The 54,620-nt window shown below is 40.0% G+C and carries 60 protein-coding genes; 18 read left to right on the top strand and 42 right to left on the bottom strand.

Annotated elements, in window-relative coordinates; all coding sequences use genetic code 11:
* Window positions 1–971 precede the first annotated feature (971 nt).
* The 18 genes from rplQ to GQR54_RS15825 form a co-directional block, all read right to left on the bottom strand.
* On the bottom strand, window positions 972–1,373 hold the full coding sequence (gene rplQ, locus GQR54_RS15910; protein ID WP_002959450.1) for a 50S ribosomal protein L17: 402 nt from the start codon (window positions 1,371–1,373) through the stop codon (window positions 972–974).
* A gap of 39 nt (window positions 1,374–1,412) precedes the next feature.
* Window positions 1,413–2,399 (bottom strand): DNA-directed RNA polymerase subunit alpha, encoded by a 987-nt coding sequence (rpoA, locus tag GQR54_RS15905; RefSeq protein WP_002959452.1) that lies wholly within the window; start codon window positions 2,397–2,399, stop codon window positions 1,413–1,415.
* A 24-nt stretch (window positions 2,400–2,423) separates the two neighbouring features.
* Window positions 2,424–3,044: a 30S ribosomal protein S4 gene (gene rpsD, locus GQR54_RS15900; protein WP_002959461.1), complete on the bottom strand. Its 621-nt coding sequence runs from the start codon at window positions 3,042–3,044 to the stop codon at window positions 2,424–2,426.
* Window positions 3,045–3,065: 21 nt separating this feature from the next.
* Window positions 3,066–3,452 (bottom strand): 30S ribosomal protein S11, encoded by a 387-nt coding sequence (gene rpsK / locus GQR54_RS15895; protein ID WP_002959471.1) that lies wholly within the window; start codon window positions 3,450–3,452, stop codon window positions 3,066–3,068.
* A 12-nt stretch (window positions 3,453–3,464) separates the two neighbouring features.
* On the bottom strand, window positions 3,465–3,821 hold the full coding sequence (gene rpsM, locus GQR54_RS15890; RefSeq protein WP_007584664.1) for a 30S ribosomal protein S13: 357 nt from the start codon (window positions 3,819–3,821) through the stop codon (window positions 3,465–3,467).
* Window positions 3,822–3,945: 124 nt separating this feature from the next.
* A complete protein-coding gene (gene rpmJ, locus GQR54_RS15885) occupies window positions 3,946–4,059 on the bottom strand; it encodes a 50S ribosomal protein L36 (protein ID WP_002959476.1) in 114 nt (37 codons plus the stop codon).
* A 22-nt stretch (window positions 4,060–4,081) separates the two neighbouring features.
* Window positions 4,082–5,410 carry a preprotein translocase subunit SecY gene (gene secY / locus GQR54_RS15880; RefSeq protein ID WP_007584663.1) on the bottom strand — a complete coding sequence of 443 codons (1,329 nt, stop codon included), beginning with the start codon at window positions 5,408–5,410 and terminating at the stop codon, window positions 4,082–4,084.
* 10 nt (window positions 5,411–5,420) lie between these two features.
* Window positions 5,421–5,855 (bottom strand): 50S ribosomal protein L15, encoded by a 435-nt coding sequence (gene rplO / locus GQR54_RS15875; protein WP_002959480.1) that lies wholly within the window; start codon window positions 5,853–5,855, stop codon window positions 5,421–5,423.
* 4 nt (window positions 5,856–5,859) lie between these two features.
* Window positions 5,860–6,042, bottom strand: a complete 183-nt coding sequence (rpmD, locus tag GQR54_RS15870; RefSeq protein ID WP_002959482.1) for a 50S ribosomal protein L30 — start codon at window positions 6,040–6,042, stop codon at window positions 5,860–5,862.
* Between the two features lie 2 nt (window positions 6,043–6,044).
* Entirely contained in the window at window positions 6,045–6,551 is a 507-nt protein-coding gene (gene rpsE / locus GQR54_RS15865) for a 30S ribosomal protein S5 (RefSeq protein ID WP_002959485.1), read from the bottom strand.
* Window positions 6,552–6,560: 9 nt separating this feature from the next.
* Window positions 6,561–6,911 (bottom strand): 50S ribosomal protein L18, encoded by a 351-nt coding sequence (rplR, locus tag GQR54_RS15860; RefSeq protein ID WP_002959486.1) that lies wholly within the window; start codon window positions 6,909–6,911, stop codon window positions 6,561–6,563.
* A gap of 9 nt (window positions 6,912–6,920) precedes the next feature.
* Complete coding sequence (gene rplF / locus GQR54_RS15855; RefSeq protein WP_002959488.1) at window positions 6,921–7,454, bottom strand: 50S ribosomal protein L6; 534 nt, start codon at window positions 7,452–7,454, stop codon at window positions 6,921–6,923.
* A 13-nt stretch (window positions 7,455–7,467) separates the two neighbouring features.
* On the bottom strand, window positions 7,468–7,860 hold the full coding sequence (gene rpsH, locus GQR54_RS15850) for a 30S ribosomal protein S8 (protein ID WP_007584660.1): 393 nt from the start codon (window positions 7,858–7,860) through the stop codon (window positions 7,468–7,470).
* 21 nt (window positions 7,861–7,881) lie between these two features.
* Window positions 7,882–8,187, bottom strand: a complete 306-nt coding sequence (rpsN, locus tag GQR54_RS15845; protein ID WP_010554914.1) for a 30S ribosomal protein S14 — start codon at window positions 8,185–8,187, stop codon at window positions 7,882–7,884.
* A 10-nt stretch (window positions 8,188–8,197) separates the two neighbouring features.
* The gene (rplE, locus tag GQR54_RS15840; protein ID WP_010554915.1) at window positions 8,198–8,737 is read right to left on the bottom strand and encodes a 50S ribosomal protein L5; all 540 of its coding nucleotides are present in this window, start codon (window positions 8,735–8,737) and stop codon (window positions 8,198–8,200) included.
* Between the two features lie 16 nt (window positions 8,738–8,753).
* Window positions 8,754–9,068 (bottom strand): 50S ribosomal protein L24, encoded by a 315-nt coding sequence (gene rplX / locus GQR54_RS15835; protein ID WP_002959496.1) that lies wholly within the window; start codon window positions 9,066–9,068, stop codon window positions 8,754–8,756.
* Window positions 9,069–9,078: 10 nt separating this feature from the next.
* Window positions 9,079–9,447: a 50S ribosomal protein L14 gene (rplN, locus tag GQR54_RS15830; RefSeq protein ID WP_002959498.1), complete on the bottom strand. Its 369-nt coding sequence runs from the start codon at window positions 9,445–9,447 to the stop codon at window positions 9,079–9,081.
* Window positions 9,448–9,720: 273 nt separating this feature from the next.
* Window positions 9,721–11,691: an AsmA family protein gene (locus GQR54_RS15825; RefSeq protein ID WP_024608096.1), complete on the bottom strand. Its 1,971-nt coding sequence runs from the start codon at window positions 11,689–11,691 to the stop codon at window positions 9,721–9,723.
* A 213-nt stretch (window positions 11,692–11,904) separates the two neighbouring features.
* On the opposite strand from GQR54_RS15825, the gene GQR54_RS15820 reads away from it, so the two are divergent.
* From GQR54_RS15820 to GQR54_RS15805, 4 genes are all read left to right on the top strand, one after another.
* Entirely contained in the window at window positions 11,905–12,324 is a 420-nt protein-coding gene (locus tag GQR54_RS15820) for a hypothetical protein (RefSeq protein ID WP_166378892.1), read from the top strand.
* Between the two features lie 8 nt (window positions 12,325–12,332).
* A complete protein-coding gene (locus GQR54_RS15815; protein WP_002959505.1) occupies window positions 12,333–12,533 on the top strand; it encodes a helix-turn-helix transcriptional regulator in 201 nt (66 codons plus the stop codon).
* A gap of 155 nt (window positions 12,534–12,688) precedes the next feature.
* Window positions 12,689–13,852 carry a hypothetical protein gene (locus tag GQR54_RS15810; RefSeq protein ID WP_024591362.1) on the top strand — a complete coding sequence of 388 codons (1,164 nt, stop codon included), beginning with the start codon at window positions 12,689–12,691 and terminating at the stop codon, window positions 13,850–13,852.
* A gap of 277 nt (window positions 13,853–14,129) precedes the next feature.
* Entirely contained in the window at window positions 14,130–14,816 is a 687-nt protein-coding gene (locus tag GQR54_RS15805) for a TorF family putative porin (RefSeq protein WP_166378890.1), read from the top strand.
* 54 nt (window positions 14,817–14,870) lie between these two features.
* Here GQR54_RS15805 and GQR54_RS15800 read toward each other — a convergent pair whose 3' ends face one another.
* The 4 genes from GQR54_RS15800 to GQR54_RS15785 all read right to left on the bottom strand — a co-directional run bounded on the left by GQR54_RS15800 (window position 14,871) and on the right by GQR54_RS15785 (window position 20,186).
* Window positions 14,871–15,173, bottom strand: coding sequence for a hypothetical protein (locus tag GQR54_RS15800; protein ID WP_166378894.1), 303 nt, complete (start codon window positions 15,171–15,173; stop codon window positions 14,871–14,873).
* Window positions 15,174–15,201: 28 nt separating this feature from the next.
* A complete protein-coding gene (locus tag GQR54_RS15795) occupies window positions 15,202–15,513 on the bottom strand; it encodes a Bor family protein (RefSeq protein ID WP_166378888.1) in 312 nt (103 codons plus the stop codon).
* Between the two features lie 203 nt (window positions 15,514–15,716).
* A complete protein-coding gene (locus GQR54_RS15790) occupies window positions 15,717–19,295 on the bottom strand; it encodes a M1 family aminopeptidase (protein ID WP_166378886.1) in 3,579 nt (1,192 codons plus the stop codon).
* A gap of 9 nt (window positions 19,296–19,304) precedes the next feature.
* Window positions 19,305–20,186: an ABC transporter ATP-binding protein gene (locus GQR54_RS15785; RefSeq protein WP_166378884.1), complete on the bottom strand. Its 882-nt coding sequence runs from the start codon at window positions 20,184–20,186 to the stop codon at window positions 19,305–19,307.
* Window positions 20,187–20,373: 187 nt separating this feature from the next.
* On the opposite strand from GQR54_RS15785, the gene GQR54_RS15780 reads away from it, so the two are divergent.
* On the top strand, window positions 20,374–21,051 hold the full coding sequence (locus GQR54_RS15780) for a nitroreductase family protein (RefSeq protein WP_166378882.1): 678 nt from the start codon (window positions 20,374–20,376) through the stop codon (window positions 21,049–21,051).
* Here GQR54_RS15780 and GQR54_RS15775 read toward each other — a convergent pair.
* A complete protein-coding gene (locus GQR54_RS15775) occupies window positions 21,044–21,352 on the bottom strand; it encodes a metalloregulator ArsR/SmtB family transcription factor (protein WP_002959523.1) in 309 nt (102 codons plus the stop codon). The genes GQR54_RS15780 and GQR54_RS15775 overlap by 8 nt on opposite strands.
* A gap of 285 nt (window positions 21,353–21,637) precedes the next feature.
* Between GQR54_RS15775 and GQR54_RS15770 the strand changes: the two genes are divergently transcribed.
* Window positions 21,638–21,982, top strand: a complete 345-nt coding sequence (locus GQR54_RS15770; RefSeq protein WP_166378880.1) for a rhodanese-like domain-containing protein — start codon at window positions 21,638–21,640, stop codon at window positions 21,980–21,982.
* A 21-nt stretch (window positions 21,983–22,003) separates the two neighbouring features.
* On the opposite strand, the gene GQR54_RS15765 is transcribed toward GQR54_RS15770, so the two are convergent.
* The 4 genes from GQR54_RS15765 to GQR54_RS15750 all read right to left on the bottom strand — a co-directional run bounded on the left by GQR54_RS15765 (window position 22,004) and on the right by GQR54_RS15750 (window position 24,273).
* On the bottom strand, window positions 22,004–22,399 hold the full coding sequence (locus GQR54_RS15765) for a DUF1801 domain-containing protein (protein WP_165736156.1): 396 nt from the start codon (window positions 22,397–22,399) through the stop codon (window positions 22,004–22,006).
* A 37-nt stretch (window positions 22,400–22,436) separates the two neighbouring features.
* Window positions 22,437–22,982 carry a PH domain-containing protein gene (locus tag GQR54_RS15760; protein WP_007584611.1) on the bottom strand — a complete coding sequence of 182 codons (546 nt, stop codon included), beginning with the start codon at window positions 22,980–22,982 and terminating at the stop codon, window positions 22,437–22,439.
* A 66-nt stretch (window positions 22,983–23,048) separates the two neighbouring features.
* On the bottom strand, window positions 23,049–23,666 hold the full coding sequence (locus GQR54_RS15755) for a LysE family translocator (protein WP_166378878.1): 618 nt from the start codon (window positions 23,664–23,666) through the stop codon (window positions 23,049–23,051).
* Window positions 23,667–23,874: 208 nt separating this feature from the next.
* Window positions 23,875–24,273: a DUF3224 domain-containing protein gene (locus tag GQR54_RS15750; protein ID WP_165722784.1), complete on the bottom strand. Its 399-nt coding sequence runs from the start codon at window positions 24,271–24,273 to the stop codon at window positions 23,875–23,877.
* Between the two features lie 88 nt (window positions 24,274–24,361).
* On the opposite strand from GQR54_RS15750, the gene GQR54_RS15745 reads away from it, so the two are divergent.
* Complete coding sequence (locus tag GQR54_RS15745) at window positions 24,362–26,140, top strand: ABC transporter transmembrane domain-containing protein (protein WP_166378876.1); 1,779 nt, start codon at window positions 24,362–24,364, stop codon at window positions 26,138–26,140.
* Here the strand turns inward: GQR54_RS15745 and GQR54_RS15740 are convergent.
* On the bottom strand, window positions 26,137–26,769 hold the full coding sequence (locus GQR54_RS15740) for an OmpA family protein (protein WP_007584604.1): 633 nt from the start codon (window positions 26,767–26,769) through the stop codon (window positions 26,137–26,139). The two genes, GQR54_RS15745 and GQR54_RS15740, sit on opposite strands and share 4 nt — an antisense overlap.
* Window positions 26,770–26,959: 190 nt before the next feature.
* On the opposite strand from GQR54_RS15740, the gene chrA reads away from it, so the two are divergent.
* Window positions 26,960–28,114, top strand: coding sequence for a chromate efflux transporter (chrA, locus tag GQR54_RS15735; RefSeq protein ID WP_010554934.1), 1,155 nt, complete (start codon window positions 26,960–26,962; stop codon window positions 28,112–28,114).
* Here chrA and GQR54_RS15730 read toward each other — a convergent pair.
* Genes GQR54_RS15730 through speA form a run of 4 tightly spaced genes read right to left on the bottom strand, consistent with a single transcriptional unit; the run spans window position 28,071 to window position 33,092 of the window.
* Window positions 28,071–29,330 carry a mechanosensitive ion channel domain-containing protein gene (locus GQR54_RS15730; RefSeq protein WP_101163384.1) on the bottom strand — a complete coding sequence of 420 codons (1,260 nt, stop codon included), beginning with the start codon at window positions 29,328–29,330 and terminating at the stop codon, window positions 28,071–28,073. The two genes, chrA and GQR54_RS15730, sit on opposite strands and share 44 nt — an antisense overlap.
* Window positions 29,327–30,247: an acetyltransferase gene (locus tag GQR54_RS15725; protein WP_166378874.1), complete on the bottom strand. Its 921-nt coding sequence runs from the start codon at window positions 30,245–30,247 to the stop codon at window positions 29,327–29,329. The genes GQR54_RS15730 and GQR54_RS15725 overlap by 4 nt, the downstream gene beginning before the upstream one ends.
* 25 nt (window positions 30,248–30,272) lie before the next feature.
* A complete protein-coding gene (locus GQR54_RS15720; RefSeq protein ID WP_101163383.1) occupies window positions 30,273–31,151 on the bottom strand; it encodes an acyltransferase in 879 nt (292 codons plus the stop codon).
* A gap of 60 nt (window positions 31,152–31,211) precedes the next feature.
* Window positions 31,212–33,092 (bottom strand): biosynthetic arginine decarboxylase, encoded by a 1,881-nt coding sequence (speA, locus tag GQR54_RS15715; protein WP_007584591.1) that lies wholly within the window; start codon window positions 33,090–33,092, stop codon window positions 31,212–31,214.
* A gap of 198 nt (window positions 33,093–33,290) precedes the next feature.
* On the opposite strand from speA, the gene speE reads away from it, so the two are divergent.
* Window positions 33,291–34,154 (top strand): polyamine aminopropyltransferase, encoded by an 864-nt coding sequence (gene speE, locus GQR54_RS15710; protein ID WP_166378872.1) that lies wholly within the window; start codon window positions 33,291–33,293, stop codon window positions 34,152–34,154.
* A gap of 221 nt (window positions 34,155–34,375) precedes the next feature.
* Here the strand turns inward: speE and GQR54_RS15705 are convergent, their stop codons facing one another.
* Together GQR54_RS15705 and GQR54_RS15700 are read right to left on the bottom strand one after the other, a co-directional pair.
* Window positions 34,376–35,608, bottom strand: a complete 1,233-nt coding sequence (locus GQR54_RS15705) for a hypothetical protein (RefSeq protein WP_166378870.1) — start codon at window positions 35,606–35,608, stop codon at window positions 34,376–34,378.
* Complete coding sequence (locus tag GQR54_RS15700) at window positions 35,598–36,221, bottom strand: hypothetical protein (RefSeq protein ID WP_007584982.1); 624 nt, start codon at window positions 36,219–36,221, stop codon at window positions 35,598–35,600. Before GQR54_RS15700 ends, GQR54_RS15705 begins: the two co-directional genes overlap by 11 nt.
* Window positions 36,222–36,379: 158 nt before the next feature.
* Between GQR54_RS15700 and GQR54_RS15695 the strand changes: the two genes are divergently transcribed.
* Window positions 36,380–38,422, top strand: a complete 2,043-nt coding sequence (locus GQR54_RS15695; RefSeq protein WP_166378868.1) for a glycoside hydrolase family 97 protein — start codon at window positions 36,380–36,382, stop codon at window positions 38,420–38,422.
* A 42-nt stretch (window positions 38,423–38,464) separates the two neighbouring features.
* Here the strand turns inward: GQR54_RS15695 and GQR54_RS15690 are convergent, their stop codons facing one another.
* From GQR54_RS15690 to ompR, 3 genes are read right to left on the bottom strand one after another with little or no spacing between them, the layout of a single operon-like run.
* Window positions 38,465–39,178, bottom strand: coding sequence for an ion transporter (locus GQR54_RS15690; protein ID WP_024594282.1), 714 nt, complete (start codon window positions 39,176–39,178; stop codon window positions 38,465–38,467).
* A gap of 58 nt (window positions 39,179–39,236) precedes the next feature.
* Window positions 39,237–40,544: a two-component system sensor histidine kinase EnvZ gene (envZ, locus tag GQR54_RS15685; RefSeq protein WP_024594283.1), complete on the bottom strand. Its 1,308-nt coding sequence runs from the start codon at window positions 40,542–40,544 to the stop codon at window positions 39,237–39,239.
* Window positions 40,545–40,549: 5 nt separating this feature from the next.
* Window positions 40,550–41,269, bottom strand: a complete 720-nt coding sequence (ompR, locus tag GQR54_RS15680; protein ID WP_002959552.1) for a two-component system response regulator OmpR — start codon at window positions 41,267–41,269, stop codon at window positions 40,550–40,552.
* Between the two features lie 195 nt (window positions 41,270–41,464).
* Between ompR and greB the strand changes: the two genes are divergently transcribed.
* The 4 genes from greB to GQR54_RS15660 all read left to right on the top strand — a co-directional run bounded on the left by greB (window position 41,465) and on the right by GQR54_RS15660 (window position 45,500).
* Complete coding sequence (greB, locus tag GQR54_RS15675; protein ID WP_166378866.1) at window positions 41,465–41,944, top strand: transcription elongation factor GreB; 480 nt, start codon at window positions 41,465–41,467, stop codon at window positions 41,942–41,944.
* 116 nt (window positions 41,945–42,060) lie between these two features.
* The gene (locus GQR54_RS15670; protein ID WP_007584977.1) at window positions 42,061–42,372 is read left to right on the top strand and encodes a hypothetical protein; all 312 of its coding nucleotides are present in this window, start codon (window positions 42,061–42,063) and stop codon (window positions 42,370–42,372) included.
* Window positions 42,373–42,422: 50 nt separating this feature from the next.
* Window positions 42,423–43,004 (top strand): CBS domain-containing protein, encoded by a 582-nt coding sequence (locus GQR54_RS15665; RefSeq protein ID WP_010554942.1) that lies wholly within the window; start codon window positions 42,423–42,425, stop codon window positions 43,002–43,004.
* 168 nt (window positions 43,005–43,172) lie between these two features.
* Window positions 43,173–45,500, top strand: a complete 2,328-nt coding sequence (locus GQR54_RS15660; RefSeq protein ID WP_121955225.1) for a Tex family protein — start codon at window positions 43,173–43,175, stop codon at window positions 45,498–45,500.
* A gap of 72 nt (window positions 45,501–45,572) precedes the next feature.
* Here the strand turns inward: GQR54_RS15660 and GQR54_RS15655 are convergent, their stop codons facing one another.
* The 3 genes from GQR54_RS15655 to bioH all read right to left on the bottom strand — a co-directional run bounded on the left by GQR54_RS15655 (window position 45,573) and on the right by bioH (window position 47,568).
* Window positions 45,573–46,427, bottom strand: a complete 855-nt coding sequence (locus tag GQR54_RS15655) for a putative metalloprotease CJM1_0395 family protein (protein ID WP_166378864.1) — start codon at window positions 46,425–46,427, stop codon at window positions 45,573–45,575.
* 4 nt (window positions 46,428–46,431) lie between these two features.
* A complete protein-coding gene (locus tag GQR54_RS15650) occupies window positions 46,432–46,740 on the bottom strand; it encodes a hypothetical protein (RefSeq protein WP_007584971.1) in 309 nt (102 codons plus the stop codon).
* Window positions 46,741–46,830: 90 nt separating this feature from the next.
* Window positions 46,831–47,568 carry a pimeloyl-ACP methyl ester esterase BioH gene (bioH, locus tag GQR54_RS15645; protein WP_010554945.1) on the bottom strand — a complete coding sequence of 246 codons (738 nt, stop codon included), beginning with the start codon at window positions 47,566–47,568 and terminating at the stop codon, window positions 46,831–46,833.
* 74 nt (window positions 47,569–47,642) lie between these two features.
* On the opposite strand from bioH, the gene GQR54_RS15640 reads away from it, so the two are divergent.
* Window positions 47,643–48,320, top strand: a complete 678-nt coding sequence (locus GQR54_RS15640) for a ComF family protein (protein WP_166378862.1) — start codon at window positions 47,643–47,645, stop codon at window positions 48,318–48,320.
* Window positions 48,321–48,544: 224 nt separating this feature from the next.
* On the opposite strand, the gene GQR54_RS15635 is transcribed toward GQR54_RS15640, so the two are convergent.
* Window positions 48,545–51,094: a M14 family zinc carboxypeptidase gene (locus GQR54_RS15635; protein WP_166378860.1), complete on the bottom strand. Its 2,550-nt coding sequence runs from the start codon at window positions 51,092–51,094 to the stop codon at window positions 48,545–48,547.
* A gap of 146 nt (window positions 51,095–51,240) precedes the next feature.
* Here GQR54_RS15635 and nfuA point away from each other — a divergent pair, with 146 nt between their 5' ends.
* Complete coding sequence (gene nfuA / locus GQR54_RS15630) at window positions 51,241–51,816, top strand: Fe-S biogenesis protein NfuA (RefSeq protein ID WP_007584966.1); 576 nt, start codon at window positions 51,241–51,243, stop codon at window positions 51,814–51,816.
* A 9-nt stretch (window positions 51,817–51,825) separates the two neighbouring features.
* Window positions 51,826–52,095, top strand: coding sequence for a hypothetical protein (locus tag GQR54_RS15625; protein WP_165726594.1), 270 nt, complete (start codon window positions 51,826–51,828; stop codon window positions 52,093–52,095).
* Between the two features lie 14 nt (window positions 52,096–52,109).
* Here GQR54_RS15625 and GQR54_RS15620 read toward each other — a convergent pair whose 3' ends face one another.
* A complete protein-coding gene (locus GQR54_RS15620; protein ID WP_166378858.1) occupies window positions 52,110–53,381 on the bottom strand; it encodes an MATE family efflux transporter in 1,272 nt (423 codons plus the stop codon).
* A gap of 42 nt (window positions 53,382–53,423) precedes the next feature.
* On the opposite strand from GQR54_RS15620, the gene GQR54_RS15615 reads away from it, so the two are divergent.
* Complete coding sequence (locus tag GQR54_RS15615) at window positions 53,424–54,461, top strand: polysaccharide deacetylase family protein (RefSeq protein ID WP_010554949.1); 1,038 nt, start codon at window positions 53,424–53,426, stop codon at window positions 54,459–54,461.
* The last annotated feature ends 159 nt before the right edge of the window (window positions 54,462–54,620 follow it).

The following is a 54,620-nucleotide window of genomic DNA, read 5'->3' as shown; positions in this document are numbered from 1 at the left end:
TTGCCTCGCTACCTAAGTAGGTTGGCTGTTAGAACTCAATCTGTACGAGTGCCCACACAGATGATTGCTTTATATTGTTAAAGAACGTTGCGATTATAAGGCTAAACTTTATCTCGCTAGGGCTGCGCATGTTACGCTTTCCTATTTTTTTGTCAACACTTAAATTTAAACTTTCTAAAAAGATTCAATCTAAGTTTTACTTAACACCCTGAGTTGTTCGTGCCTCGCTATGCGTTGGCGTTTCCCGTCTCAGTGGGGTCGCATTATAGGGGGATCCGAAAACAGATCAACCCTTTTTTGAAGAAAACTTGAAATAATGTGCTGTTCGCTGAGTATTTGAGCTAAACGCTCAAAAACACAACTAAACTACCATTATTAATAGGTTCATAGAGCTATTTGAAATGAAAGTTGTGGCAACTTCTAACGGATAGAGACATATTTCGATCATCGATGCGGAAGAAATAACCAATAGAGCAAGAGTCGTATTGCTATAAATCATTTAAATTAATCAAAAGTTGAGAATTAAATTGATCAGCCTATGTTTAATAATAGTTTTACATATTTTAGGAGGAAGTTTACTTAGGCCGTAATGGTTAACTTTACTCTGAGGTTCTTAGTGCCGTTATATTGATAAGAATGCGCACGTTATATCTTTTAATCAGCTCTATAAGTAGAAACTTCGTTAGGGATTGCTCTAATTGTAGCTCAATTCGCGGCGGTATTATTAATAGCTGTAAATCACAATATATAGTGGAAATGATCTTTAACTAGAATCTGATAGGCTATTTTGAATGAATGGTAAATAAAGAGTAATTAGGTAGAGCTATTAAAGTAGCTGTCAAAAGAACTTATCAATTCAGAATCTATGAGTCATTGCCCATAATAGAAGGTAATTACTGGTTCATATAGTTTGACAAATTTTAGGCAAGAAAAAGCCGAGCATAGGCTCGGCTTTTAGGTTTCTTTAAGACTTACTCTGCAGACTGTGCGTCTTCTTGAACTGCTTCGCTAGTCGCTGGGCGACCAACTAGTTCAATATAAGCCATTGGTGCATTATCACCAGTACGGAAGCCACACTTAAGAATACGAGTGTAACCACCTGGACGATCCGCGTTACGTGGACCGATTTCACTGAATAATTTACCAACAACTTCATTATCACGCGTGCGAGCAAACGCTAAACGGCGATTTGCTACACTGTCAGTCTTAGCCAGTGTGATTAAAGGTTCAATTACACGACGTAACTCTTTCGCTTTAGGCAAAGTAGTTTTGATGATTTCATGTTTCACCAAAGAACCTGCCATATTGCTAAACATCGCTTTACGATGGCTACTGTTACGGTTTAATTGACGACCACTCTTACGATGGCGCATGACCCTATCCTTCTAACTAAACTAATATAGTGATTTAGATTATTCAGCTAAACTTGCAGGTGGCCAATTTTCTAGGCGCATGCCCAGAGAAAGTCCACGTGAAGCTAGCACGTCTTTAATTTCAGTTAGAGACTTCTTACCTAAATTAGGTGTTTTAAGAAGCTCAACTTCAGTGCGCTGAACTAAATCACCGATATATTGAATTTGCTCGGCTTTCAAACAATTTGCTGAGCGTACTGTTAATTCAAGGTCATCAACTGGACGAAGTAGAATAGGATCGAATTCTGGCTTCTCTTCTTTCTCTTCTGGCTCAGTTACATCACGTAAATCTACGAATGCATCTAATTGCTCAGCTAAGATAGTAGACGCACGGCGGATCGCTTCTTCTGGATCTAAAGTGCCGTTTGTTTCCATATCAATGATTAACTTGTCTAAATCTGTACGTTGCTCAACTCGAGCTGATTCAACCGAGTACGCAATACGTTCAACTGGGCTAAATGATGCATCAAGCAACAATCTACCAATTGGACGCTCATCGTCATCAGAGGATAAACGACTAGATGCCGGCACATAACCACGACCACGTTCAACACGAATACGCATGCTGATCTCGCTGTTATTTGTAGTTAAATTACAAATAACGTGATCTGGATTAGCAATTGTTACATCGCCATCGTGCTGAATATCAGCCGCAGTAACAGGGCCTACACCAGATTTAGTCAGGGTCAGAAAAACTTCATCTTTGCCTTCTAACGTTACTGCTAAACCTTTAAGGTTTAATAGTATTTCAATGATGTCTTCTTGAACGCCTTCTTTCGCGCTGTACTCATGTAAAACACCGTCGATTTCAACTTCAGTTACTGCACATCCAGGCATAGATGAAAGTAATATACGGCGTAAAGCATTACCCAGAGTATGGCCAAAGCCACGCTCTAATGGTTCTAAAACTATTTTAGAACGCGTTGGGTTAATAGCGTCGATGTCGACTAACCTTGGTTTTAGAAATTCTGTAACAGAACCCTGCATGTTATCCTCTCTTAACTCTTAACTTTACTTAGAGTAAAGTTCGACGATTAGTTGTTCATTAATGTCCGCAGACAAATCTGAACGCTCAGGTAGACGCTTAAAGCTGCCTTCCAATTTCTTACCGTCAACTTCAACCCAAGTCGGCTTTTCACGTTGCTCAGCCAACTCTAGAGCAGCGATGATACGTGCTTGTGTCTTAGACTTCTCACGAATTACAACAGTATCTTCTGGAGTAATTACGTATGAAGGAATGTTCACAACACGACCATTAACTAAAATCGCTTTATGGCTTACTAACTGGCGTGCTTCTGCACGTGTGCTAGCAAAACCCATGCGATATACAACATTGTCTAAACGTTGCTCTAAAAGCTGTAACAAGTTTTCACCTGTGTTGCCTTTAAGGCGAGCAGCTTCTTTGTAGTAGTTACGGAATTGCTTTTCTAATACACCGTAGATACGACGTACTTTTTGCTTTTCACGTAATTGTAAACCGTAATCAGATAAACGACCTTTACGGGCGCCGTGCTGACCAGGTGCAGTCTCAAGTTTACACTTAGAGTCGATAGCTCTTACGCCGCTCTTAAGGAACAGGTCAGTACCTTCACGACGACTCAGCTTGAGCTTAGGGCCCAAATATCTTGCCATGTTATTTCTCCTAACCTATTGTTAAACGCGACGTTTCTTCGGTGGACGACAACCATTATGTGGTATAGGCGTCACGTCAGTAATGTTGGTAATACGGTAACCAGCGGCATTCAAAGCACGTACAGCAGATTCACGACCTGGACCTGGACCTTTAATGAAAACTTCTAGATTTTTTAAACCGTATTCTTGAGCAGCAGTACCTGCACGCTCTGCAGCAACCTGAGCAGCAAATGGTGTAGATTTACGTGAACCACGGAAACCTGAACCACCGGCAGTAGCCCATGATAGTGCATTACCTTGACGGTCGGTAATCGTTACAATAGTGTTGTTGAAAGACGCATGAACATGAGCCATACCATCAGCAACTTGTTTTTTAACCTTTTTACGACGAATTGGTGTCTTAGCCATAATACTATCCCCTTATCGCTTAATAGGCTTACGAGGACCCTTGCGGGTGCGCGCGTTAGTCTTAGTTCTTTGACCACGTAGTGGTAAAGAGCGACGGTGACGTAGGCCACGATAACAACCAAGATCCATAAGGCGCTTGATATTTAAAGTAACTTCACGACGAAGATCACCTTCAACAGTGTACTTGCCAACTGCATCACGCAATACGTCAAGAATTTCGTCTGAAAGTTCACCGATTTTTGTGGTTTCGGCGATACCAGTCGCTACTAAGATAGCCTTAGAGCGAGTCTTACCTATGCCATAAATAGCTGTTAAACCAATAACTGCATGTTTATGATCAGGGACGTTAATGCCAGCAATACGGGCCACTAACACATCTCCTATATTCGAATTTGGTAATCATCTGTTTGAAAAGCCCGTAAGGATACTCAAACGAAGACCAAATTACTACTAAAAACACAGGCCGAGAAAACTCAGCCTGCACGCTGTTTACTTAACCTTGCCTTTGCTTATGCTTAGGCTCACTGCAAATTACGCGTACTACACCAGCACGTTTAATAACTTTACAGTTACGGCATATTTTCTTAACGGAAGCACGTACTTTCATTGCTCAACTCCGTAAACTGACCTTATCGACCGTAGCCTTTAAGGTTCGCTTTTTTCAGCACAGAATCATACTGATGAGACATCAGGTGAGTCTGTACTTGTGCCATAAAGTCCATGATCACTACAACGATAATCAAAACTGATGTACCGCCGAAGTAGAATGGCGTTTGCCACGCCATCGTCATGAATTCAGGCACCAGACAGATAAAGGTTATATACAAAGCACCTGCCAATGTCAGGCGTGTCATCACTTTATCAATGTATTTAGATGTCTGCTCACCTGGACGAATACCTGGGATAAATGCGCCAGATTTCTTAAGGTTATCTGCAGTTTCACGTGGGTTAAACACCAACGCTGTATAGAAAAAGCAGAAGAAGATAATAGCCGCAGCTAAAACAAGAGAGTACAACGGTTGACCTGGGGTCAACGTAGTAGCAACAGCTTGTAATACATCAGCGACTGGACCTTCACCTTGGCCGAACCAGCTAGCAATTGTACCAGGGAACAGAATTATACTGCTAGCGAAGATTGGTGGAATAACACCCGCCATATTTACTTTTAGTGGTAAATGCGTGCTTTGAGCAGCAAATACTTGACGACCTTGTTGGCGTTTAGCGTAGTTAACAACAATACGACGTTGTCCACGTTCGAAAAACACTACAAGATAAGTAACAGCGAATACGATTACCGCAACCATCAACAGTACAAAAACATTCAAATCACCTTGGCGCGCCATTTCGACTGTCGAACCAATAGCAGACGGCAAGTTAGCTACAATACCAACAAATATTAGAACAGAGATACCGTTACCGATACCACGCTCTGTTATTTGTTCACCCAACCACATAAGGAACATAGTACCAGTTACTAAACTCACCACTGCGGTGAAATAGAAACCCATACCAGGGTTAACAACTAACCCCTCCATCATGCCCGGTAAGCTAGAAGCAATACCGATTGATTGAATAGTAGCTAGCACAAGCGTGCCATAGCGTGTGTACTGGCTAATTTTTTTACGCCCTTGCTCACCTTCTTTCTTAAGCTCTATAAACGGAGGATACATATGCGTTAATAGTTGCGTAATAATCGAAGCCGAGATATACGGCATAATACCCAGTGCTAACACTGAAGCTCGCTCAAGTGCACCACCACTGAACATGTTGAACATTTCAACAATGGTGCCCTTTTGTTGCTCGAAGAAATCGGCAAGTACAGCGGCGTCAATCCCAGGGATCGGCACAAATGAACCTAGACGGTAAATTATGATAGCACCCAATACGAAGAGTAATCGGCGCTTCAATTCCGAAAGTCCACCTTGTGCACTTTTTGTATCTTGACCTGGTTTAGCCATTAGTACTTCCTTAGTCTTCTACCTTGCCTCCGGCAGCTTCAATAGCTTCGCGAGCACCTTTAGAGGCTTTAAGGCCTTTAACGGTAACAGCGCGTGAAACTTCGCCAGATTTAACAACTTTAACGAAAAGAACGTTCTTTTTAACTAGACCAGCTGCTTGTAACGCGCTTAGGTCTACCACATCGCCTTCTACTTTAGCGATTTCAAAAAGGTTTATTTCTGCAGATACTAAAGATTTGCGAGAAGTAAAACCAAATTTAGGTAGACGACGTTGCATAGGCATTTGACCGCCTTCAAAACCAACGCGTACTTTGCCGCCAGAACGTGATTTTTGACCTTTGTGACCACGGCCGCCAGTCTTACCTAGACCAGAACCGATACCACGACCAACACGTTTTGGAGCAGTTTTTGAACCTGCAGCAGGTGAAAGTGTATTCAAATGCATCGAATTAACCCTCTACCTTAACCATGTAAGAAACCTTGTTTATCATACCACGTACACATGCTGTGTCTTCTAACTCAACAGTGTGGTTGATACGACGTAAACCAAGACCGCGTAATGTAGCTTTATGTTTCGGTAAACGACCGATAGAGCTTTTTACTTGTGTTACTTTTACAGTTTGATTTGCCATGGTTACCCCAGTATTTCGTCTACGCGAAGGCCACGTTTTGCAGCGATTGACTGTGGAGAATTCATATTCTCAAGAGCCGAAATCGTTGCACGTACCACGTTGATCGGGTTAGTAGAACCGTAACATTTAGAAAGTACGTTCTGCACACCAGTAACTTCTAGTACTGCACGCATAGCACCACCTGCAATGATACCAGTACCTTCAGATGCTGGTTTCATGAACACTAGTGAGCCAGCATGACGTCCCTTAACAGGATGCTGTAATGTGTTGCCATTTAGGTCTACGTTGATCATGTTACGACGTGCTTTTTCCATTGCTTTTTGAATAGCAGCTGGAACTTCACGTGCTTTACCATAACCGAAACCTACTTTACCTGCGCCATCACCAACTACAGTTAGTGCAGTAAAGCTAAAGATACGACCACCTTTAACTACTTTAGACACACGGTTCACCGCGATTAGCTTTTCAGCTAGATCAGGCTGTTGTTGCTTTGCTTCTACGTTAGCCATAGTCTACTCCTAGAATTGCAAACCGGCTTCACGCGCAGCATCAGCTAGCGCCTTCACACGGCCGTGATATTTAAAGCCACTGCGATCAAAAGCAATCTTTTCGATGCCTTTGTCAGCCGCACGTTCAGCAACCGCTTTGCCAACTGCTTGCGCAGCTTCAACGTTACCGGTGCCTTTAACTGTTTCGCTAATAGCCTTTTCAACAGTAGAAGCAGCAGCCAGTACATTACCCTCAGCATTTACTACTTGAGCGTATATGTGACGTGGCGTGCGGTGGATAACAAGACGCGTTGTGCCTTGTTCAATATAATTTCTACGAGTGCGTTTAGCACGACGTAGACGAGCTGTTTTTTTATCCATCGTCTTACCTTACTTCTTCTTAGCCTCTTTACGGCGTACATTCTCATCTGAATAACGAACACCCTTACCTTTATAAGGCTCAGGTTTACGGTATGCACGAATGTTAGCAGCTGTTTGACCAACTAACTGCTTGTCTACGCCCTTAACTAGAACTTCTGTTTGGCTTGGAGTTTCAATCGTAATTCCTTCAGGAACTGCGAAATTAACTGGGTGTGAGAAGCCAAGAGTTAAATCTAATGTTTTACCCTTAGCTGCAGCACGGTAACCCACGCCTACTAACTGAAGTTTCTTCTCGTAACCTTCATGCGTACCAACAACCATGTTGTTGATTAGAGCGCGAGCAGTACCTGCTTGAGCCCATGCATTAGCTACGCCATCACGAGGTAAAGTAGTAATAACGTTGTCATTAACTTGTACTTCAACAGCGTTGTTGATAGTACGAGTAAGTTCACCGTTTTTGCCTTTAACTGTGATTTCCTGGCCTTTTAATGTAACTTCTACACCGGCAGGAACAGTAATTGGTGCCTTTGCTATGCGAGACATAGTTCCCCTCCGATTAAGCTACAAAACCAATGATTTCACCACCAACACCAGCACTACGTGCTGTGCGGTCTGTCATTAGGCCTTTAGAAGTTGATACGATAGCGATACCAAGACCACCCATTACCTTAGGTAATTGGTCACGTTTCTTATAGATACGTAGACCAGGGCGACTTACACGCTGGATATTTTCAATTACAGCTTTGCCTTCGAAGTACTTCAACTCGATAGAAAGCTCAGGTTTAGTTTCACCGTTAACGGCGAAATCTACGATATAACCTTCGTCTTTTAGTACTTTAGCTAATGCTACTTTCAGCTTTGAAGTTGGCATCGTTACAGATACTTTCTTCGCTGATTGACCGTTACGAATTCGTGTAAACAAATCCGCGATAGGATCTTGCAAGCTCATAGTCTTACTCCCATGATTCTATTACCAGCTAGCCTTTTTAAGGCCAGGAATTTCACCGCGCATAGCTGCTTCGCGAACTTTAATACGGCTCATGCCGAATTTGCGAAGGAAACCATGTGGGCGGCCCGTAATGTTACAACGATTACGTTGACGTGCAGGGCTAGAATCACGAGGTAAAGCTTGTAGCTTAAGTACCGCGTCCCAACGATCATCTTCAGATGTGTTAACATCACTGATGATAGCTTTTAGTGCCGCGCGCTTTTCAGCGAACTGAGCAACTAGTTTTGTGCGCTTTGCTTCGCGCGCTTTCATAGAATTCTTTGCCATAACCCTACCCTTATTTCTTAAATGGGAAGTTAAACGCTTCTAACAACGCACGGCCTTCCTCATCAGATTTCGCAGAAGTAGTGATAGTAATATCCATACCGCGTACACGGTCTACTTTATCGTAATCGATTTCTGGGAAGATGATTTGTTCACGTACGCCCATGCTGTAGTTGCCACGTCCATCAAAAGACTTAGCACTTACGCCACGGAAGTCACGAATACGTGGGATAGCGATTGATACCAAACGCTCAAAAAAGTCCCACATACGCTCGCCGCGTAGGGTTACTTTACAACCAATCGGGTAACCTTCACGCACTTTGAAGCCAGCAACAGATTTGCGTGCTTTAGTGATTAGAGGTTTCTGACCAGAGATTGCTGCTAGATCCGCTACTGCGTTATCTAAAATCTTCTTGTCAGCTAGGGCTTCGCCCACGCCCATATTCAATGTGATCTTTTCGATCTGAGGGACTTGCATGACAGAGCTGAAACCAAACTTCTCTTGAAGTTCCGCAACTACTTTGTCTTTATATACTTCATGCAGTTTCGCCATCATTCTACTCCAACTATTAGATAGTTTTACCAGTAGATTTAAAGATACGTAATTTCTTACCATCTTCAATCTTGAAACCTACACGATCAGCTTTACTCGTTTCCGAGTTGAAGATCGCAACGTTTGATGCATCCATAGATGCTTCTTTCTCAACAATGCCGCCAGCTTGGTTCAATTGTGGAACCGGCTTTTGGTGTTTCTTGATCAAGTTTATGCCTTCGACAAAGATTCGACCAGATTCAGTAACAACTGAAAGCACTTTTCCGCGCTTACCTTTGTCTTTACCTGCTAGTACGATTACTTCGTCATCACGACGTATTTTTGCTGCCATGATTGGCTCCTTACAGTACTTCTGGGGCTAGTGAAACGATTTTCATGAACTTATCATTACGAAGTTCGCGAGTCACAGGGCCGAAAATACGTGTACCAATTGGCTGCAAGTTATCATTTAAGATAACAGCCGCGTTGCTGTCAAAACGGATCAAAGAACCATCTGGACGGCGAACACCTTTTCTGGTACGCACAACTACCGCGTTTTTAACATCACCTTTCTTCACTTTACCGCGAGGAATAGCTTCCTTTACAGAAACTTTAATGATGTCGCCAATCGCTGCGTAGCGACGGTGTGAACCACCAAGGACTTTTATACACTGCACTTTGCGAGCGCCGCTGTTATCAGCAACTTCCAGCTGAGTTTGCATTTGGATCATGTTAATGACCTCCGGTGTAGTAATTACAACGTGTCTAAAATTCGTTTAAAAATCAGACATTTCGATTAAATCCCAATCAAAAAACAAACGAGTTGTCTCTTAAGGGCGGGCAATTGTACCAGCATTGAGGGGGTAGTGATAGGTTATTTTTTAATTAATTTAGAGCGTATGGTTATTAAAGTTGAGTAATTACGGCTATGTAGCTATTTTACAGGTGGTTACAAAACAAACAAGGCACTATATAAGTGCCTTGTTTGTTTTAACTATAGATGATTAACCGAATAAACCTTTTAATTTATCTTTAATCTTATCCTTTGCTTTGTCTTTGGCTTTTTCTTTTGCTTCATCAACCTTCTGCTTAGCTTCATCTTTAAGCGCATTACCCACATCAAGCTTTATACCAACATCGTGGAAAGGCCCTTTTATACGTAGTGGTATTTTAAAACCAGTGCTGTCATCGGTAGTCCCCTGTCCTTCGATTGATCCAACTATGCCTGTAACCAAACGGTAATTAACTGTTGTTTGTGGTAAATCAACATCGCCTTCACCTGATATTCTTATGAGTGGGCTAATAAGTGATAAATCAGTATTTTTACCAACACCATTAGTAAAGTTAAAACTTCCCGTTAGTGCAGAGAAATCTGTTTGCTCTGATTCTTCAAACCCGGTATCCAGCCCTTCAGACGCAGCACCAAAGTTTCCTGAAATGAGTTCCTTACCTTTACGAACCATCTCAGCTATATTCGCACCTTTTACAGCTCCATCAGCAAACTCAAATCCAAGTTTTCCGTTAAGCGCACCAATAAACGACTTTTGACTTTGGCCAGTTGTGTTTAGGTTCCAATTTAAAGACCCCTTACCCATTAGCTTGTCAAAGCCTGCCCCATCCGTTAATAAAGGCTGCGCATCTATACCAGCTAAGTCAAAGTTAGTTGATATTTTATAAGGTACTTGTTGTGCGTTTACATTGATAACGCCTTTACCTGACCCTTCATAAGCAGAAAAGCTATCTAGGCTTAGTTTTGCAATGCTATTTTTTAAAGCAACAGTAAATTGATTTGCGCCCAACTTAATATCATTAGCTTTTAATCCACTTGAACGAATAACTACATTCGCATCTAGTGAATTTAACGCACTTAGATCAATTTTAGTGTCATCCCATACTATTGGCTCTGCAGGTTTATCATTTTGCTCTACTGGCTCTTCTTGTTTTGCTACTGCTTCAGGTAGGTACGGGTTTAAATCAAGCATACCTAAATCAATATCAGCATTTACAGCTAAACGCTTACCTAGGTTAAGCTCGCTCTTACCTTTTATTTCCAATGCGTCTAACGTCGCAACTAAATCGTCTAAATTAAATTCCTCACCTGCTAGGTGCATTTTACCGTTTACACTGAATGCGTTAAAAGCATTGTCTTTAGCGTCTAACTCTACACCTTGCCATTTTGCAATACTTTTAACAGACTCACCGCTTAGTGATAACTGACCTTTAATATCTTGTCCTTGCCCAGCGATGCTCCCTTCGAACGTTAGATCAACTAAACGAGAATCTAAGGTTTGTTTAACATTAAAAGTAGCACCTTCAATTGCTTTAGCAGGAGTATCTAATTTTATATCAAGCTCAAAACGCTCCTGCATATAAGTAATACCCCCTTTTACTTCTAATGTTTTACGAAGTGATGGAAGTAAAATAGCGAGTTCTAAATCACTAATTTGTTGCTTAGCACCTGTTAGACCATCTAGATAAGTAAATGTGCCGCCATAAATAGCAACCTCACCTAACTCAATATCAAAGTTATCTGGAAGCTTTATCGCTTCACCTGATTGGCTTTGCTCTTTAGGTTGCTCTGCAACTGCATCAAACAACTGCCAATTAGCTTTACCATTTTTGTCAGTTTCTAATAGGATATTTGGTTCGTTTATAACAAACTTATCTAATTTAAACTCACCACCAAATAATGAAAACCAAGGTATGTGTACAGCAAGCTGTTTCATACTCGCCATATCGGCGCGCGAACCTGATTCCATATTTGCAAAATGCACGTCGTTAAGTTCTAACTTTAATGCAGGGAATACGCTAAGTGTTTTATCACCTTTAATAGTAAGAGTGCGCCCAGTTGTTTGTTCTACCTGCTGCGACACTTTATTAAAAATAGTATCAGTAGGAATTAAAAACGGTGCGGCAACAATTAGTGCTATACATAGTAAAAGTATTACACCTACAATTTTAAGTAAGGTTTTCATGATCGTCCTTTCAAACGTGCAAATAATGTTCTTATCATAGCGAGTGTTAGCCTTAAAATCATTGTAGTTGATGTAAAAAAGCCACTAAAACCATTTTACCTGTTATATATGAATCTTTCCTGAAACATTTTGATACCTTTAGGTTACAAATAAATATTGACCCAATGAAACCTTAAGGTTACATATTGTAAAAATTTTAAAAGGAAATGAGCTATGTCTAATTACGATATTAAAAGTGAAGAAAAATTTATGGACCAAAATGCGTGGTTTTCATTGTTCATGGGGGTCACTTTATTAATCATTAGTGTTTACCCAATGCTTAATCAAACATCAGCCCCACTATTGTTTTTAGGAACTGCTGCTTTTTTAGGTTCATTCTTTATGTTTGTGATCAGAGGCGGGTTTACATGGAGAATGAAATACCACCTTACATATAAAGATGAGTATTTAAATACCATCGACACTATTGCCTATAAACATGTTGTGCTTGGCTTACTTTTTAGTATGGGTGGCGTGTACTTACTCTCCGATACTCTTGCTTTAGAAGTATCTCACAGCATGATGGCTACATTTTACCTTGCTGTAATGAGTCTAATATACGGCGTATCAATTCTTTGGCAAAGCAAGGATTAGGAGCAAAAGTGCAAAATAAAATTGCAAAATACCGCAAAGAAGCAGGCCTTTCTCAACAAGACTTGGCTGATCTAATTGCGGTTTCACGTAAGACTATTAGTACAGTAGAAACGGCACGATTTACCCCTTCGGTAATAATCGCTCTAAAAATAGCAAAGCATTTTAATACCTCAGTTGAAAGTCTCTTTGTACTAGATAAAAATGATTGATACATGTAAAGCGTTAGTCTCATTCTATTAGCAAAAACACCGATTTAGCTACTTCAATTACAACGTATGGAGGACAGCGCTGTTGTTATCAGCGTAATTGCGCTAAAATAGACCAGCAAAAAAAATATATATCTAAACCGGAGATTCTACAAGGCATGAAAAAACTGCTAATTTCACCGTCAAAAATGACGCTAGGCGAACAAGAAAATCAAATCTATCAGAACATTCTGAAGCAATCTTCAGAATTAAGCCTTAACCTTATGGCCGTGAAAGTAGAAAACCACCCTGATGATTTTTTACCTTGGTGTTACGAATTGCTAAGTGCAAGCAGAGATCGTATGAACTACGATTTGCTAGAGCCACAGCAGTTACCAGTACTTAAGAAGCTACACGATCAGCTTATTTCAGCTATCAGCTTTTTACAGGTTAAAACTTTACGTATTGCTCCGTGGCCTGTTGTAAGTGTATTTGTAGAACAACACAAAGACGTTATTGCACTTGACGAACAGCTTCGTTTGGTAGACTACATCAAAAGCATTCGTGAACAGTCTCTTAAAGATATGATTCCTGAAGACTTACTTGCGTTTAGCGGTAAGCACATGGCATCACTTGATCCAAGCACATACAACTTTGACGTTGAATGGTTTGCATCTACAAAGAGTGCAAAGAGCTTCCATCAAATGCTTGGTGATTTACCAGGTGCTTTTGACGATGCACTAGTGAATATTCCACTTGAAGGTGATATTACTCAATACGAATATCAACAATTTGTTGCTGCTTATTCAAAAATATTCACCGACAATAACGAAAAACCAACACTTGCGCCTGCAACACGACTGCTTGCAATGCGTCGCCCTGATTTATTTACTCCGATTACAAATAATCGATTAGATGCATTATGTGGTGCCCTTGGTGTTTCTAAACTTAAAAATAGTGATTTTGAGCGTTACTGGCAAGATATCGTAAAAGGTATTCAAGCTATGTCATGGTACAAAATGGCTAAACCTAGTAACGAGTTAGAAGAACAATTGGTTGCTATTAAAGCATTAATTCCATGTTTCTTTCACTACGCTGATGCTAAAACACCAGATAACTCTAACTACATTAAACTGCTAACCAAGCCTAAACGTACTACAACTACAACAGGTAAAACTCAGCGTAGAGGTAAAGAGTCTGCAGAAATATTAGTAGACCGTGCTCTTGCTGCTGACGATATTCCTGAACACATTCGCAGTAAACGTGATTCAATTGTGAGTGAAGTACAAAAAGGTCGCAGCGTAAACGAAACAATTAGCCTTATGCGCACTATATTCGGTTAAAATCTTCTAATTTAGCCGTACTTTTATGGTGCGGCTAGGTTAATTTATGCACCAGCAATGTGCGCAACATCTTTCTTCATGTTATATCCCTATCCTATTCATAAAATTCAAGCTCATGTTTTTAATACATAAAAAATAATTTTTAATAAAAAACAATGAAGCTGGCACACACAGTGCAATTATCCCGTTAGTTAAACAATAAAAAGCCGTCAGCCTGAAGGTTCCAATTACATAATAAAAACCTTGGCGAGCAAAAATCATATAACGGGAAATGGACATGCTAAAACTAAAAAAAACCATCGCTATAAGTGCTATAGCATTAATGGGCGCAACATCTTTAACGTCAACAGCCGTACATGCTGAAGTAACTGCTAATGCAGCGGCAACATCAAACTACTTATGGCGTGGTCAAGAGCAAACTGGGGGCGATGCAGCTATTTCAGGCGGTATTGATTATGCCAATGAATCGGGCTTTTATGCAGGTACTTGGGCTTCAAATGCATCGTGGGCAGATGAAATGACCTATGAGCTTGACTTATATGCAGGCTTTGGTGGCGATATTAACGAAAGTGTTAGCTACGATGTTGGTTATATTTATTACGCTTACCCAGACGCAGCTTCTGAAGCAGACGCAGATTTCTCTGAAATTTACGGTAGCATCAGTGTTGAAGGCTTTACCTTTGGTGCTTCTGTATTAGCAACATCAGCTGCAAGTGGTGATGGTACAGACTTTGGTGATTCACTTTACCTGACAGCTGACTACGGTTTTACTGTTGGCAGTAACGGCACTGAAATGGCACTTCACTTAGGCCATTACTCTGGTGATTTTATTGGCGATGATAATATCTTAGATTACGGTGTATCAATTTCGAAAGACGGTTTTACTTTTGGTTTGTCTGATACAGATATGGATGATTCAGATATTAAAGCTTACGTTGCTTATTCTGTAGACTTTAATTTATAAGAAAGAATGTGTTACTTGCTGCAACACGAAGGGCCTTTTGGCCCTTTTCTCGTTTTATAGCTGTTTTGCCTTAAATGGTACCTTATTACATTGTACTTCTACTGTTTTAGGGTACCAAGCTGGGCCGATTTGATTCACAACCACCTCAGCTAAACCATTAGTAAACGATTTATACGTATGAGCGCTTTGCCATTCACCTTGTGGGCAATGTGTTGTTAAATCTAACGGCTCTGATCCCTCGTACAACGCAAGTGCAAAATTATGATGCCACTGTGAGCTTTTTAGCGTTTTATTGCTTACTTTGCTCTGTATACCGTTATCAAAGTAAATATTTGTACACCCCGTTAAAATAATCAGTGTGCAACCGGCTGCAAATAGCTGATACTCATAATGTCTCCCCTAGTATTTGCTCTTGGCACCACACTTTAATGGTATGGGGCGAGTATATTCCAAGCGTAATTAAACTCAGCGCTCCATCGCTAAACGTTTGTTGTGACTGCATTTGAATAACCGGTGTATTTGAACATATTTGTTTTACGTCTACCCGCTGCTCACCCACTAATCCCCATAAATAAAATGGGCGGCTATCTTCGAAATTAGCTTGGCTCGTTATTTTTGCTGTTGCCTGTGGCTGAATGGTTACCACAGAACAAGCACTGAGGCTTAATGCTATCGCCCCTATAATTAATGGTTTCATACTCTTCCTTATAAACTAAATACCAGTAAGGTAACTTTATAAGAAAACATAAAATATTAGCGTAAAAAGCTGTGAGGAATATGTAGAATCGCTATGAAGTTTTATACAATTTATTACACATAAAGGCCGCATAAATGCGGCCTTTGAAGTAGTTAACCTGTGTACAGATTAGTTAACTAAAAGAATAGTTATTTAAATAGCAGTTAAAACTTAGCTAAGTTGTTTTTACTGTCTTTATCGACCAGCTTAATGTAAGGATCAACCCCCGCAAATAATGGTTTTTCTTTTACTTTAAGCTCAATAGTATTGGTACCAGATACTATTTGATGCTTTTTCGAGTAAATAACAAAGTCTTCAGCTAGTAAGTTTTCAGGGTCGTCGCTAAACAATGCAATATCAACTAGCTCATCGAGCGGCTGTTCAGTTTCTTCACCTTGGCCATCCGCACGCTGTTTAACGGCTTCTACGCTAAGTGTTACAGTATAAAATCCTTCGCTATCAACGCTATCTGTAACTGAAACGTCTTTCATCTCAAGCTCATACAAAGTGATATATTTAAACTGATCGTCAATAAAACTTTGTTCTGCTTGCGTTGCGTCTTGTTTTAAATAGCTAAGTAAATCAAGCGTAGTTGGGTATGGCGTTGACTGGTACTGAAATTCATTTAAAAATGCTTTGAGTGCATTGTTTAAACGTTTTTCACCTAAACGATCATAAATCGCCATCATCACAACTGATCCTTTATTGTAATGAAGATATTGTTGCGACTGTGTTTTATATAGTGGCATTTCTTCAAAGGCTTCCCCTGTACGCCCTATTAAGTACCTATCAAGCTCATATTTTAAAAACTTACGTAGCTTCTCTGCGCCAAAGCGTTTCTCAAGCACCATAAGCGCACTGTACTGTGAAAGCGTTTCAGAAATAACCGCGCTCCCCTCTACATTAGCCGCCGATACTTGATGCCCCCACCATTGGTGCGCTACTTCATGTGCGGTAACATAGTAAGGGTAGTCAACTTTACTCTCATCTCTTAAGTCTGTAATAAACCCTATGCTTTCGGAGTATGGCACTGTATTGGCAAAACTTTGTGCAAACGAGCGATATTTAGGAAATTCAATAATACGTAGTTGTTTATGCTGATACGGCCCAAATGCTTGTGTAAAGTAATCTATCGAGTCTTGTACCGACTCAATCATACGGTCAACATTCCATGCATGATTTTTGTGGTAGTACACCTCAATATTTACCCCATTATGCTCAACCTTTTTACTTTCAAGTTCTGCCGAAAGCACCGCGTAAAAGTTTAAAATGGGCGCATCCATTTCATAAACAAAGGTACGGCGCCCCTCTTTTACACTTTCACTTTGTAAATACCCTGGGGTAATAGCAAATTGCGACTCGTCGGTCGTTACCGTCGCCTTAAAGTTAATAAACCCATTAGCTGCACCTAAATCACTTTGTGTATAGTACTGACTGTCCTCTAGCTTATGGGCACGTTCAAGTTCTGGTAAATCATGCTTACGACGTTCAAATTTATCAGCTACCTGTAAACCACGGTTATAACCAAAGTTAGGAAGGAGTTCCCAATTATTAATAAAAGTGCCATTGGCAACTAATTGTGTATCAGAGTCTTTATCGGTAAAGGCTGTATGATCACGAGTAACCGACAGTTGCCCTTCTCTTACTTCGTTTGGCATAAGCGGCTGCTCAAACTCAAACCATGCTGAATAAAACGCTGGTAATTTTTCAACTATCTTTCCGCCAGCCATGGCTACATCCCAACTTTTAGCGTGTTGAGGTGAGGTAATCAAAACTCGCGTAATTGGCTCGTTAGAGGTATTGGTAAATTTAATTTTTGCCACAGCACTTAAAGCACGCTTTTTTGGATAAATATCAACAGTTAAATCAACATCGGTCACCATAGGTAGTGCTAAGTCTTTGTATTGTGCAAACTGCTGCTCATAACTTATTTGCTTGTCTTGAAACTCATCGCTCGTAGTAAACTCATTCAAAACTCGCGTGTTGTTATAAATATTGTAGCCTGCACCAACAAACACTAATGCACTAATAACCGCAACCGCTTGCCCTTTTAACAACATATTATAACGAAGCATAGACAAGCGTGTGCGCAGCGTTTGTGAAGGACCGCGATGCCATAACGCAAACCCAACAATCGCTAAAACAAGACTTAACGCACCCCAATATAATGTGTACCAATGCGCGCCTTGTAAAAAGTGCCCATAACCATTTATATCAGAATACGGTACGCTACTGCTTTGCGAAAAGTGATACATATGGTGCTCAAACCCATAAGAACCCATTACTTTTTGCGCTATGTAATACAAAATAAACAAGCCCATTCCTACATATTTATTCGGGCTAATAATTTGTAAAAAGAAGGCGAGTACCGTCAGCATAATTAACGGTAAAATCGATAAATAAACAATCCTAAATAAATACTGTCCTAGCTCTAAATTAAATTGACCTTTAAATAACTGAACTGTAATTGTGAGTATCATTCCCACTAGAAACAACCCAGAAATAGCGGCGATTAAAGCCAGTATTTTTGACACCCAAAAAACACTGTTATGTACCGGAAAGCTGTCAACAATATCGCCCATGCCACTTTGTCGCTCTCGCCACACAAGCTCAGCACTATAAAAAGCGATAATAACAAACAAAAATAAACCGGAAATACCACTAATAACATTTACCATATTCTGAGTTAAAGGCCAGTTAGTAGTGCCATAGGCGCCAATAGGAGCAAGTAGTGGGATCATAAGCGTTACAATGCTTACACCCGCTAAAATCATAAAAGGAGCACTAAATATAACTTGTTTAAGTTCGAATATACTGCGCATTATTAGCTGAGATTTAGTACTAACCCCCGCTGATTTATAATTTTTAGCACTATTGATAAGTGCAGCTTGTTTATTTTGTACAAAAGCAGAGACTTTAAATTGCTTCTTCTGTTTTTTAGTTACTATGCGATTGCTTAGCTTTCCAAGGCCAAAAAACATTGCAACACTGATTGCCACCCACAATATACGGTTAACTAAAAGGTCACCTGTGAGCGTTAGAACTTCTGTGTTTTTATCATTTACAGTCCAATAACGTGTTAAATCAATTAACGAACCAGAGCCAAATGGGTCGGCGTAAACAACAATATTTCTAAATGCTAAATCATCAAAGTAAACGCCGGCAATTTGATAGGCTATAAAAATCACAACAGCTGCTACATACACCGACATCATGGTTTTAAAATAGACCGCTACACTATTAAAAATAGCCGAAAGCACCAGTAAACTTGGCACTGCTAAATAAAGATAAGGCGCAGCGTAGTACATTAGCTTATTAGGACCTACCAATTCGCTATCGAGCCAGCCAACCAATAAACCAAATTGCGACCCTAAAAACACACCCAATGGCACGCTTAAAAACACAATAAGTACAACTAAGTAAGAACCAAAAAAACGCCCTGCTTGATAAGGCACAGGATTAACAGGCTTACTAAAAACCAGCTCATCCATTTTGCTTTCACTGTTGCGAATAGCAGAGCTGGCAACAAAGTTAACCACTAAAAACATAGCGAGTGTACAAAATGTAACGGTTAAAAGCATAATAGAGAAAGGCGAGTTCATATGAACATTCGCCCCACCTAACGGGAACTTACTACTAGAGCTTATAAAAAACGCCATAAAAAAGAAGATTAATGAGGTCACATAAAACGAAGGCTGGCGCACAAAGTAGCGCAGCTCAAACGCGAGCATATTAAAAAACATAACGCCTCCTTATGCTACTTGGCTGTTACGATGATTAAGCAGAGTAGAAAAATACACATCTTCTAAATTTGCATTACTTGCTTCAAACCCTTGTGGGGCTTGCTCTGCTATTACATGTAAAATTGTTTTCCCTGCAAATAGGCGCTTAGAAATAACCGGTAATTGCGGCTCAAGTTCTTGCGCTTCTTCTTGGATCATAGCTTTGCGCCAAATTTGTCCTTGGAGCTTATCGGTAAGCGCTATTGGGTTACCTTCTAGTAAAATCTTACCGCCAGCCAACACCGCCATATTTGGGCAAAGCTCTGCAACATCTTCAACGATATGGGTCGATAATATAACTACTTTTTGCTCGCCTAAGCTTACTAATAAGTTATGGAAACGATTACGTTCCTCTGGGTCTAGCCCCGCTGTTGGCTCATCAACTATTAGTAAATCAGGGTCACCCAGTAATGCCTGTGCAATACCAAAACGCTGGCGCATACCGCCCGAAAAGCCACTGACCGCTTTTGAGCGATGTTGATATAAATTAGTGTGCGCAAGTAATCCTTCAACCGACTCTTTACGCTCTGCTTTATTATGAATACCCTTTAAAACAGCCATATGGTCCAGTAAGTCGTAAGCACTAACACGCGGGTACACACCAAAATCTTGTGGTAAGTAACCTAAGCGTTGGCGCAGTGCCTGTGGGTCTTTAAATACATCAATGCCATCAAAAGTAATTGAACCTGAATCAGCCGACTGCAGTGTTGCAATGGTACGCATAAGCGATGATTTACCTGCGCCATTTGGCCCAAGCAATCCAAACATCCCTTTACCGATAGATAAATCAACACCTTGTAGTGCATGTACGCCGTTATCGTAGGTTTTAGATAACCCAGTTATTGATAGCATTTTTACTTCCTTGAATATGAGTAATTATTTTTATAATGTTTTATATCACAAGAAAAACAGGAACATAAGTTACTTGTTAGTTAAATTTGTAACAACAAACAAACATAATTTAAACTCATAACACTTGCCTGCACTGTATTCACTCGGTATAAAAACCACATATACTTTTTATAAGAAGCGAAAAGCCATGCAAGATCACCAAAGCCAACCATTAAACGACTTTATAGAATATCCACACGACGAAATGCTAAATCGCGCTAACGAGTTTTTAACCACCAGCCAACGCCGTCATAGTATTCGTAGCTTTAGCGATCGCCCAGTACCAAAAAATATTATTAAGGCATGTATAAAGGCAGCAGGTACAGCACCAAGTGGAGCGAATCATCAGCCTTGGCATTTTGTGGCTATAAACAGCAGTGATGTAAAAAAACAAATAAGAGAAGCCGCCGAAAAATTAGAGCGTTCTTTTTACGAAGGCAGAGCAGGTGAAGAATGGTTAGATGCACTAAAACCGTTAGGGACCGATGCTAATAAGCCTTATTTAGAACATGCACCTTGGCTTATAGCTGTATTTAGTCAAAAAAAGGGCGGTGTAAGCACCGATGATAAAAATACGAATTATTATGTGCATGAGTCTGTTGGTTTAGCTACCGGCTTTTTAATTCAAGCTTTGCACCGCAGTGGTTTGGCAACCCTTACTCATACTCCAAAGCCAATGAGTTTTTTAACCGACATATGTAATCGCGATAAAGATAACGAACGCCCATACATGCTACTTATTACAGGCTACCCAGGTGATGATGCAACAATACCTGCTCATGCTCTGGATAAAAAATCTATCGATGAAATAGCTACGTTTATTTAGTATCTTCTTGTCGGCAAAACCAGTCATATAATAAAGCGATGATCGACTCAACTTTTGGGTCGATCAATGAGTAATAAATAGTATGCCCTTCTCGGCGAGTAACAACCATATTCGCCTTGCGTAAACTTGCTAAATGCTGAGAAAGCGCCGACTGCGCTAAAGGTACATTTGTGTTTAGCTCACCTACACTTTGCTCACCTTGTAATAAACTACATAAAATCATTAACCGATTTTTGTTAGCCATTAATTTTAAAAACTGTTCGGCTTGCTCTGCGTTGACAGCTAGTTGTTCAATATTCATTTTATTATTTCTCTTTTTGATACCTTTTTAAGTATAGACTTTTACATTAGTAAGTTCTAATATAATTAACATTAGGTTTTACTAATGTTAAGGTAGCCATGAAACTAGCGATGCCATTTTATTAATCGGCAGAAGTGCTGTAGCAGTATCCGCACTATTAAGTTACTTTATATAAAGTAACTTTCAGTTTTTAACGTTATTTATAAGTATTAACTCAATTCAACCTACTTATACCAAGTAGCACTCATTAATGTCTTTTTTAAGAAAAAGAGGATTTACAAACTAATGCTTACATCAATCCCTGATTTACTAAAAATTATCACACCTAACCAACGCCGTATTGACGCAGCGCAAGCAAAACTCGAGCTTGAACAAAATAGAGGTTTACTTATTGATGTGCGAGAACCTGCAGAGCACGCGACAAAATCAGCTGCCGGCGCTATAAATATTCCGCGTGGATTACTCGAGATGAAACTAATGGAAATAGAAAAAGACGCAGCTCGCCCTATTTACGTGCACTGCGCAAGTGGTGCACGCGCAACGTTGGGAGCAGAAGCATTAACGCGTGTTGGTTATGAAAACGTAACCGTTATTACCTGTGACGCAAATCAAATATGTAGCGTATTTTAAGTATCTACTAAGTACTTATAATTATGCGCCTAACAAAGGTAGGTGTTTAACGCTGTGATAAGTCAGTGCTAATTTAATACACGCTTTAAGTGGGTACTCTGGTAATGGCTTTTCACTATTTAATACAATTGCTCTATTTCCTTCAAAGGTAAGATTATGAGAGTACAACTCTCTAAATGTGCTTACTAGCTTTGATTGGCAATGAAAAAACAAATAACACGATGAGCCCTTAAAGCCTACGCGAATGGGGCTGCCATTTATTGTGTTATAACTTGGCTCTCCCCACCTTAAAGACTCTTCAACAGCTCCTAAGTTTTGCTCTTGTGCTACGGTATAAATTAGCTCTCGTAATTGTATAAGCGTACTTTTAGCTGCCTCAGGATGATTATTAAATATATTTTTTATATCCGTATTCATAAAAACATCCTTATAAGTATTACAAGTTTAAAACAGGTTACTTTTGCTGCCTTTCATCAACTAAAACAAGTAGCATCTGCTCAATATTTTTAACACTATAAGTAAGTGCTCTCAGTAGCTCTTTCTCACTTTGCTCTGTTGCCTGCTGCGACGTTTTACCTTGATTAGCCAATACATCTTTTTGCTCAAGTATCGCCTCTCTAAACTCACTCGCATTAACCACACCAAGCAAAGACACTAAAGCACCATTTCCTGACTGCCCTGCTGTTTCAAAGCTTAAACGATATAATCCAAAAATTCGCATGAGCGGCCCTTGGCTTAACCCTACATCTGTTATTTTTTCAAGCGGAATAGATTTTTCTTCTTTAAATAATATGCCACGTTTAACTACCAATTTTTGTGGTAATAAGTCAGCCGACATAGCTGCGAGTATTCGCCCGCCCACCAGCCATACAATCGCTAAAACAATGGGTAACAACGGAATAGTCACCAGCGCTAGTACACTAAAAAAAGCGGCCATTAGCATCCAGTATTGCTGAACCTTCGGGTCGAAAGATGCACTTTTTAAAATATGTTTTGTCATTGTTTTAATCCTTTATCTATATAACTACAAATACACTCTGCAAACTTCAATAATCTCTACTCAATCTTACAAACTAATAACGACTTTTATAGCAAGAGCAATAAACACAACCCCCAGTATTTTATCAAGCCATGGGTTCTGCTTAGTAAAACCAAAGCGATTTTTTGAAACCTCAGTAAGTACTGCAACTAGTAAATACCAACCTGTATCAATTACAAACACGGTTAAGCACATAATAATGCCAATGCTTAAAGTGAGATTTTGCGGGTCAATAAACTGTGAGAACAAGGCTAAAAAGAAAATAGCGAGCTTGGGGTTCAAAAAGGCAATGGCAAAGCCATCTTGTAATGCTTTAACTGCACTTATCTCACTTTTTTGTACTTGCAGTTCGTCATTATTGGGTTTTGCTAATAGTATTTTTAAACCTAAATAAGCTAAATACCCAGCGCCTAAATATACAAGTACTTGGTATACCGTTGGAAACTGAGCCATCAATGTCCCCAAACCAAGTAACGAAGCTGCCGCATAAAGCCCAACACCCATGCCATGGCTAAGTGCAGCAAGCATACCGTTTTTCATTCCGCCACTCATTGTATGCTTTAGTACAACTGCAAGGCTTGGGCCTGGCGACATTGCACCCATCATGCATACAAGTACTAAACTAAACCATGCTGCTAATGTCATTTTTGTCCTTATAGTTCATCGTTTTCTATTAATAATATATAGGCCGTTATTTGGCCTTGAAAAGCAGTCGCGGTATTTATACTTATTACTTTCCAACCTTCTTGATTTAAGTGGTATATGCGCTCATTCAAAGCATCTACATCAATGCCGTTACTAAAAAACCACGCCTTTTAAATTCTACTATTTTTTGCATTGTTTGTTATCCATTTTATAAGCGGTAGTCAAAGTCGTAATAGTGAATACTCTGCTCAATGCGTATTTTCATACTGCCAGTTAATCCTTTTAGCTCATTTGTGCCTGAATCAGGAATAACATTTAAAATAAGACTATCTTGTCCTTTATTCATAGTGCCAAAGTGTTGCAGTACAAAACTGCCCTGCTTACCTTCAAGCTCACCTATCACTTGCTCTATTGCCACGTAACCCGCACTGCCTTGGGTTGGCGTCATTGCGCTAAGCATCTCGCCTTGGCTTGTAGCATTTAAGTCACCTTTAAATGTTTTATCAATCGACATGCGTCCTAAGTTAATACCTTGCTGCCCTTTGGCGTAACCTTCAATTGGCGCTAAAGCCACTGTAAATTCACCACTTATTATTTTTGTTGTCATAACAATTCCTTATTGATGATATTTAATACTATTGATTTTTAATCCGATGATGCCATATCTATACCTTAACCTTTAAAAAGAATCCACTATGTCAAAAAACACCTCTGCATCCGAAAAAGCAGCTTTTAGCAGCTTATTACCTGTTTTTGCTTTTATAAAACCTTACAAATGGATGGTAGTAGCTGCGCTAGCCGCGCTATTGGTCACTGCGGGGGTTAACTTATCACTAGGTCAGGGGGTTAAGTTTGTTATTGATCATGGGTTTATTGCAGGCTCCAAAGATCAATTACAACAAGCTGTACTGGTGCTCATTGGCTTAATCAGCTTATTAGCGATCGGTACCTTTAGCCGTTTTTATTTAATGTCGTGGATTGGCGAACGAGTCAGTAACGATATTCGAAAAGCCGTGTTTAATCGTATTGTTACGCTACACCCTAGCTACTTTGAAGAAAACCGCAGTGGCGAACTTATGTCGCGTTTAACCACCGACACCACATTACTGCAATCAATTATCGGCTCATCATTTTCTATGGCACTGCGCAGTGTACTTATGTTGATTGGTGGACTTGCTATGTTGTTGTTTACTAATTTGAAGCTCACCTTAATAGTTGTTGCCTGTGTACCGCTGGTACTTGTCCCTATGATGATATTTGGTCGCAAGGTACGTAAACTAGCAAGCTCTAGCCAAGATGCCATTGCCGACATAAGTACCTATGCCGGAGAAGTCATACAAAATATTAAAGTAGTGCAAAGCTATAGCCACGAAGCACAAGAGCAGCATGCCTTTGCGCTTGAGACCGAAAAAGCCTTTAACGTGGCTAAAAAACGTATTAAGCAACGTTCATTTTTAATAGCTGTAGTGATTTTTTTAACCTTTAGTGCCATTAGCGCTATGCTATGGGTAGGTGGCAACGATGTACTTGCAGGTACCATGACAGGTGGTGAGCTAGGTGCGTTTGTGTTTTACGCTATTATGGTGGCAATGTCGGTGGCAACCGTTGCTGAAGTATATGGCGAACTACAACGTGCAGCAGGCGCGGCGGCAAGGTTACTTGAGTTACTTGCTGTTAAAAGTGAGATAGAAAACCCACTAGATCCACAAGACGATAGCTTACTGAAAGATAGTAGTAGCCCTGCTATTACGCTTGAAAATATAAGCTTTAACTATCCCTCTCGCCCAGACGTAAGCGCGCTTAATAAAATAAGCCTAAATATAAATCAAGGCCAAACCGTGGCAATTGTTGGCCCTTCTGGCGCAGGTAAAACAACGTTATTTGAATTGCTACAACGTTTTTACGATCCGGCTAGCGGAGCTATTAAGTTTAAAGATGTAAACATTAAAGATTTATCGCTTAATACTCTGCGTAATAAAATGGGCATGGTAGCGCAAAACCCTATTTTATTTAGCTCCGACGTAATGCATAACATCCGCTACGGCAACCCAAGTGCAACCGATGAGCAAGTATATGCCGCAGCAAAGTATGCGCATGCCGATGAATTTATCAAACAGTTACCGCAAGGTTATAACAGCTTTTTAGGTGAGCAGGGTGTGAGGTTATCGGGTGGGCAAAAGCAGCGTATTGTGCTTGCACGTGCCATATTAAAAGACCCTGAAATACTTCTTCTTGATGAAGCCACCAGCGCGCTGGATGCGCAAAGCGAACACCATGTACAAGCTGCGCTTGAGCATTTAATGCAAAACCGCACCACGTTAATTATTGCCCATAGGTTGGCAACGGTTAAACATGCCGATGTGATTGTAGTGATGGAAAATGGGGAAATCATAGCAACGGGTACTCACCAAGAGTTGTTAGCAAGTAACCCGTTGTATCAAAAACTGTGTGAATTACAGTTTAATAAGGATTAACCTTCGGTATTTGGCACTATCTGAATTTCTACGCGACGGTTTTGAGCACGGCCATTTGCACTATCATTAGTTGCAATTGGGCGTGTTTCGCCATAGCCCATAGTGCTAACACGTGTAGCCATAATTTGTTGGTTCACTAAGTAGTCTTTCACACTTTGTGCGCGTTCACGCGATAGGTTCATGTTGAAGCTATCTTTACCCGTACTGTCAGTATGCCCTTGCACACTAAGGTAGGTTTTTTCGTACTTGTTCATTACTTTAGCAATCGCATCTAACGTATCGTTGAAGCCTGATGAAATATAAGACTGAGCAGTCGCAAACGTAATGTTTGATGGCATTACTAAACGTAAGTTGTCACCTTCACGCACTACTTCAACACCTGAACCCGCTAACTCATCACGAAATGCTTCTTCTTGCTTATCCATGTAGTCGCCAACAGCAGCGCCCGCCAGTGCACCAATAGCTGCACCAATAAAAATACGTTTATCTTTATGATTACCCGTAGCCTTACCTAATACACCTCCGGCTGCGGCGCCTATAGCGGCTCCTTTACCTGTGTTATTCATTTCACAACCAGAAAGTAATACAGCTACTACGGTTACGCTTAAAAGTGATTTAGTTAAAGTCATGGTGATACCCTATTCATTAAGAATTTAGCAAGAGTATGCAAATACATGTATGAACAAACTATGAAGAGAGTGTTAAAAGCAACGCATCTTGCTTGATTGTTAAACAGACCTCAAACTAATGTGTCATTTTAATAAAAATGTCATACTACGCTGTGACAATTTAATGAATTTTACAAAGGATATTGGCGCAATGTTAATTGCTATTTTTAGACAGTTTTTTTTACTAGGGTGTATGAGCTTTGGCGGCCCTGCTGCGCATTTAGGTTATTTTAAACGCCACTTTGTAGACTCGTTAAATTGGTTAACTAACACGCGTTACGCACAACTTATTAGTTTAAGCCAAGCGCTGCCGGGTCCTGGCTCTAGCCAAGTTAGTTTTGCTATTGGTGTTGAGCGTGCTGGAGTACTGGGTGGTATAGCTGCTTTTGTAGGTTTTACTCTGCCTTCGTTTTTAATAATGGTGCTGCTTGCGGTGAGTGCTCATCAGTTTGACGCTGTTTACTTTGCCATTATTGCAGGCTTAAAGTTATTTGCCGTTGTTATAGTTGCTGATGCAACACTTAGTATGGCTAAAAGCTTTTGTACAAGTGCTGCGCTTAAGTTACTTGCTGTAATGAGTACACTTGCTTTGGTGTTATTTCCAATGATGGGAACTCAAATCGCTATTTTAATAACCGCTGCAACAATAGGTGCTATATGGCCTTTATTAAAACTGGGTACAGCCACAGAAAATGTTAGCAGTACAAAAAGTAATATTAATTGGATTGCACTGGGGTTATTTGCGCTCTTACTTGGTGTGAGCTTTATTCCACTAGGACATGAGTTTGCTTTGTTTGCCCCTTTTTACCAGGCAGGTGCAATGGTGTTTGGCGGCGGACACGTAGTACTGCCGGTACTTCAAGCTGGCGTACCAGCATTGAGTGATGATCAGTTTTTAAGTGCTTACGCGAGTGCACAAGCAGTGCCTGGGCCTATGTTTACTATTGCTACTTACTTAGGCGCACAACTTACTACAGAACAACCTTTAGTGGGTGCTCTTATAGCTACACTGCTTATATTTATGCCTGGTTTTTTACTTATACTCGCATTCCAAAAGAGCTGGATTAACTTGGCAAGTAAGCCACGTTTTGCAAGCTCAATAGCGGCGCTTAATGCCGCGGTAGTAGGTTTTTTAGCGGCTGCACTGTATTCGCCAATTTGGACATCAGCGGTGCATAACCTTTGGCAAGTTGCGTTAGTAATAATTACATTTGCATGGCTGCGATTTAAAAAGCCACCTATTTGGTGGCTCTTAGCTTTATTTATTGCTGTGGGTCTTTTACAACACTATTTGCCATCACTCTAAATGTTGGCTTATCTGTTTGTTGCTCGTTAGGTGGGCTTAATTGTCCACTTACACTTTGATATGCTCTAAGCCCAAACACGGGTAATACCGCAAGCAAATGGTCCATTATTTCGGCTTGTAAATGCTCGTACGAAATCCAGCGTTTGTCTTCACTAAAGCAATAAAACTCAATAGGTAAACCATGGTTTAGTGGTTGTAGCTCTCGTACCATTAACGTAAGTGACGTATTAATTTTACTGTGCTGTTTTAAATAGCCTTCAGCATAGCGACGAAATAGCCCTAAATTAGAAACCTGAGCAGGTAATGTCGTCACTCGAATATAGTCGTGCAGCGGAATAGCCGCATCAATTTGTTTTCTAAACTCATCACCCACTAAACAAATACTGTGCATATCAATATTGAGTGAGCGTTTAATACGTCTACCGCCCGACTCTTGCATCCCGCGCCAGTTTTTAAATGAACCCGCTACCAGCATATAAGTTGGAATAGTTGTTATGGTGTTATCCCAGTTACGTACCTTTACGGTATTTAAACCCAAATCAATTACTTCGCCATCGGCGCCGTAGTTTTCTACTTGAATCCAATCACCATAGGTTACTAGGCGATTTGCTGCTATTTGAATACTGGCTACAAAGCCTAAAATAGTGTCTTTAAATACTAATAACGTAACAGCAGCAATAGCACCAAAGCCAGAGAGAATATAAGTAGGTGACTTCTCAAGAAAAATGCTCACAATTAAAATTGCACACACAATAAAGGTTATTAGCTTAACAACCTGAATTAAGCCCTGAATAGGGACCTCGCGGGCAAACTCTAACTGGTTATAAATAGTACCCGCAATGCTCACAATACTGCTAAAAATAAAACCAGCATAAATAATAAGTAAAGCTTGTCCTATCGTTTTTAGTATTTCTCCTGCAATTTCATTAACTGGGTATACGCTATCAAACGTAGCTAAAAACAATACGCAGCAAAGCATTCCGGCAATACGCTTATTTAGCTTATTAAGCATAGGAGAAAGCGCACCAATTCGCTCAGGAGAAAGCCTCGTCACTATTTTTTGAATGCCAGGTAACATTAATCTACGAGTAAATAAGTAAACAATTAATAAAGAGAATATCCCTATTGAGACTGCGGTAATTGAGCTAAGAAAATCCGCGTCGGGTACTTTTTCAAACCAAGGAGCAATTAATTCCTGAAGATGGGTGTTGGTCATAGTGTTTCAATTTCCTTACTGATTTGTGGTTCAGGTAAATCTTGTTGAGCATAAATGTCGGCAAGCTGCTGATCTTTAGCAACCCATAGCTCATTCACATAATGTTGAAAATTAACTTTAAATACGTCATCGCTTTGATAGCTGCCCTGCATATTGTCATTAATGGGCGTTACGTCTATTGAAACATAAATAGAATCTAGCTCACCTTTTAGCAAGTTACGGCAAAAGTGATCTGTCTTACCGCTATATACTAAACTTGTATTAAGCATGGCATCAAATTGATCGGCTAATACTTCAAGCGCAAAAGCAATGCCGCCCGCTTTGGGCTTTAATAAATGCTTAAAAGGACTTTGTTGCAGATTATGTTTGGCTGGCGTATAGCGTGTACCTTCAACAAAATTAATGATGGTAGTAGGATGATGACGAAAATTACGACAGCTACGCTTCGTGCGCTCTACATCCAACCCTTTCAACTTTGGATTTTTAGCAAGCTGCGCTTTGCTTACCCGTTTCATAAACGGCATACCCATAGCCCACGCACCAGTGCCAATAAAAGGCATGTATTTTAACCCGTCTTTTAAAAAGAACTTAGGGGCAGGCAATGCATGTAATGAGCTAAGTACAGTTATATCTAACCAACTCGCGTGGTTACAAATAAGTAAATACCAACTTTTTGAGTTTAAGTCGCCACTTATATCAACCACAATGTTAGGGCAACCTAACCAAAGCCCTAAACGGTTGCCGTTACACCAACCTCGGTAAGCGCTGTGTAATATAGAGTTAACCACAGGCAAAGGCAGTAATAACTTAATAAGGCCCAGTACAAATACTAGCGAGCCAAAAAGTATCATGTTAGAAAACAATACGCAGCCTACAATTAAGCCGTTAAGCCAATTTGGTAACCACTTTTTTAGCATAACTGTAAGCTCATATTTTTACCTTTTACTTATGGGTTTTTTCGAGCGATTGTAGTGTTTGCTCTTTGTTTTCCCATAAGCGGTTTAACTCGCTTTGAAAGCGAACTCTAAATTCAGAATCACCTGTGTAGTCACCAATAAGCTCTTCGCTTACCGGCCTTACTTCCACGTGTACGTTGATATTTTTTACCTTACCACCAGCAAAATCCATAAAAGTAGGAATACCATCTGGGTACTGAATGGTAACGTTAACCACTTTAGTAATTTGCTCGCCCATTGCTTGCATTACAAAAGCAATACCGCCCGCTTTTGGTTTTAATAAATGTGGGAACGGGCTATTTTGGCGCTCATGCTTTTGCGTAGTAAAACGAGTGCCTTCTACAAAGTTAACCACACTTACTGGCATCTCTTTAAATTTTTCGCAGGCTTTACGTGTGGTTTCTAAGTCTTTGCCACGCAGCTTTGGATTCTTTTTTAATTGGCTTTTACTCGTGCGAGTCATAAACGGAAAATCAAGCGCCCACCAACATAAACCTAAAATAGGCACGTAAATAAGCTCTTTTTTCAAAAAGAAGTTTAAAAATGGAATTTTACGATTAAACACGCGCTGTAATACTAAAATATCGACCCAGCTTTGGTGATTTGCAATTACTAGGTACCAATCTTTTAGTTTAAGGTCTTCAAGGCCAGTTACATTAAGTTTAGTTGGCGTAAATAACGCTTGATTTAAGCTATTAAAGGTAACCCAAATAGTTGCAAATTGCTTAGCTGCCCAGCTCATAAGCTTTTGTAGAGGCTTAATAGGGATAAGCTTTATAAGCCCACAAACAAAAATAGGCACAAACCAAAAAAGTGTGTTTATTGTGTAAAAAACAATACTAAATACACTGCGAATAACTGACATTACTTCCATTCCTTTAAACATTGCGCAGCCACTAATACTGCGCTTTCAGTTGCTTACAAATTAATCTTCAAAATAGGTATAGCCTTCAAGGCCTGCATTAAGCTCAGCTAAATAACCTTCTTTACACTGCGTCGATACATCAAGTTTATTAACTTGGTACGCAAAGTTGTCAGCTAAAATGGCGCTATCATAGTCAACAAACTTTAATACATCCTTAACGCTATCACCTTTTATGGCATTGGTTAACACGTAGCCATCGTCGTTAAGCTCTACGTGCACCGAATCAGTGTCACCAAATAGGTTATGTAAATCACCTAAAATCTCTTGATACGCGCCTACCATAAACATAGCGATGTGGTATTGCTCGCCATGCTTATATTCTGGTATTGGTAGGCTGGTTTCGATACCAGCGCCTTCAACGTATTCACGAATCTGCCCGTCAGAATCGCAGGTAATATCTTGAATAATCGCGCGCTGAGTCAGTGGCTGAGTTAAGTTTTCGATTGGCATAACAGGAAACAACTGCTGAATACCCCATACGTCAGGCAACGACTGAAATAATGAAAAGTTAACAAAGAGTTTATCAGCAAGCTTTTCGTTTAAATCGTCGAGTACTTCACGATGCGCGCGCGCATTATTACTAAGCGATGCACGTACACGATGTAAAATAGTAAAGTAAAGCTGCTCTATTTTCGCCCACTCTAGCATGCTTACTAAGCCATGCACGTACTGATCGTGCGCTTCGCTAAATAAGTGCATAGCGTCGTGATAAATCTCCAGTGCCATACGCGGGTTTAAACGCTGTAAACACTGCCACATTTCATCAAGCACTAATGCGCTATTTTCAAGCGGTGGCTCTGGATTTAAATGATTAGGCGCTTTTTCTACGTCAATTACATCGGTAATTAATACCGCATGGTGAGCAGTTAAAGCACGCCCCGACTCGGTGATAATGGCCGGATGCGTAAGGTTATGCTGATCGCACACTTCTGCAAATGCATTCACTACGTTACGCGCATACTCTTCTACGGTGTAATTCATTGAACATGCACTACGCGAGCCAGAGCCCTCGTAATCAACACCTAAGCCGCCGCCCACATCAACGGTATTTAACGGTACGTTTAATTGTGTAAGCTCAGCAAAGTGGCGTGCACATTCACGTAAAGCACGGTGAATATCACGAATATTGGCAATTTGAGAACCAATATGAAAATGCACCATTTGCATTAAGTGCAGCTTATTATGCTTTTTAAGCACTTCAACAGCACTTAGTACTTGGCCTGCTGTTAAACCAAACTTGCCTTTTTCGCCGCCCGTGTTTTGCCACTTGCCTTTGCCTACTGAGTTTAGGCGAATGCGAATACCAATAGCCGGTTCAATGCCTAGGTTGTCTATTTCTTCAAGTAGTGTGGTCAGTTCTGAAAGCTTCTCTACCACAATTTTTACGCTGTGGCCCATTGCTTGACCAATACACGCTAGGCGTAAAAACTCACTGTCTTTATAGCCGTTACACACTATTGTGATTGGCTCTTTTGCTACACCCAAAATAGCCATAAGTTCTGGCTTTGAGCCTGCTTCTAGGCCAACAAGCCCGCTTGGATGCGCCAATAGCTTACTTACTACAGAGCGTTGCTGATTTACTTTAATTGGGTAAACACAGGTGTATTTTCCGTTATATTCACGATTTGCTCGCGCTTGCGTAAACGCGTTAGTAAGGGTGTCTACACGATTTTTTAAAATATCGGTAAAGCGCACTAAAACCGGCAACGTTAAACCTTGTTGTTTAAACTGCTCTGTTAATTGCGTTAAAGAAATGGCCGGTTTTGTTTGGTCGCCATCTGGGTAAGCCACCAGTTCGCCTTGTGCGTTAATATCAAAATAACCATCACTCCAATGAGCAACGTTATAAGTGGCGCGTGCTGTTTCTAAACCCCAGGTCATGGCAACTCTTCTTTAGTCAATTAGGTATAAAGGCGCATTTTAATACGTCACTATCCACTAGGCTAACAAAAATTGAACTTTCACTCACTCCTAACTAACTTTATTCGTCAAATCAGTTAAAATGTCATTGAGCAAAACGCCAAGCACTGGCAGAATTGCCCCTTTTTCATACTCAACCTAAAAAGTGTAATAGTAACTATGGCAAATTTAGATCAAAGTAAGTGGTTTACTGAAATTAGCGACCGCGATGGCAGCGCATTTTCATTACGTATTAATAAAAAGTTAGATGAAAAACAGTCTCCTTTTCAAAAGGTAGAAATGTTTGAAACCACAGACTTTGGTAATTTAATGATCATCGACGGGTGTACTATGGTAACAACCCGCGAAAACTTCTTTTATCATGAGATGATCAGCCACCCTGCACTTTTAGCGCATCCAAACCCTAAAAACGTCGTTATTATTGGCGGCGGCGACTGCGGTACTTTACGCGAAGTATTAAAACACCCAGGCGTAGAAACTGTAACGCAAATAGATATCGACGAAGTAGTAACGCAAATGTCGTTAAAATACTTCCCAGAGCTTTGTGAATCTAATAACGACGCCCGTGCAACGGTTATGTTTGACGACGGTATTAAATACATGCGCGAAGCCGCTGGCGAATCTATCGACGTAGTGATTGTTGATGGCACAGATCCGGTAGGTCCAGGTGAGGGTTTATTTAACCATGCGTTTTACACAAGCTGTTTAGATGCACTGCGCCCAGGTGGTATTTTAGTACAACAAAGTGAATCACCACTTATGCACATGCCACTATTAGTTGAAATGCGCGAAGCAATGTTAAGCGTAGGCTTTAAGGATTTACAAACATTACCATTTCCACAACCAATTTACCCAAGCGGTTTATGGTCAGTAACACTTGCACGTAAATCACAAGCATTTGACGGCTTTAGAGAAGATGGCGCGGCACAAATAGCCGAGCACAGTGAATACTACAATAGCGGTATTCATCATGGCGCACTCGCTACACCTAACTACATGAAACGCGCATTCGATAAAAAATAATACCAATCTGCTTATATATGGGGTCTATTTAACGTTAAGAAAATTACGCTAGAACTAGGCAAAAATTTTTGTATCTAGTTGTTCTAAATAAAAAATTTTTAACGACGTTATAGTGCAATTTAATTCGTTAAATTGATCAAAAATTTATGCAGGTTGGTATAATCTATACCAATTTTATTAAACTAAAAAGGGAGCATTTAAATGCTCCCTTTTTTATACTTTTAAAAACGCCATTGCGCATTTAGCATTATTTGCTGCTGCGAGATTCGTTCATTAAATCCAATTGGCTCTCTATTTTTTGCAACACTTTTAAGTGCAGAACCTTCAACCCCTATTTGTAGTTTATTAGTGAGCTGGTAGCGCCATGTTGCGGTTAAGCCTTCCCCATTACTTGCATTAGGGTCAAACGCGGTTGTGTCGTTGTCAGTAACTTTAAAATAATCATAACGTACTGAAACTCGATGTTTGCCTTCTTTATGGCTCAGCATTAAATAATGGCTATAAAAAGCATTATCAATTAATGCGTTACTGCCCATTTCAGTTTTACCATTAAGTACCTGTGCTATTAAACGTGTTTTACTATTAAACTTATAAAGCCAAGCAGCGCTTGTAAAGCGAGTATCCCAAGCATACTGCCCTGTACTAATATTGAGTGTGGTTGGGTCACCGTTATTGTTGTAATAATAAATTCGAAATTGTGATTTTTTTAAGTAATCCCAATGTACGCCAGCGTAATAGCCAAAACGACCGTCTACTTCTTCAAACGGTAAAACCTGATTAGCCTGCCAACGTAATTCGTATGCATTTAATGCCGCTATAGGCGCAAATTTAATACTTTCGTTAAATGTAGTTTGTCTATCGTGTAATGCAAAACCACGCCACGCAAGTAAAGTACCGGCAGGATCATTGCCTTTAAATGTAGCACCTACAAAACTAAAGCTATGAGCGCTGTTAAAACGTTTTGCTGGGCGCTTAATCGTTACCTCTGCGCCAACAGTGCGTACTTCCTCGCCTATCCAGCTATTAATAGCTGAGTTTGTATAATTATAAGGAGAAGTCCACCCTATATCAGGATTTTCAAGCGACATAAGTGGGTAAAAGCCCCCCACGCGCATGTGCCATTTATAGTTGCTGTTAGATAGCGGCTGATACTTTATATAAGCCTGCGTAAAACCAAGGCCAACGTCAGGATCTTGATTCGTATTTAACACCCCATGAGCCGACCAACTAGATGCTAAATCAACATTAAAATCTAAAATACCTTGGGATAAAATAAGTTCGTCGCTTTTAGTATCGTGCCGATATAGCCCAAGGCCGCCCTCTTGGAAGCTACGTATATCGTCACCCTGCACGGCTCTAATTTGCATCAAGCCTTTTACTTGTGCATACAACACATTACTAAAACATAAAGCACCGGCTACAAATGCCAGCCTCGTTAAGCGATTAATAGTCATCAAATTCATCCGTAGCAAAGTCAATTTGCTCCGCAATTTCCTGCTTTACTTTATAAGTGATCGGGTTAGTAGCCACAGTAATAGTTTGAGATTCAACCTTACTAATATCACTAAATCCAGAATGCCAAACACTTAACGTGTATTCGCCTGCATTGGCATTTAAATCAACATTCCCGTTTTCATCAGTGATTGCAAAAATAGTACTATCTACCACCACAATATAACCTAACATCCAATCATGAATATTACAGCCAAGCTCAACAACACCCGTTTGATCAAAAGTAATGGGCGCTTTTGGATGCTCCTTATATAGCTTTAATTCGAACGTTTTGGCTTTAGAAAATGAATAAACATGATGCATGATTGAGTCCGCATTAGGAAACTCTACCTTTGCATTTTGTGGGACAACTAAAATACGCGGCTTAAATTCTCTATTTTGCTGGGTCATCGCATAAGGTGCTTCTGGAGGAATAACGCTAGAGGGGTCTCCTGCAGTTAGCCATACAACAGCATTAGGTAATGGGTCATTATTAGCATTTTTAATTGTAATATTTGCTGCAAAAACTCCAGTACTAACACTTAGTAAAAATACATAAAGTAAGCTTTTTATCATTTTCTTGTCGCTATTATCAATTTGTTTACATTATAGACCGATTAAGCCACCAAATTCTTTCTATTTTTTAAAACATTGAATACGTATGTAAGCAGTCGTATTAATCATCAACAGTCATTATCCTTAGATGTCACCACCGACTCATCTAAGGACACACCATGAGAATACCAGCACTTGTGCTTTTAGCCTTTGCTAGTAATAGCTACGGACAAACCGTAGAGCTAAAATCGCCAGACACACAAATAACAGTAAGCATCTCTGACGAGAACAACACGCCAAGCTACGCAATAAAATTTAAAAACAAAGCAGTTATAAACAAATCTTTACTGGGGTTTGAATTTAAAACACAAGCAGCTTTTAGCGATGGCTTTAAAATTAAAAGCATTGAACAACAAAGCGTTAACTCACAGTGGCAACAACCTTGGGGCGAACGTCAAAACGTTGTTGACGAATATAACGAAGTAGCCGTTACCTTTACAAAAAACGAGCCAAATAAAGGTACCTACACAATTCGATTTAAAGCATTTGATAGTGGTGTAGGTTTTCGATACGAAGTACCACAACAAGCCGGCTTCGAACATACAGAAATAACCAAAGAGCTGACTGAATTTGCAATAAACAATAGTCATGATGCAACAGCATGGTGGATACCTGCTCGTGGCTGGAACCGCTACGAATATGTTTACAACACTACTCCACTTAACGAAGCTCCACTAGCTCACACACCATTTACGTTTAAAACAAGTGACGGTACTCATATTAGCATTCATGAAGCCGCACTTGTTGATTACGCAGGCATGGTGCTTAATCAACGCCGCTCTGGTACGTTCACTGCCGATTTAACGCCGTGGTCAGATGGTGTTGCAGTTAAAAAACAAGGTGCTTTTAAAACACCATGGCGCACCATTCAAATAGCCGACAGCGCTGTTGGCTTAGTTAATTCAGATATAATACTAAACCTAAACGAGCCTAATAAAATCGGTGATGTGTCGTGGGTTAAGCCTGGCAAATACGTGGGTATTTGGTGGGGTATGCATATAAACACGCAAACTTGGGGTAGCGGTAAAAAACACGGCGCCACTACGCAAACCACAAAATACTATATGGATTTTGCAGCGCAGTATGGTTTTGATGGTGTACTCGTTGAAGGCTGGAATATTGGTTGGGATGGCGATTGGTATTTTAATGGCGATGTATTTAACTTTACCAAACCGTACGACGACTTTGATATAGCAGCGCTTGCTCAATACGGCAAAGAAAAAGGCGTACAGCTCATTGGCCACCATGAAACATCAGGCAATGTAAGCAACTACCGTGACCAAATGGAAGATGCCTTTGCCCTTTACGAAAAATCAAACGTAAGCCAAGTAAAAACAGGTTATGTAGCCGATGGCGGAAATATAAAACGTATAGACAAAAACGGTATTGCTCGCCACGAATGGCATGACGGCCAGTTTATGGTTAACGAATACCTTTATAACGTAAAACTTGCAGCTAAACATAAAATTAGCATTAATACTCACGAGCCAATTAAAGATACAGGCCTGCGCCGTACTTATCCAAACTGGATTGCGCGCGAAGGCGCACGCGGACAAGAATACAATGCATGGGGTTCACCTCCTAATCCACCAGAGCATATACCAATGCTTGCTTTTACCCGCATGCTTGCAGGACCAATGGACTTTACGCCAGGTATTTTTGATATGAGCTTTAATGGTTTAGGAGGCGATACAAACCGCCCACAAACTACACTTGCCAAACAACTTGCACTTTATGTTGTTTTGTATAGCCCAATTCAAATGGCTGCCGACTTACCTAAAAACTATTTGGCTAAGCCCGATGCGTTTCAATTCATTCAAGACGTACCAACAGATTGGCAGCAAAGTATTGCTATTGATGGTGAAGTAGGCGACTTTATTGTATTCGCTCGTAAAGAACGTAAAAGCACTAAATACTCAGGAAACGATTGGTACCTAGGTGCTGTTACTGACGAAAAAGCCAGAACAATTGAGGTAAAACTCGACTTTTTAGAGCAAGGCAAAAAGTTTGAAGCACAAATTTATAAAGATGGTAAAAGCGCAGAGTGGAAAAACAATCCGTACGATCTAGCTATCGAAAAACGTGTTGTAACTGCAAGCGATAAACTAACGCTTAAATTAGCCACTAGTGGCGGTACAGCTATTCGTTTTAAAGCACTTTAAAATAGAAATTAAAGGCCGCAGTAAAATATAGCGGCCTTTAATTTAGTTCTCTAAATTGCAACTAACTTCATCTTCGCGTCTGACAGCAGACAAGGCTGAAGCTACAATACCAGTGGGGACAGCTACGAGTCCAAGCCCAATCATTAAGATGAAAAAAGTAAAAAAACGTCCCCCAATAGTTATAGGGTAGATATCGCCATATCCAACTGTAGTTAATGTGGCAACTGACCACCAAAGGCTATCAAAAATTGATTTAAAAACCTCTGGCTGCGCAGTGTGCTCAAAATGATAAATACCTACAGCTGAAAGATATAATAAAACCAAACTCATCCCTGTAAAAATAACTAACTCTTCTTTTGCTAAGTAAATAGCCCTCGCAAATCGAAGTAAAGCAGTGTTATATCTTACTACCTTCAATACTCGAACTAATCTTAATAGCCTAATTAAGCGTAATGTCCTTAAATCTACAGCAAATGCTAGATAAAAAGGTAAAATAGCAACAAGATCCACAACTCCATAGAAACTAAAAACAAAGTTTAGCCTGCGTTGCGATAAGGCAACCCTTGTTAAATATTCAAGAGTAAAAATTACAGCAATTAACAGTTCGGAGTACTTTAAAAATACTTTTGTTTCACTACTTAAGTCTGGCAATGTTTCAACTGAGAAACACAATACAGAAAATAAAATTAACCCGGAAATGACCCATACGAATATTGGTCTATCTAAAAATATTTTATCATCTTCCTTAACAACCACATTTATTCCTTGATATTAAAATTCAATAGTCTAAAAGCGCCTTTAGGTATTTTTTAAATTAATTCAAGACCTTTATTGGCAAATATACTTGTGCACTTAAACCGCCTTCTGGGCGGTTTTCTAGCTTTACTTTACCGTCGTGCATATCAACAATGCGTTTAATAATAGCAAGGCCTAAACCACTGCCTTCACTTCCGCGAGCTGCATCGCCTTGTTTAAAGGGCTCAAACACAGACTCTAGTTCGTTTTCAGGAATGCCGGGGCCATTATCGTTTACAGCGATAACTACATACTTTTTGTTTGAATTAAAGTAGCTAAGTACTTCAATATCGCCCTCAGAATAACGCAGCGCATTACCAATCATGTTGGTAATTACACGTTTAATAGCCACAGAGCTTAACGGTATATTGCCTATATTTGGATTACTTTTAAACGTAATAGTACGTTGATGCTGAAGCTCAGAATTGACAACCTCGGCAACTAAAGCATTGATATCTTCGCAACTTAGTTCTTCACGTTTATGGTGGCGTAGATACTCAATAAACTGATCAATAATCCCGTTCATGTCTTCTATATCGTAAATAATACCTTCACGAAGATAATCATCTTCATCAACCATCATTTCGGTGGCTAAACGGATACGCGTAAGCGGCGTACGTAAATCATGAGATACACCGGCCATTAGTAAACGGCGGTCGTTTTCAAGTGCGGCAATTCCGCGCGACATTTGGTTAAACGCGCGCGTTACTTCTATTACTTCTGTTGAGCCTTGTTCTTCTAACTTGGTAGAAAAGTCGCCTTTACCCACTTTCACTGCAGCTTGTTGCAGTGCTTTTAATGGTCTATTAAGGTGTCTTGCAAACAACCACCCACCCAGCACACTTAAAAAGCCAATACTTGATAAGTAAAAAGTTAAAAACTCTAAGTTGTTCTCTTTAAAGCCTTTAAGCGGTACTTTTACCCAATAACCTGGCGCTTGCGGTGCTTCAACCCAATAAATCAACGGATCAGTTTGGCTAATACGTACACGAGAATAACCACCAAGTTGCTCAGTCATGCTGCGCGATAGCATAGAATATTCGCGGCTTTGCCCAAGCCCTTGGCGCATTGCTTCGCGCTGCGTCATGACTTCAATGCCGGTAATTTCAAAAAACTTTGCAGATACTTCGTCGTTTATTTCAACGCCATCTTCCCAGTCAATGAATACTGTTTTAATTTGCTTAGCAAGCATCAAGTTAACTTGCTCAATGGTTGGTTTTACAACATAAAAACTAACCGTAACATAAGACACTATTTGATTTATGAGCAGCAGAGCCGCCACTAAAAAAACAGTTTGTCCAAAAGCACTGCGCGGAAACATGCCCATAAATATTACTTTTCACCGTCGGGAACAAACACATACCCCAAACCCCAAACGGTTTGAATATATCGTGGATTGGCAGCATCTACTTCGATCATGCGGCGAAGTCTCGACACTTGCACATCAATGCTTCGCTCAAGCGCACTGTAATCGCGGCCACGCGCTAAGTTCATTAGCTTATCGCGGCTAAGTGGCTCACGTGGATGCGAAACAAGCGCTTTAAGCACTGCAAACTCACCACTGGTAAGCGATATTGTTTTATCCCCTTCACTCATTTCGCGCGTTGCTAAATTAAGCGTAAATTTACCAAAAGCGATTAAGTTTTCTTCAGCAGCAGGTGCGCCTGGCACTTCTTTTGCGCGGCGACGTAAAATGGCTTTTATGCGAGCAAGTAGCTCTCGTGGATTAAATGGTTTTGGAATGTAATCGTCAGCGCCAAGTTCAAGGCCAATAATGCGATCTACTTCGTCGCCCTTTGCAGTAAGCATAACAATAGGAATTTCATTTTCTTTTTGGCGTAGACGGCGGCAAATAGATAAGCCATCCTCGCCTGGGAGCATTAAATCGAGAACCATTAAGTGAAAGTTTTCTCGCTCTAGGAGTCTATCCATTTGCTCCGAGTTTCCTGCGGTTCTAACAATAAAGCCTTGCTCTACTAAATAACGTTCAAGCAAACTGCGTAAGCGCATATCGTCATCAACAACTAATACTTTTGTGGTTTCGTGTCCCATAATCTCTTTCTTATTTTTATATCCAATTACTAGTTAATATAAATGAAAAACTTAATAATCAAAAACTAATTACTTGCTTAGATTGTTACTGAACATTTCAAAGCTTACTTACTCGTACTTTATTACATTTTACGCTCGACAAGTTTTGGCAAATTTAATAACGTGCACACCATTAGAGCTAATAAAGAATTCACCATGAAAACAAATTTAGTTACCCGCGAAGGTTACTTACAATTACAACAAGAACACGACCAACTATGGAACGTTAAACGCCCAGAAGTAACAAAAATAGTAAGCTGGGCAGCCAGCCTCGGAGATCGCTCTGAGAACGCAGACTATCAGTACAACAAGCGTTTGCTACGCCAAATTGACCGTCGTGTACGCTATTTACGCAAACGCATACCTGATTTAAAAATCATCGACTACTCTCCCGTTCAAGATGGAAAAGTGTTTTTTGGTGCATGGGTCGAAATTGAAAACGAAGAAGATGAAACTAAAAAATTCAGAATTGTCGGACCTGATGAAATTTACGACCGAAAAGATTACATATCGATAGACTCACCTATGGCGCGGGCGCTGATTAAAAAACAAGTAGATGACGATTTTGAAGTACCTACTCCTCAGGGTAAAAAGCAGTGGTATGTAAACAGTATCGATTACCAAAAAAAGAAATAAAAAGTTTTGATTCAGATCATGTTAACTTTTGATTGTGTAAATTAAACCAATAAGCTATAACTGAATTATTCAAGTTGATTTGTTTAATTTGAAAGCAGTTAATTAAGGTCGTGGTTATGTCAAACATAGTACAGCGCATATTAAATAATGCCGTATTGTTTGCACTTTTAATGAGTGTAAGTTTGACGCTGCATGCCAGTAACACTGAAGTAAACCTTGATAACGCTAAACTATCTAATCACTTTATTGCTTGTGACATTCCTGACCAAGCAAACCTCGATTTTGACGTAGACTCTCACGTTAATACTATTACCTTTAGGTCGCCTCAACCACTTCCTAATGTCGTAGATTCTTTTTATAAGAGCACCAACCTAAACAGACCTTTTAGCACTGCGTACCAACGCGGACCACCTAGCTATTTAATTTAATTCATTATTTTACAACTTAATTAAATTTTATAACTACTAAGGTGACTACTATGTCTAACTTTAAAGAATTACGTACTCAAAATGTTTCTCACGGCGTTATTGCAAGCACATTTGCAGATGACCAACCATTGATTGATTTATCATCTCCAGCGCTAAAAATGGTAAATAACTTTACTCAAAAAACGCCTATTCGTGCAGAGCATACAACAACGATTACAGATGCACTTAAACAAGTTAGCTCGCAACAATCTGATTTTGTTTTAGTAACCGACGAGAACCAAAAATTGATTGGTCTTGTTTCTAGCGCCGATTTGCAAAGCTCTAAAATTACTATTATTGCAGAGCGTTTAAATACCCCAAGAAGTGAAGTAAGCTTGCGCGATATTATGACGCCAATTAGCCGACTTACAGGTGTAAGCATGCAAAGTTTAAGCTATGCATGTATTGGTGATGCGCTGCAAACAATGGAGCATCAAGGTGTAATGTTTTTATTAGTAACAACAGCAAGTAGCGAAATTTGTGGTTTAATTTCAGCTCGCCAAATAGCTAAAACATTACATATTCCACTGCATATTAGCCCTATTGCTCACTCTTTCAGTGAAGTATTAGAAAACATTGAGCACCCTCACTAGGGCGCTCTTTTAGTTGAATTGATTTACTCCCCTCCCAACCATCTTAAAGCAAGTGAAATAGCTTGCTTTAAGAGCTTTTTATTACTACCTCCTGTGATATTATTCAAGCAATTAACGGCGCCAGTAACACGCTTCTGGTCTTATTTTATTGTATAAAAAGGTTTTTGCATGAGCGATATCTCTGCACGTTTAGCCGGTGAGTTAAACGCACAGCAGCAACAGGTTGTTGCAGCTACAAAATTACTTGATGAAGGCGCAACTGTTCCTTTTATTGCCCGCTACAGAAAAGAAGTTACCGGCGGCCTAGACGACACCCAATTACGCCTTTTAGAGCAGCGTTTATCGTATTTACGTGAACTAGAAGAGCGCCGTAGTTTTATTTTATCGACCATCGAATCGCAAAATAAATTAACGCCAGAGCTAAGTGCCGATATAACTAATGCACAAAGTAAAACTGAACTTGAAGATTTATACCTACCTTATAAAGCTAAGCGCCGTACTAAAGGCCAAATAGCAATTGAAGCTGGTTTAGAGCCTCTTGCAGATGCACTATTTAAAGATGCTAACCTTGACCCAGAGCAACAAGCAGATCAATTTGTAAGTGCTGAAAAAGGCTTTGCAGATACAAAAGCTGTACTCGAAGGCGCTAAATTTATCTTGATGGAGCGCTTTGCTGAAGACGCAAAATTACTTGCTAAATTTAGAAGTCACATAAGCCAAAACGGCGCAATTGAAAGCACTGTAATTAAAGGCCAAGAGCAAGCTGGTGCAAAATACCGTGACTACTTCGAGCATCAAGAACTTCTCAAAAAAGTACCTTCTCACCGTGCGCTTGCTATGCTTAGAGCCCGAAATGAAGGTGTACTTCAGTTAAATGTTAATCCAGAGCCTAGCGCTGAAAATTCAGCGCAACTATGTGCCAACATGATTGCTGACCATTACCGTTTAGATATTAAATATAAAGCGGCAAGTCCTTGGTTATTAAACGTTGTGCAATGGGCGTGGAAAATTAAGTTAGGATTACACCTAGAGAATGAATTTTTTGCAGCAATGCGCGAAAAAGCAGAAGCTGGTGCAATCGACGTATTTGCTAAAAACTTAAAAGATTTATTAATGGCAGCACCTGCAGGCCCTCGTACTACTTTAGGTCTTGATCCAGGCCTTCGTACTGGCTGTAAGATTGCCGTTGTTGATAGCACAGGTAAATTACTAGCTACACAAACTATTTTCCCTCATGCACCACAAAATCATTGGGATAAATCAGTGCGTACGTTAGAGCAACTTTGTCGTCAGCATAAAGTTGAGCTAATTGCGATTGGTAACGGTACTGCATCACGCGAATCAGATAAGTTGGTTGCTGAGCTTATGAAAGCAAACAGCGAACTTAAGCTTAGTAAAATTATGGTTAGCGAAGCGGGTGCATCGGTTTACTCAGCTTCTGAATTTGCAGCTAATGAATTCCCAGATTTAGATGTTTCTATACGAGGGGCTGTCTCTATTGCGCGCCGCCTTCAAGATCCTCTTGCTGAACTTGTTAAAATTGAGCCAAAATCAATTGGTGTTGGCCAATACCAACACGATGTATCGCAAAGCCAATTAGGCCAAAGCCTTATTTCAGTAGTTGAAGACTGTGTAAACTCAGTAGGCGTAGATTTAAACATGGCATCGGTACCGCTACTTACACGCGTATCTGGTTTAAACAAAACATTAGCGCAAAATATCGTTAATTATCGCGATGCTAACGGCACATTTACTAAACGTAGTGAGCTTAAAAAGGTTGAGCGTTTAGGGCCAAAAGCATTTGAACAAGCGGCTGGTTTTTTACGTATTAACAATGGTAGCGATCCTCTAGATAACTCATCAGTTCACCCTGAAGCTTATCCTGTTGTTAAACGTATTTGTGAACGCAATAGCGTAGATGTCAGTAACCTAATTGGTAACAGCGACTTTTTAACTAAACTTGCTGCAAACGATTACACTGACGAAAAATTTGGCTTACCAACCGTTACCGACATTATTACTGAGCTTGATAAACCAGGCCGAGATCCTCGTCCTGAATTTAAAACAGCTGAGTTTAAAGCCGGTGTTGAAAAAATTAGTGACCTAAAACCAGGTATGATTTTAGAAGGCGTGGTTTCAAACGTTGCTAATTTTGGTGCGTTTGTTGATGTAGGTGTTCACCAAGATGGTTTAGTGCATATTTCAGCAATCACGAATAAATTTATATCAGATCCGCGTGAAGTTGTTAAAGCTGGTGATATTGTAAAGGTTAAAGTTGTTGAAGTAGACGCTGCACGTAAACGTATAAGCTTTACTATGCGCTTAGATGACGACATTGACACAAGTAATAAGTCAGCAGCGCCAGCTACGCAAAAGCCACAAGCACGTGCTAATAATTCGCAACCTCGCGCTGCAAAGCCTAAACGTGACAACGGTAATGCGTTAATGGGTAATGCATTTGCCGATGCGTTCGCTAATGCTAAAGTGAAAAAATAATAGTTGTACAGCTAAGCTAAAACGAAAAAAACCGCGTAAGCGGTTTTTTTGTGGTTACGTTTTACTAAATTATTAACTTAACGCTGAAAAACTACTTTGGCTCGCTGGCGATGTAGCCATTTGATAAAAGTTAGCAATACGCCCCGCCCGTGCCTCAACATCGGCATCACGTGTTTGCTCATCACTTTTAGCTGTTTTTGTATCGTTGCTTTCATCGCTAGAGAATGAAGCTTCAAGCTTACTTTTTGCGTCTTCGTCGTCTTCTCTTTCAGGTTGTGCAAGCTCAGCTTGAGCCGCTGCTAGCTTTTGCGTAGCATCTGCGGCAATAGAGCGATCAGCTCCCGAAGGCTCTGCAGGCGCTAATGCGGCAGCTCGTACCGTTTGCATTTTGTCTATAGTCGCTTGCGGGTCACCCGGAATTTCTGACACATCTATTTGTACTTCTCCGCCAACTGCGTAGTTAGTACCATCTGGGCCACGTTGATACTCATAGCTTGGCGAGCCAGCATGTTGCCCACCTACAGAAGCGTGCGCTTGCTCGTGTATTCGTACTTCAGTATCTCGTGCTTTTAGCTCTGTAATTTGTTGTTGTTCTTGTTCTAATTGCAGCTCTTCTTGCTCAGATTCTTTTTTCTCAATTGCTTCACTTTCTTCCTCAGAGCCCTCAGGGTTTTCTGAGTTTCCATCGCGCTGCTGAACTGACTTTTCGTCTGCTATTTTCCCCGTTGCGTTATACGTCGCACCATCGCTACTGCCTGGTAATTTTGCTTTTTCAGAATCACTTTGCGCTTTGGTTTCTGTATTGCTTGCGCTACTAGATGCGGGAGCAGGAATAACTTCGCGTAGTTGGTTGTCACGCCGTGCAGTTTCCGTATAAACATTTGCAGTGTTTATATTAATAGATGGAAATGGCGTGACAATATTCATAATACTAAACTTTAATATCGATTAACGTGCCAAGTACATCATCGGCCGTTTGAATTGATTGCGTATTTGCCTTGGCATTAAACTCTTCAACTTTTAAGTTAACAAGTGCTTCATCAACACGAGCAGGCTGTGCTACAGGTGCAGTAATAGCTTCTTCAGGGCGTGCTGCTGTAAGCTGACGTTGCTGCGCTAATTGCGCGTCATCTTGCTGTTCTATACTGGCACGGTTAATCTCAGCACTGGCTTTTTCAATACCTTGGCTAGCTCGATTAAACCCTTCTACACCACTATTAAATACAGATCCGATTGGCATATTAAAACCTCCACCAAATAAACATTGTTTAATTATCGCTCAGGTTCTGCTCAAAATAAAGCTTTAAACAGCGCTATTCTTAGCTCTATTTTAAAGCATTGATTTAACGACAGATAAAAACTCACTTTTATGAGAAATAAATGGCGCGTGCGACGCTTTATCTAGCACCTCGTATTCAAACTCAGTATTTAGTACTGACATTTCACTAATTGCTTTATAAGGCACTAAGGCATCAAGTCGGCCAAATACTCCTTTGATAGGTACTGGGCAATGAGCAAATAAATCGCGTAAATCGTCGTTTTGTAAAATATCTAAACCAGCACTCAGGGCGTCGCTTTGTGGTGCGCTGTACTGATTTAGTAATTGTTTAAGCAGCTTTATATCATCACGCGCCGACTCGCTACCCATCGCTTGAATAGCTAAAAAGCGCTCTATTGTTTTTTCTCGATGATTAACTAACTGCTCTTTAAACTGCGCCAATACATTCGCTTTTATTCCGGGCCAATTATCTGCCTCAGCAAAGAAAGGAGTCGATGCAATTAAAATAACTTTTGATACTTTTTCAGGCCAATGCTTAGCAATATAAAGTGCAAACAATCCACCTAACGACCACCCCATTAAAATGGTCTTCGGCTTTAACTGCTTACTTAAAGTTTCAGCTGCATCATGCAAAGTATAAGGGCTTGGGCAAACATGGCTATTACCAAACCCAGGTAGGTCAAGGCTACGTACACTTCCTGAATATAAAAACTCAAGTTCTGGCTGTACTAACTGCCATACGCCCTGATTCATTCCCCAACCATGTAATAACACTAACTCATTTTGCATATTTGCCTAACCTTTACCAAACTTAGGCTCATCATAACGTTTAAAAAGGCGATTGCAATGCAAGGAGCGAGTCAGTGAAACAAGCCGTTTTAAATTGGTTATTTCCCTCTTATTGCGTGCAATGTCAAAATACGATTACGACCTCTTTAGGGCTTTGTGATTATTGCCTTGAAGATTTACCATTGTTTGATTTTAGTAAGCATAAGAATTTACTGCATCGACCCGATATTGTTGAGATGTTTCCTAATTGCGAGTTTGATAAATTATTTGCCTGTGCTTTTTATCAACCTCCCTTTGAACATTGGCTTAAAAGGCTAAAATTTAATAATCAAATTCATTATAAAAAGGCATTGCAGCAAGTTATACAAAAACAATTAACGCAGTTTTTTGAGCAAAGCCCTACTTTGCCAGATACCTTTATTATTTTACCTCTTCATAAAAGCCGATTCATTACTCGCGGGTTTAATCAGGTAAGCCAAGTTTGGCAACCATGTTTAGCTAATTACGCATCAGTGAGTAACGTACTTATTCGCGATAAAAAAACACAAGCCCAGTCGGAGCTATCTAAAGCAAAGCGTATTAAAAACTTAAAAAATGCCTTTATTTGTACAGAGGATATGGACGGTAAAACAGTCGCTATTGTTGATGATGTGATGACGACAGGGGCAACATTAAACGCAGCTACTAGTGCACTAAAACAAGCAGGCGCTAAACAAGTGTGGGCTTTTACAACTTGCTTAACGCCTATTTAATTATTAAAAAGTATTATACCAATCCGCAATAATACTTAATCATTTTACGGGGCTAAACGTGTCGCTACCTGAGTTAAAAAATTTTCATTTACGACTGCATGGATGCAGAAGGTAGAGCAATGCAGGAGCAATTGCCGAGAACAACTAAATAGCGAATTTTTTGCCTAGCTCTCAACACGTTTTTCCATCCTCAAAATAGATCACTTAATTTAAGCGAATTAGTATTATTCGCCATTTGCACGAAACGTATGGCCAAAAAATAAAGCGTTGCTTAGTAGTCGACTAGTCCCATACCAGTAACCTCTAAATACAGGGTCATCGGTCATGCCTATTACTGTACCTCGTCCGTATGAGTGAGCAATTAAGCCTGCGCCGCCAGCAACTTGCTCAACATTAACGGCATCGGTAAAGCCTGCCAATAATGGATTTTTAGTGTAGGTAAGTATATTTACGAACGGAGCATCGGAAGCTTCTAGCAACCAAGTACTGTTTTTGAATACGGGCAATGTATTACGCTTAAGTGAAAATGTAAGCGGATGAGTTAAATCTACATTAGTATTAAAAATAGCACCTGCAATGCGTTGACGTCCTGCTAAATGATCTTTATCGCCATAACTTAAATCTGTCGTTTTAAATGCACTTGCTACATCTTGTCGTGATAGATAGCTTGCTTTGAGTAATTGCTGATCAGCTAAAAATTTAGCGCCGCCTTTGTGACCCCAAATAACGCCGCCTTTTCTTACCCAGCTTTTAATAGCAACTTTGTCGGCATCAGATAAGCTATTGTAATTGCCATGAGCAAGCACAATATGACTGTAGTCACTTAACTCGAGTGAACTAAAGCGGTTCATTTCAACAATTGTTGGTGCAACACCTACAAAGCGATCTAGGTAATACCACACTTCGCCGACTTCGTACTGGCTTGCGCCTTGCCCGCCAATAAGCAGTACTTTTGGAGCACTAACAACCGCCATTGATCGCGACCCTAAATCGGCTCCTTTACTTGTTAAACCTGATGTAATCGGTTTGATTGCAATACCAAACTCATTTTGTGCTTTATTTAGCAAGGTAATCCAATCTGTATTTGTTTGTAGTCCAGCCGGTATAATAATACTTCCAGGTTTAAAATTAATTTCTCCTGATGTTGATTTAGCCGTTAATGCTTTTAGCGCTACACGTGCTTTTATACCTTGCTGTAATAAGCTATTTAACATTTTAGGTGCTAAATAATCATCCCACGAAAAACCAAATGCGTAACCTTCGGTGAGTGAAGAAAATGATGGGGTTGCTACTTTTTCCCATGCTTTATCAGCAACCTTTAATCCCCAACTACTTTTAACTTTAGAAAATGGCAAATTAAACGCATGCGCTAATGTCCAGCCAGATACATCGTAAAAAGTATTATCAGCAAAGTTTTTTTGCTCACTAAAAATCGCTTTTACCAAACGATATTGTGGTTGTGCTAATGGTACAAAATAGCTATGTGTACTGAAATTCTTACCATCTGCTTTTAATGATTTAGTAAGTGGGTAAGCGTTAATTTGATGCTGCTTTAACAATTCTAAAAAGTGCTTAATACGGGTGTTGTCGCTTGCACCTTCAACAACATAACCTTCAAAGCTTTCATCGCTGGCTAAATCAGTAGCCTGATTATAAAATTTAGCTTGGTAATCCAATAACGCTTGGCGGTTATCAACTGCTGCCTTAAAGGTAGATAAACTCGTTAACAGTTGATTTTTAATAGTGAAAGGAAAGCTCAAAGGTCCATTTATAGTTTCTTGAATATGTCCACGAGAACTTGCCTGCTCAAATAAAATGCCTATGCCACCATTTACATCGGGATAGGTTGAACCTTTACCGTAATAGAAGTCATCAAAGCTTTCTTCAGTAAAATAAAGTGCGTTGTTTTCATCTAACGTTTTTGCGTGATAGTTAGCAATCGCTTTAGTTAACGTTACATTTTCATCAGGTGTTATTGGGTGTTTACGGCTTGGAATACCTGGTTGAAAAAAGTAACTGCTATTAGGCCCCATTTCATGAAAATCGGTTAAGACATTTGGTTTCCACTGATGAAATTTAGCAATACGCGCGCGCGATTCAGGATGCTGTAGTAATAACCAGTCACGATTTAAATCAAACCAGTAGTGATTGGTACGACTACTTGGCCAGTTTTCAACATGTTCACGGGTTTTAGGGTCACTTGATAAGTTCATGCCTCGGTTACTGTTTGCCCAATTAGCAAAACGAGCAAGCCCGTCAGGATTAAGTGAAGGGTCGAGTAAAATAACCGTGTTATTTAATAGCTCATCTATTTCAGTACCTTGTGCAGCAGCTAAGTAATATGCCACCAGCAAAGATGAGTTACTACCTGATGACTCATTACCATGCACACTGTATCCCATCCATACAACAGCAGGGTCGTCTTGTGCTTTACCACTGTTATTACTTAAGCGTGCTAAGTGAGCTTGGCGTGTCTGCTCTATGCTTGATAACTTATCAGCAGCAGTAATTGTTAGCATTACTAACGGGCGTTGTTCATGCGTGCGGCCAATCACCTCAAAATTTATACGGTCGCTTTTATCAGCAAGTATTTCCATATAACGTACGAGCTGATCGTGTCTCACGTGCCACTCTCCTACTTCGTAACCGAGTACTTGCTCAGGAGTAGGAATTGAAGGGTCAAATTTTACATCTTGTTCAAAATAATACGAAAGTGGCTTAGCTACACTTGAAAAGCTAAGCAACACCACCATTAATGTTAATACCAAACGCATATAAATCACTCAAAAAATGTTCGTTGTTTGCACGCTACCATTGCTTAAAATAGATGCCAACTTTTTACGCTCAACACTAGCCGCAACACGATGAGCGGAGTATGATACGCAGTATCCGAGTAATTTAGTCAAGTATAGATGGTTTTATGATTTCTATTTCCGAAACAGCGCAAGCGCATTTTGCTAAACTATTAGCAGATCAATCACAACAAACCAATATTCGTGTGTTTGTTGTAAACCCTGGTTCATCACAAGCGGAATGTGGTGTGTCTTATTGTCCAGAAGACGCTGTAGAAGCGAGCGATATTCGCCTAAACTTTAACGGTTTTGATGCCGTTGTAGATGCTGAAAGTGCTCCATTTTTAGAAGAAGCTGAAATCGATTTTGTTACCGACAAAATGGGTACTCAGTTAACGCTAAAAGCACCAAATGCAAAGGCGCGTAAAATAGGTAACGATGCATCGTTAAACGAACGTGTACAGCACATGCTAGAAACCGAAGTAAATCCACAACTTGCTAACCACGGTGGTCAAGTAAGCCTTGTTGAAATTACAGCTGCAGGTATAGCTATACTTCAGTTTGGTGGTGGTTGTAACGGTTGTTCTATGATCGATGTAACGCTAAAAGAAGGCATTGAAAAAGAAATGATAGCTAAGTTTGAAGAAATCACCGGTGTTGCTGATATAACAGAGCACGAAGCGGGCGATCACTCTTACTATTAGGCCTTCTAAATGCTAAAGCAGCTTATTTATCGCTTAGGGAGCAACCCTAAGCTGAGCTTAAAGCGCTTTTTTCGCGGCTTAGCACTGTTTGTGCTAGCCGTGATATTCGTATCTATTGGGTATTACACTCACTACAGCTTACAAATAATTGGCGTTATAATTTTACTCCCCGCATTATTTTTTGCCGGTTGGGGCTACTGCGGTATTTTTGCTAATCGTTTTTCACAAGTTTTAAAAGATATGGGCCCTAAACACCACGACCCCGATCTCTGGAAATAAACCATTTATTTAGTTTAATCTAATAGCTGATTATTTATTTTTAAGTGGTGATATTTAATTATTAATGTAAGCCCGCGCATTAACATAAAACAGCTCATAGCCAGCCATAACCCGTTATTTTGCCAGTCTATAAACACCCAAAACACACCAAAAAAGCCAACTCCTGCTGAAAGTATCATACTGTTACGCATGTTCTTTGCTCGCGTAAGCCCTACAAAAACACCATCAAACAAAAAGCAACTCATGGCCAAAATAGGCAACACTATTAGCCATGGTAAATAGTGTGTTGCCTCTTGAATAACCTCTGGCACATTGGTTAAAAGCTTGATTATACCGCTGCCAAATAATGCAAAAAAAGCGCTATATAAGACGCCAAAAAGCATGCCCCAAAATACACTTATTTTAACCCAAAGCTCTATATTTTTAACGCTTCCTTGGCCTTTAGCTTGCCCTACTTTTGCCTCAGACGCGTAAGCAACGCCATCAAGAGCAAAACTCACCAACATTAGAAAGTTAAGTAAAACAGCATTAGCAGCTAATGTTGTTTCGCCTATACGCGCTGCGTAAAACGTCATAAAACTAAAGCATAATTGCAGTATTAAAGAGCGAATAAATATATCTCTATTCAAACTCAATAATTCAGCCATTTTGCTAATACTCAACCAATTCGGTACATTTAGATCAATGTCTTGTTTTTTAGCTAGTTTAACCACTAAAAACAGTGCAAATACTAAAGCCGTATAATCAGCAATAAGTGAAGCCCACGCAGCGCCTGCAACTGCCCAATCTAAATAAACAACAAAATAAATATCGAGTACTATATTAACGATATTAGTGACGAGTAATAAATAAAATGGGCCTCGACCATAATGCACACCAAGCATCCAACCCAGTAACACTAAATTACACAATGCTGCTGGAGCACTAAAAATACGAATGCTAAAATACTGATACGCTTGGATAAGTACATCGCTATTGGCGGCGGAGAGGTAAGCAATAGCGTGCTTTATTAATGGGGATAACACAATTAATAGCACAGCCACTGCGCTTGCAAGCAATAAGCTTCGTTTAAGTAAAGCGGCAAGTTGGGTTAAATCGTTTTTTCCGTATGCTTGTGCCACGAGCCCCGTGGTACTCATTCTTAAAAAACCAGCAAGCCAAAATAAAATAGATATAACTGCAGAGCCAAGGGCAATACCCGCTAAGTAATGAGCGCTTCCTAAGTGCCCAATTACAGCAGTATCAACAATTCCTAACAACGGCACTGTGATATTTGATAGTATCATCGGACCCGCTAACAACAGCAAGCTTTTATGGTGTGCCTTATTATGTATAAGAAATTGTTTCATTTAGTATTATTTATCCTCATTAGTGTATCTGTGCGGGCTCAAGCAGCCGTTATTTTACAGTATCATCATGTTAGTGAAACCCTACCTGCTGTAACAAGCGTTAGCGCCAATACATTCACTAAACATTTGAGCTATTTAAAAGAGCACAACTTTAACGTTATTCCTCTTAATGACTTAATAAACGCACTTCAGCAAGGTGAAACCTTACCTGATAAAACTGTCGCCATCACCTTTGATGATGGTTATAACAATAACTATGAACAAGCCGCGCCTATTTTAGAAAAGTTTGGCTACCCGTACACTATCTTTGTAAATCCTAAATTAATAGACGAGGGCATGAGCTACGTAATGGGGTGGGATAAGCTCAAAGAATTATCTAAAAAAGGGGCATTAATAGCCAATCATAGCGGACAACATGATTACTTACACCTTAAGCTTGAAAACGAAACCGATGCACAATGGCAATCACGTATTAAGCAAGATATTATTAGCTCTCAAAAGCGTATAAAAGAAGAAATAGGCCACGACTATAAATACTTAGCATACCCGTATGGTGAGTTTAATAACGAGCTGCAAGCACTTGTGACAGAGCTTGGTTTTGTGGGTATTGGTCAGCACTCCGGCGCTGTAAATAAAGACTCTAATTTTAGCCGCTTACCACGTTTTCCTGCATCAGGCTTTTACAGCAAACTAGAAACTCTTATTACTAAGCTTAACTCACGCGCGTTTAATATCACCAATTTAACTTATCAAGATAGCGTTACACAACAAAACCCACCCACGCTCACAATTGAATTTAAAATGGGTGACTTTCATAAAAGCCAATTTGCCTGTTACGTATCAAGCGTAGGCCAAGCAGATTTAAAATGGGTAAATAAAAATACAGTCGAAATAACCTCACCAAAGGTGCTTAATAAAGGGCGATCTCGTTTTAATTGTACGGCCCCTTCTATTTCTAGCCCTGGTGATTATTTTTGGTTTTCGCAGCCTTGGGTAATTGAAGCGCCTAAACCTTAACTGCCTGATGTAATAGTCGCTGGGTTATTTTATTAACTACTCTAGAGCACAAAAAAAGGAGCCTAAAGCTTAATGCCGATCAGTTAAGAAAATGACCGGTTGACCGATCCAAACGATCATGCAAAATCCGTAGTTAGGAAACTAACTACGGATTTTTTT

It is taken from the genome of Pseudoalteromonas sp. Z9A4 (genome assembly GCF_011378845.1).
GTDB lineage: Bacteria > Pseudomonadota > Gammaproteobacteria > Enterobacterales > Alteromonadaceae > Pseudoalteromonas > Pseudoalteromonas arctica.
The sequence above is the reverse complement of the archived record's forward strand: the minus strand, read 5'-3'. Positions and strand labels throughout refer to the sequence as shown.

Excerpts from the sequence above, each read along its gene's own strand:
- ompR (WP_002959552.1), bottom strand. The coding sequence starts at position 41,269 with ATGGGACACGAAACCACAAAAGTATTAGTTGTTGATGACGATATGCGC.
- GQR54_RS15740 (WP_007584604.1), bottom strand. The coding sequence starts at position 26,769 with ATGACTTTAACTAAATCACTTTTAAGCGTAACCGTAGTAGCTGTATTA.
- GQR54_RS15770 (WP_166378880.1), top strand. The coding sequence starts at position 21,638 with ATGCTTACATCAATCCCTGATTTACTAAAAATTATCACACCTAACCAA.
- GQR54_RS15765 (WP_165736156.1), bottom strand. The coding sequence starts at position 22,399 with ATGAATACGGATATAAAAAATATATTTAATAATCATCCTGAGGCAGCT.
- rplE (WP_010554915.1), bottom strand. The coding sequence starts at position 8,737 with ATGGCGAAACTGCATGAAGTATATAAAGACAAAGTAGTTGCGGAACTT.
- rpmD (WP_002959482.1), bottom strand. The coding sequence starts at position 6,042 with ATGGCAAATCAAACTGTAAAAGTAACACAAGTAAAAAGCTCTATCGGT.
- GQR54_RS15805 (WP_166378890.1), top strand. The coding sequence starts at position 14,130 with ATGCTAAAACTAAAAAAAACCATCGCTATAAGTGCTATAGCATTAATG.
- GQR54_RS15745 (WP_166378876.1), top strand. The coding sequence starts at position 24,362 with ATGTCAAAAAACACCTCTGCATCCGAAAAAGCAGCTTTTAGCAGCTTA.
- rpsD (WP_002959461.1), bottom strand. The coding sequence starts at position 3,044 with ATGGCAAGATATTTGGGCCCTAAGCTCAAGCTGAGTCGTCGTGAAGGT.
- GQR54_RS15635 (WP_166378860.1), bottom strand. The coding sequence starts at position 51,094 with ATGCGTTTGGTATTAACATTAATGGTGGTGTTGCTTAGCTTTTCAAGT.
- rplQ (WP_002959450.1), bottom strand. The coding sequence starts at position 1,373 with ATGCGCCATCGTAAGAGTGGTCGTCAATTAAACCGTAACAGTAGCCAT.
- rpsN (WP_010554914.1), bottom strand. The coding sequence starts at position 8,187 with ATGGCAAAGAATTCTATGAAAGCGCGCGAAGCAAAGCGCACAAAACTA.
- GQR54_RS15760 (WP_007584611.1), bottom strand. The coding sequence starts at position 22,982 with ATGACAAAACATATTTTAAAAAGTGCATCTTTCGACCCGAAGGTTCAG.
- rplX (WP_002959496.1), bottom strand. The coding sequence starts at position 9,068 with ATGGCAGCAAAAATACGTCGTGATGACGAAGTAATCGTACTAGCAGGT.
- nfuA (WP_007584966.1), top strand. The coding sequence starts at position 51,241 with ATGATTTCTATTTCCGAAACAGCGCAAGCGCATTTTGCTAAACTATTA.
- GQR54_RS15725 (WP_166378874.1), bottom strand. The coding sequence starts at position 30,247 with ATGCTAAAAAAGTGGTTACCAAATTGGCTTAACGGCTTAATTGTAGGC.
- GQR54_RS15625 (WP_165726594.1), top strand. The coding sequence starts at position 51,826 with ATGCTAAAGCAGCTTATTTATCGCTTAGGGAGCAACCCTAAGCTGAGC.
- greB (WP_166378866.1), top strand. The coding sequence starts at position 41,465 with ATGAAAACAAATTTAGTTACCCGCGAAGGTTACTTACAATTACAACAA.
- bioH (WP_010554945.1), bottom strand. The coding sequence starts at position 47,568 with ATGCAAAATGAGTTAGTGTTATTACATGGTTGGGGAATGAATCAGGGC.
- chrA (WP_010554934.1), top strand. The coding sequence starts at position 26,960 with ATGTTAATTGCTATTTTTAGACAGTTTTTTTTACTAGGGTGTATGAGC.
- GQR54_RS15670 (WP_007584977.1), top strand. The coding sequence starts at position 42,061 with ATGTCAAACATAGTACAGCGCATATTAAATAATGCCGTATTGTTTGCA.
- GQR54_RS15615 (WP_010554949.1), top strand. The coding sequence starts at position 53,424 with ATGTATAAGAAATTGTTTCATTTAGTATTATTTATCCTCATTAGTGTA.
- GQR54_RS15820 (WP_166378892.1), top strand. The coding sequence starts at position 11,905 with ATGTCTAATTACGATATTAAAAGTGAAGAAAAATTTATGGACCAAAAT.
- GQR54_RS15755 (WP_166378878.1), bottom strand. The coding sequence starts at position 23,666 with ATGACATTAGCAGCATGGTTTAGTTTAGTACTTGTATGCATGATGGGT.
- rplR (WP_002959486.1), bottom strand. The coding sequence starts at position 6,911 with ATGGATAAAAAAACAGCTCGTCTACGTCGTGCTAAACGCACTCGTAGA.
- GQR54_RS15810 (WP_024591362.1), top strand. The coding sequence starts at position 12,689 with ATGAAAAAACTGCTAATTTCACCGTCAAAAATGACGCTAGGCGAACAA.
- GQR54_RS15650 (WP_007584971.1), bottom strand. The coding sequence starts at position 46,740 with ATGCCAATCGGATCTGTATTTAATAGTGGTGTAGAAGGGTTTAATCGA.
- rpsK (WP_002959471.1), bottom strand. The coding sequence starts at position 3,452 with ATGGCTAAGACACCAATTCGTCGTAAAAAGGTTAAAAAACAAGTTGCT.
- GQR54_RS15730 (WP_101163384.1), bottom strand. The coding sequence starts at position 29,330 with ATGACCAACACCCATCTTCAGGAATTAATTGCTCCTTGGTTTGAAAAA.
- rplN (WP_002959498.1), bottom strand. The coding sequence starts at position 9,447 with ATGATCCAAATGCAAACTCAGCTGGAAGTTGCTGATAACAGCGGCGCT.
- GQR54_RS15660 (WP_121955225.1), top strand. The coding sequence starts at position 43,173 with ATGAGCGATATCTCTGCACGTTTAGCCGGTGAGTTAAACGCACAGCAG.
- speE (WP_166378872.1), top strand. The coding sequence starts at position 33,291 with ATGGCAAATTTAGATCAAAGTAAGTGGTTTACTGAAATTAGCGACCGC.
- rpmJ (WP_002959476.1), bottom strand. The coding sequence starts at position 4,059 with ATGAAAGTACGTGCTTCCGTTAAGAAAATATGCCGTAACTGTAAAGTT.
- GQR54_RS15790 (WP_166378886.1), bottom strand. The coding sequence starts at position 19,295 with ATGTTTTTTAATATGCTCGCGTTTGAGCTGCGCTACTTTGTGCGCCAG.
- GQR54_RS15700 (WP_007584982.1), bottom strand. The coding sequence starts at position 36,221 with ATGATAAAAAGCTTACTTTATGTATTTTTACTAAGTGTTAGTACTGGA.
- GQR54_RS15780 (WP_166378882.1), top strand. The coding sequence starts at position 20,374 with ATGCAAGATCACCAAAGCCAACCATTAAACGACTTTATAGAATATCCA.
- GQR54_RS15665 (WP_010554942.1), top strand. The coding sequence starts at position 42,423 with ATGTCTAACTTTAAAGAATTACGTACTCAAAATGTTTCTCACGGCGTT.
- GQR54_RS15720 (WP_101163383.1), bottom strand. The coding sequence starts at position 31,151 with ATGTCAGTTATTCGCAGTGTATTTAGTATTGTTTTTTACACAATAAAC.
- secY (WP_007584663.1), bottom strand. The coding sequence starts at position 5,410 with ATGGCTAAACCAGGTCAAGATACAAAAAGTGCACAAGGTGGACTTTCG.
- GQR54_RS15795 (WP_166378888.1), bottom strand. The coding sequence starts at position 15,513 with ATGAAACCATTAATTATAGGGGCGATAGCATTAAGCCTCAGTGCTTGT.
- rplF (WP_002959488.1), bottom strand. The coding sequence starts at position 7,454 with ATGTCTCGCATAGCAAAGGCACCAATTACTGTTCCTGCCGGTGTAGAA.
- speA (WP_007584591.1), bottom strand. The coding sequence starts at position 33,092 with ATGACCTGGGGTTTAGAAACAGCACGCGCCACTTATAACGTTGCTCAT.
- GQR54_RS15785 (WP_166378884.1), bottom strand. The coding sequence starts at position 20,186 with ATGCTATCAATAACTGGGTTATCTAAAACCTACGATAACGGCGTACAT.
- rpsE (WP_002959485.1), bottom strand. The coding sequence starts at position 6,551 with ATGGCTAACGTAGAAGCAAAGCAACAACAGCCTGATCTAGCTGAAAAG.
- rplO (WP_002959480.1), bottom strand. The coding sequence starts at position 5,855 with ATGCATTTGAATACACTTTCACCTGCTGCAGGTTCAAAAACTGCTCCA.
- GQR54_RS15825 (WP_024608096.1), bottom strand. The coding sequence starts at position 11,691 with ATGAAAACCTTACTTAAAATTGTAGGTGTAATACTTTTACTATGTATA.
- rpsH (WP_007584660.1), bottom strand. The coding sequence starts at position 7,860 with ATGAGCTTGCAAGATCCTATCGCGGATTTGTTTACACGAATTCGTAAC.
- GQR54_RS15655 (WP_166378864.1), bottom strand. The coding sequence starts at position 46,427 with ATGAATATTGTCACGCCATTTCCATCTATTAATATAAACACTGCAAAT.
- rpoA (WP_002959452.1), bottom strand. The coding sequence starts at position 2,399 with ATGCAGGGTTCTGTTACAGAATTTCTAAAACCAAGGTTAGTCGACATC.
- envZ (WP_024594283.1), bottom strand. The coding sequence starts at position 40,544 with ATGGGCATGTTTCCGCGCAGTGCTTTTGGACAAACTGTTTTTTTAGTG.
- GQR54_RS15750 (WP_165722784.1), bottom strand. The coding sequence starts at position 24,273 with ATGACAACAAAAATAATAAGTGGTGAATTTACAGTGGCTTTAGCGCCA.
- GQR54_RS15705 (WP_166378870.1), bottom strand. The coding sequence starts at position 35,608 with ATGACTATTAATCGCTTAACGAGGCTGGCATTTGTAGCCGGTGCTTTA.
- GQR54_RS15695 (WP_166378868.1), top strand. The coding sequence starts at position 36,380 with ATGAGAATACCAGCACTTGTGCTTTTAGCCTTTGCTAGTAATAGCTAC.
- GQR54_RS15775 (WP_002959523.1), bottom strand. The coding sequence starts at position 21,352 with ATGAATATTGAACAACTAGCTGTCAACGCAGAGCAAGCCGAACAGTTT.
- GQR54_RS15620 (WP_166378858.1), bottom strand. The coding sequence starts at position 53,381 with ATGATACTATCAAATATCACAGTGCCGTTGTTAGGAATTGTTGATACT.